This window comes from Citrobacter sp. RHB35-C21 (genome assembly GCF_013816515.1).
Taxonomy (GTDB): domain Bacteria; phylum Pseudomonadota; class Gammaproteobacteria; order Enterobacterales; family Enterobacteriaceae; genus Citrobacter; species Citrobacter braakii.
This window is the reverse complement of sequence record NZ_CP057147.1, coordinates 3101872-3159542: the sequence shown is the minus strand read 5'-3', so window position 1 is coordinate 3159542 and position 57671 is coordinate 3101872. Positions and strand designations below refer to the sequence as shown.

Genomic DNA, 57671 nt, shown 5'->3' with positions numbered 1-57671 from the left:
CCCTCGATGCGCTCGCAGGTGACGGTCTGGTTTTTAGCCAGTGCCGCGACTTCGACCTTATTTCCTAACGTGATGGTTTGCGCGCTGTTTATCCCCATTGCCGTCTCAATGCTTGCCGCATCTGGCTATAAGGATATTCCCTCCTGTAAACCCGCCGTACCCATTCTACTTGCTATCGGCTGGGGCGTCGGAATTGGCGGCATCGGCAGCCCGCTTGGCGGCGCGATGAATCTGGCGGCGATCTCGATTCTGGAGAGCAAAATTGGTCATGAGTTTATGTATGTTGATTGGCTTATTCGTCTGACGCCGTTCTTTGTGCTGATCTCGCTGGTAAGCCTGGGTTGTATGCTGCTGATGCCGATGAAGGTGACAAGGCTCGATGGGACGCGCGAATGGTTTGAACAGCAGTACTACGAGCTTGGGATGATGACGCGGGATGAAAAAATCTGTGTCGTCCTGTTTCTTGTTGGTTTGATTGGCGCTTTTACGCGCCCGTTTTATGCGGCGATGTTCCCGGCACTCTCTCCGGCATATCTCTATTTGATCCTTGGAGTTGTCTGTTTTCTGCTCACCCGCGCCAATAATGTGCCGCTGCTGACGTGGGAGCGAGCGGAAAAAGAGACCATGTGGGGGATGCTGATTCTTTTTGGCGGAGGTCTGGCGTTAGGCAAAATAGTCAATGACTCCGGCGCAAGCGCGGGGATCGCCAGCCTGATTACCGGAATGTCGCTGGACGGTGGTCTGCTGACCATTGTGGTATTCACCATTCTGGCCCGTCTGCTTTCTGAAACCACGAACTCCACGGCCTCGGCGGCGGTGGTGCTACCTATCGTGCTGGGCTTCACCAGCAAACTTGGGCTTAACCCGATTCCGTACTGGCTTGTCACCGTGATGGCGTTCAACGCCGAGTTTATGTTGCCCATTAGCGTGCGGGCGATCCCGGTGGCCTACGGCCTTGACGCCAGGAAAATGCTCAAGAGTGGCCTGGTGATGGCGATTGTGCATATCGTAATGGTGGTCATTGTGGGCTATGCCTGTATGACCTGGTGGCCAGCGTTCAACTCTCTCACAGATTTTATGAGATGACATGTTTAATGATGACTTGAGGCAAGGAGATGTGATGGAAAACTTTAACTTTAAAATTCCACAAAATATTGAATTTGGCATCGGCAGTTTAAAAAAACTGCCGATGATTTTGGCAGAGAACAATTCTGGTCACGTTTTTTTGATTTCTGACCGAGGACTGGAAAGTCTGGGAGTAGTGAAAAAAATTGAAGATATTATTGCTCAGGCAGGAATCCGCTATACCTCATGGCTGGATGTGTTGCCTAACCCTACCGTTGAAATAGTCAATAGTGCGACTGCCGCATATAAGCAGTGCGGAGCCAGCAGTATCGTGGCGCTGGGCGGCGGTAGCTCAATGGATGTCGCCAAAGCCGTTGGGGTGCTGGCGAATTATGGCGGCAGTATTACCAATTATGAAGGCAGCAATAATGTCCCCGGCTCTATTGTGCCGATTATTGCGATCCCGACGACGGCGGGCACGGGTAGCGAAGTGACCGCCTCATCGGTGATTACCGATGAATCACGCAATTACAAACTGTCGGTGATTAGCTACGAGATCCTGCCGAAGTATGCCCTGCTGGATCCCGAATTAATTATGACAGCGCCGGCATCGATTGCTGCCGCTTGTGGTATTGATGCCTTAATTCATGCAATAGAAGCCTATCTTTCTACTAAGGCGTCGCCATTTACCGATGCGATGGCGGAGAAGGCAATGCAGCTTATCGGTGGCAGCCTTCGCCGGTTTATTGCTAATCGTCAAGATGAATCTGCGGCCTGCGATATGCTGCTGGGCAGCACATTCGCCGGGATTGCTTTCGCCTGGGCGCGTTTGGGCAATGTTCACGCCATGAGCCATCCGGTTAGCGCCTTTTTCCATGTTCCTCATGGGGTCGCGAACGCTATTTTACTGCCGACAGTGCTGGAGTATAACGCGTTGGCCGATCGGGGGCGTTATCAGACTATCTATAATTATATTTGTCAGAGTAATGAAAACGGCTCTGGATTCAAACCGCAGATGTTGGTTGCCGAAGTGCGTAAATTAAATAAAGAGTGTGGTATTCCTGATTCATTATCTGCCGTCGGCGTAAAAGCGGAAAAGATTAATGAGATGGCAAAAGATGCGATGAAAAGTGGTAACGTACTTGTAAACCCAAGGCAGTCAACGTTAAATGATATTATTGAACTTTATCATAAGGCGTTGTAATTACCCTTATTCATTTAACATCTGTTCTGTTTGATTTGAAAATATACACTACAAAAAGCTGATTCATTGTGACTCCGGCATAATTTTCAGCTTTTGTTTCAAAAAACGGTTGTACAGAAACTTTGCTTTTGATTAATCTGGAATGAACGCCATATATTTAATAAGGGAATGGTCATGGGTTATCAGAGTACAGATCAGATGACTTTTTTTTCTGAAATGTCAGAGCGGCAAATTTCTGCGCGGGAGTTTTTTAGTAGCGTATTGATTGATTCGATAGAGCGGAATTTCGGCTTTAAAAAAATACTTATCTCTTACTTTGATACGCATGGGAAATTTCTTTCATGGGTAAACTGGAATGGCATTATGCCAGACAGCGCTGAGCACCCATATCGCAAGTTCGTGGCTAATGATGTTATCCGCCATGTCATTCACCAGGAGGCGGTTGTTGATCATCTGACTTATTTTAACGTGACGCCTCGGCTGTATAAGTCTACCTCGGTGATCGGGACTATCGACTACGAACATTCGGGTTATTTACGTTTTCTGGAAGAAAACTTCCAGAGTCACTATAGCGTGACTATGGCATTTGGTATTAATGCCTACATTCAGGTTGCTTTTTTTAAAAGTCAGGCACAAGGGGATTTCACTGACGACGAGATTGCGACCCTGAATAAAATATATGTGTATGTTGCCAATTCGTATAAAAACTTTAAGAAGCACGAGCAGATTCGTATTATCTCTAACATCCAGAATGAAATCATTATGTCAGGAGAAAAGGCCTATCTGGTCACCGATGACTTTATGCATATTATGAGTTCTAATGAACTGGCTCAGGAATATCTGAAAGATATTCTTGGGGCATCGATTACCGAACAGATTAGCAGTAGTAAACCTTGTAACTGGTTGCCTTTTTTGTTGGGCAACGAAGGTGAACGTTCGACGACCAGTCGAGTACAGACGCGTGTCATTAAAAATTATATATTTAAAATATATACATACGACCAGATTTATTCTAATGGCATCATTGATATCTATCACTGGATCACCATTTCGCAAAAAGATGATGGTAAACCTGATAACAATGCTGCGGCTAAGCTGCCGTTGACTCATGCCGAGCAAAAGGTAGCCGCGCTGATGTACAACGGCCTCACCTATCAGGCGATCGCTGATGAGTTGGTGATCAGCTATCACACGGTCAAAAAACATATTCAGAATATATACATTAAGTGCGGTGTCAATAGTCGGTTCCAACTTTATAAATGGTTTGATGATAAATAGAGAAAAATAGGGAGTTCTCCCTATTAAAATAGTAAGAGTAGCCGCTTTTTAGAAGCGTTCATTTTGCGATACCCTATATTTATAGGGGTATTAAAATCAATCGTCACCGCATGTGAATTATAAATCACAGGCATGGCATTATTTATATGAACGTTTCGGGAAAACCGGTATGAATCCGTTGCCACTCCAGGGTGTTATTTTTAATATCCAGCGTTTTACTATCCATGATGGACCTGGGTTGCGTACTGAGTTATTTTTAAAAGGCTGCCCATTGCGCTGTGAATGGTGTAGTAATCCTGAAAGTTTGCAGCCTTACGTACAGTTAGGGGTATATAAAACGAAATGCATTTCTGCGAAGAAATGCGCTGCCTGTATTGAAGTCTGCCCAGAAAATAACGTATTAAACTTCACCCGAGGCAAACTCACATCTTTTAATCGCAGTCAGTGTAGTAACTGTCTGGCCTGCCAGGATGTCTGCCCTGCAGACGCGATAAAATTATGGGGCAGGCCCATGTCTGTCGATGAGTGTATGGTCGAAATCTGTAAAGATAAAGGCTATTATGAGCGCTCTGGCGGCGGAGTCACGGTATCTGGAGGCGAACCGCTATTGCAGTCGGAATTTGTCGCCGCACTCTTTAAAGCGTGTAAGCAGGAAGGCATCCAAACCTGCCTGGAGTCCTCTTTATTTGTCGACTGGAAAAAAGTCAGTCCTGTTTTACCCTATACCGATATTATTATTTCCGATATTAAACATATGGATCCCGTTATCCATAAAAAGTATACCCGTGCGTCGAACGATAAAATTCTGAAAAATCTGAAAAAACTCGCCGCGCAGCAACGTGAAATTATTTTACGCATCCCGGTGATTCCTAATGTGAATGACGATATGGCGAATGTAGAGGCCAGCGCGGACTTTATCCTCAATGAAATGAATGGACAAATTCGCACCTTACAGTTGCTCAGCTTTATGCGTCTTGGGGAAGAAAAATACCAATCATTAGGCCTGCCTTACAAGATGCACGACGTAAAGATAAAACGTCGCGCCTTCCAGAAACAGGTCCAGAACTTAGCCGAATATTTTAACCAGCGCGGCATCCATTGCGTGGTTGGGACAAAAGAAAAATAACCAGTATTTAATTTAAATCTTATATGGGACAAATTTAATGAAAGTACATCATACTACCGCAAACGGGACGCAAGATTTCGATAAAACTTACAGCCTGGGTTATCAGGTGAATCACGAAGATTGGTCGCCGTTTCCGCGTGTCAACCGTCTACGCCAGACCTTTCTGGACCGGCCTTATGATATTGACGTTGAACGCCTGCGACTAGTTACCGAAGCGTATAAAAAGCATGAGAATGCACCGCGCAAGTTAAAATGCGCTTATGCTTTTGAAAATATTTTGCTCAATACCACGTTGTATATTTACGATGAAGACCTGATCCTCGGCGAAATTGCCGCACCGGCAAAAGCATCGCCTATCTATCCTGAGTTTTCAGTGAGCTGGATCATTGACGAAATTCTGCATTCACCGTTTGAAGAACGAGCGAACGACCAGTTCTATATTCGTAATGAAGAAGAACGGCAGGAAATCGTTGAGCTTTGCCGTTACTGGGAAGGTAAAACCGTCGATGATCTTATTAACAGTCGCCTCGAAAAAGATCAAACCAAAGGATCGGAAGTCGGGGAGAAAATCTTCCAGACCAACCTTTACCACTATGCTGGTGCCGGGCATCTGGCGATTGATTACGCCTGCCTGATGAAGCTGGGCTATAACGGCCTGATTGCCAACGCCCAGGCAGGGCTTAAGAAATTAAGCCTGCGTGATACAGAATATGGCGATAAGCGTGATTTCTATCAAGCAATGATTATTGAGCTGGAAGCCGCCAAAAAGTATATCTTGCGCTACGCCCATCTGGCGCATGAGTATGCGGAAAAAGAGTGCAATCCACAGCGCAAACAAGAACTGGAAACCATGGCGCTCAACTGTCAGCAAATTGCCGGCGGTGCGCCGCAGACTTTCTGGCAGGCACTACAGCTTTTTAACTTCGCAACCAGCATGATTCAAATTGAGAGCAACGGCCACTCTATCTCTTATGGCCGCATGGACCAATGGCTGTACCCTTGGTTCGATGCCGATATGAAAAACAACACCATTAGCAAAGAGTTTGCGCTTGAGCTGATTGAAGTTCAGTACGTCAAAATGAATAACCCGACCAAACTGAAAGATAAAGGCACCGTCGCGGTGCGTAATGGCCGTGGTTTTGGCGGGGAAAGTTTAACCCTGGGCGGCGTCGATCGTAATGGTAATGATGCGACCAACGATCTGACCATGCTGATGCTGGAAGGGTCAGCGCATACGCGCATGATGAACCCGTGGGTTTGCGTGCGTATGCATGAAAATACGCCTTATGAGTTAAAAATTAAGACCGTAGAGTGTATTCGTGCGGGGTACGGGCATCCGAAGATTTTCAACGATGCACCGTCGATCAAAGGCATGATGCGTAAAGGCATGACGCTGGAAGAGGCGCGTGATTACTGCGTTGTTGGCTGCGTGGAACTTGATCTGGCTGGTAAAGAGTATGGCTGGCATGACGCCGCGTATGTCAATACACCGAAAATGATGGAGATGGTGCTCAACGGCGGACGTAGCCTGAGCACCGGAGAGCAACTGGGGCCGGATACCGGTAGCCTCGACACCTATCAGAGTTTTGAGGAAGTGCTGGCAAGCGTTGATAAGCAGTTTGAATACTGGACAGATCAGATGTGCAGTAGCCTGAATATCATCGATAACGCCCATCGTGCGTTGAAGCCCGTGCCTTATGTTTCTGCGTTTTATGAAGATTGTATGGCCTCGGGCAAAGATCTCACCGAAGGTGGAGCGAAGTATAACGGTATTGCCCCGCAGGCAGCGGGGATGGCGACCTGTGCCGATAGCCTTGCCACCATTAAACAACTGGTGTTTGATGAGCAACGCTATAGCGGCGCGCAGTTGTTGCAGGCGGTAAAAGATAACTGGGTCGGCCATGAAAAGCTGTACGCACTGGTCAACAGTTCGAAAGTGCATCATTACGGCAATGACATCGACTACGCCGACGATCTGTTCAAATTCATGTTCGAATGCTATTGCCGACACATCAGCGGCAGAAAAACGCCACGCGGCGGTGAGTTTAGCCCTGGCGTGTATTCGGTTAACGCCAATGTCGGCATGGGGCTAAACACCAATGCCTCCGTTGATGGCCGCAAAAAATTCGAACCTATCTCCGACAATATGGGGCCGGTACACACCGACGGCGGCTCTCACGATATCTGCGGGCCGACGGCGCTGGTTAACTCGGTGACCAAAGTTGACCATAGCCTGGCGACCAACGGCACGCTGATGAACCTGCGCTTTCCACAGGAGGCCGTTGCTGGGGTTGAGGGGCGAGACAACCTGGTCAGCTTTATTGACGAGTACATCGCGAAACAGGCCATGCACGTCCAGTTCAATATCATGAGTTCGGCGACGATGCGCGCGGCGCAGAAAAAGCCGGAAGACTACAAGGACATGCTGGTGCGCGTGGCAGGGTACAGCGCCTATTTCGTTGAACTGGGCAAGCCGCTGCAAAAAGATTTGATTCAGCGTACCGAACTTCACTTTTAAGAACCCTTTTTGCTCACAAAGCGGGCGCGTTGCGTTCGCTTTCGTATGCCTGGGCTTGCGCCCGGGCTATGGCAACCAGGTTCATCCTAAATAGATATCCAGGGCGGATATAATGAATTTTAATCTTGATTTTGTTCTTGTCGGCTTGATGCAAATCGTCGGCTTTTTTGTGCAGGGATGTACGGGATTTGGCTGTACGGTGATTGCGGCATCGGTTACTAACGGTTTGCTGGGAACGTCGGTCGGAGTTCCATACGGCACAGTGATTACGCTGCCGTTTCTCTACTTCCTGGCGCTAAAAACCTGGCGTGATATCTCCTGGCGTGACCTGGGGAAAATCGTGGCGCTTTGCGTACCGGGGATCTTAGTCGGCAACTATTTGTTTTATACCATCAGCCCTAACGTGGCGAAAATCTGCATTGGCGCAATGGTGACAATTATTGCTGTCATGAATATTTACAAGCATATCGTCAACCCGCTGATTTTTAAAAAGGTGGAAGTAGCTAATGCACCGGACACGCTGGCGCGGAAAAGTTTCCGCTATGGCTGCCTGATTTTAGGCGGGATCGTTCATGGCGCATTCACCATCGGCGGGCCCCTGATTACGGTCTATACCATTGAGGCGGTGAAGGAAAAAGAGAAGTTCCGCAACACCATGAATATGGTCTGGGTCGTCTTTAACACCTGGAACGCGTTCAATCAGTATCGTAACGGTGCGTTTACCGCCCACTTGGGCAGCGCGTTAACCATCGGCTTCCCGATGGCGGCAATTGGCTTTTTTCTCGGCATGGCCTTCTTACAGCGCATCAAGAGAGAGACATTCCTGCGGCTGGTCTACCTGGTACTGCTGTTCGTCGGCGGTAATATGTTGATCACCAGTCTGATGGCGATAGCATGAGTTTATCCCCTCAGGCCTAATGGGCTGAGGGGGAAAGCCTAGTTTAACAGCGGGTTGACGTTCTCGCGTCGCAGCATTTGACACAGTGCGATTAGCGGCAAACCGATTAAGGTATTTGGGTCACGACCTTCCAGGCGCTCAAAAAGTGCAATGCCCAATCCTTCGCTTTTAAAACTACCGGCACAATGCAGCGGGCGCTCTTTGCGCACGTAATCTTCAATTTCCGTTTCGCTTAAGTGACGAAAATGGACGTCGAACGGTTCAACTTCAGTTTGTAAATGTCCGGTCGCAGAATTATACAGCGCCAGTCCGGTATAAAACGTCACAATATTGCCACGGGCTTTGAGTAACTGCTGGCGTGCATTTTCTTCTGTTAACGGTTTGCCGGTTATTTCACCATCGAGAACACAAATTTGATCGGAACCAATAATAAGGTGCGATGGATAACGGTGGGCGAGAGATTGCGCTTTTTTCTGCGCCAGTCGCAAGACTAAATGCCGGGGGGCTTCGCCCGGTAACGGCGTTTCATCAACCTCTGGTGCTGCGCATTCGAACGGGATTGCCAGTTTTTCTAGTAAAGCGCGACGCCAGGGAGAGGTAGAAGCAAGAATAAGTTGAGGCATATTTTTTCCCTCGCATATAGCGTATTGATGAGAGCCATTTTAAACTATGGACTTCGTCCTACAAGCTGGCTGTAATGGCTTGTGTTGAGCGATTTTAAGTCGATGACCCGCAATGTGTGCGAATTATTGGCAAAAGGCAACCACAGGCTGCCTTTTTCTTTGACTATATGACGTTACAAAGTTAATATGCGCGCCCTATGCAAAAGGTAAAATTACCCCTGACTCTTGATCCGGTTCGTACGGCTCAGAAACGCCTCGATTATGAAGGTATCTATACTTCTGATCTGGTTGAGCGTGTCGCCGATTCTGTAGTCAGTGTGGACAGTGATGTGGAATGCTCCATGTCGTTCGCTATCGATAACCAGCGCCTTGCCGTTATAACCGGTGATGCAAAGGTGTCGGTTACGCTCGAATGTCAGCGTTGCGGGAAACCGTTCCCACTTCATGTTCACACAACATATTGTTTTAGTCCTGTCCGTTCTGACGAGCAGGCTGAAGCACTCCCGGAAGCGTATGAGCCGATTGAGGTTAACGAATTCGGTGAAATCGATCTGCTGGCAATGGTTGAAGATGAGATTATCCTCTCCTTGCCGGTAGTTCCGGTGCATGATTCTGAACACTGTGAAGTGTCCGAGGCGGACATGGTCTTTGGCGAATTGCCTGATGAAGCGCAAAAACCAAACCCATTTGCCGTATTAGCCAGCTTAAAGCGTAAGTAATTGAGGAGTAAGGTCCATGGCCGTACAACAGAATAAACCAACCCGTTCCAAACGTGGCATGCGTCGTTCTCATGACGCTCTGACCGCAGTCACCAGCCTGTCTGTAGACAAAACTTCTGGTGAACAACACCTGCGTCACCACATCACTGCCGACGGTTTTTACCGTGGCCGTAAGGTAATCGCTAAGTAATCACGCATGACTCAATGGCTTTCCCGCTACGGTGAGAAAGACAAAGAGTACACGCGTGATGAAGCTTAGTGAGGCTTTCCCCGGGTAACTGGGGAAACACCTAACCGGGCAGCGACGATACCTTGACACGTCTAACCCTGGCGTTAGATGTCATGGGGGGTGATTTTGGCCCTACCGTGACAGTGCCTGCAGCATTGCAGGCACTGAATTCTAATTCGCAACTCACACTTCTTTTAGTCGGGGATCCCGATACAATCACGCCATTACTTGCCAAAGCTGACTTCGAACAACGTTCACGTCTGCAGATTATCCCTGCTCAGTCAGTTATTGCCAGTGATGCCCGGCCCTCGCAAGCTATTCGCGCCAGTCGTGGAAGCTCAATGCGTGTTGCCCTGGAGCTCGTGAAAGAAGGACGAGCGGAAGCCTGTGTGAGCGCCGGTAATACAGGTGCGCTAATGGGTCTTGCGAAGTTATTGCTCAAACCCCTTGAGGGGATTGAGCGTCCTGCGCTGGTGACGGTTTTACCCCATCAGCAAAAGGGCAAAACGGTGGTGCTGGATTTGGGTGCCAACGTGGATTGTGATAGCACGATGTTGGTGCAATTTGCCGTCATGGGTTCCGTGCTGGCAGAAGAGGTGGTTGGAATTGCCAATCCCCGTGTTGCGTTGCTCAATATCGGTGAAGAAGAAACCAAGGGTCTCGACAGTATTCGGGATGCTTCTGCAGTGCTAAAAACAATCCCTTCTATCAATTATATCGGCTATCTTGAAGCCAATGAGTTACTGACTGGCAAAACTGATGTGTTGGTCTGTGACGGCTTTACAGGTAATGTCACATTAAAGACGATGGAAGGTGTTGTCAGAATGTTCCTTTCACTGCTGAAGTCTCAGGGTGAGGGCAAAAAACGGTCGTGGTGGCTGCTGTTATTAAAACGTTGGTTACAAAAAAGCCTGACAAGGCGATTTAGTCACCTCAACCCCGACCAGTATAATGGCGCCTGTCTGTTAGGATTGCGCGGCACGGTGATTAAGAGTCATGGTGCGGCCAATCAGCGAGCATTTGAAGTCGCGATTGAACAGGCAGTGCAGGCGGTGCAGCGACAAGTTCCTCAGCGAATTGCCGCTCGCCTGGAATCTGTATACCCAGCTGGATTCGAACTGCTGGACGGTGGCGAAAACGCAAACTCGCGAGCACACAGATAACGGTGCGTTTGTGAATGCTGCCAACGTATCAGCGATTTGCTCGTGGCGGTATATAACCAAAAAGTGACTGAGCGTACATGTATACGAAGATTATTGGTACTGGCAGCTATCTGCCTGAACAAGTGCGTACTAACGCCGATTTGGAAAAAATGGTTGAGACATCTGATGAGTGGATCGTCACTCGCACAGGTATCCGTGAACGCCATATTGCAGCGCCAAATGAAACAGTTGCGACGATGGGCTTTGCCGCCGCAAACCGTGCAATTGAAATGGCGGGCATCGACAAAGAACAAATTGGTCTGATTGTGGTTGCCACCACATCATCCACACACGCATTTCCAAGTGCGGCATGCCAGATCCAAAGTATGCTGGGGATCAAAGGCTGTCCGGCGTTTGACGTTGCAGCCGCTTGTGCCGGTTTCACCTACGCCCTGAGCGTTGCTGACCAGTACGTTAAGTCTGGCGCAGTGAAGCATGCTCTGGTGGTTGGCTCAGATGTCCTCGCTCGTACCTGTGATCCAACCGATCGCGGGACGATCATTATTTTCGGTGATGGCGCAGGTGCCGTTGTACTGAGCGCATCAGAAGAGCCCGGCATTCTTTCTACGCATCTGCACGCTGATGGTCGCTATGGCGAACTGTTGACGCTGCCTAATGCCGATCGCGTGAACCCGGAAAACCCGATCCACCTGACGATGGCGGGTAACGAAGTATTTAAAGTCGCGGTGACCGAGCTTGCACACATCGTTGATGAAACGCTGGAAGCAAATAATCTCGATCGTTCTGCACTGGACTGGCTGGTACCGCATCAGGCAAACCTCCGCATTATTAGCGCAACCGCGAAAAAGCTGGGTATGTCGATGGATAATGTTGTCGTGACGCTCGACAGACATGGCAATACCTCCGCGGCCTCCGTACCGTGCGCGCTGGACGAAGCCGTCCGCGACGGGCGTATTAAAGCTGGGCAGTTGATATTGCTTGAAGCCTTTGGTGGTGGATTCACCTGGGGCTCTGCGCTGATTCGTTTCTAGTATAAGGATTTAAACATGACGCAATTTGCATTTGTGTTCCCGGGGCAGGGTTCCCAGACCGTTGGGATGTTGTCTGAAATGGCAGCAAACTACCCAATTGTTGAAGAAACTTTTGCTGAAGCATCAGCTGCGCTGGGCTATGATCTGTGGGCGTTGACTCAGCAGGGACCGGCCGAAGAGCTGAATAAAACCTGGCAGACGCAGCCAGCACTGTTGACTGCCTCTGTTGCGCTTTATCGCGTATGGCAGCAGCAGGGTGGTAAAACACCTGCGCTGATGGCTGGTCACAGCCTGGGCGAATACTCTGCGCTGGTGTGTGCGGGTGTTATCGGTTTTGCCGATGCCGTACGTCTGGTTGAACTGCGTGGCAAATTCATGCAGGAAGCGGTACCGGAAGGCACTGGCGGCATGTCTGCTATTATCGGTCTGGACGACGCTGCTATCGCTAAAGCGTGTGAAGAGTCTGCCGAAGGCCAGGTGGTTTCACCGGTAAACTTTAACTCACCGGGTCAGGTGGTTATTGCCGGGCATAAAGAAGCCGTAGAACGTGCCGGCGCAGCCTGTAAAGCGGCTGGCGCTAAGCGTGCTCTGCCACTGCCGGTCAGCGTTCCTTCTCACTGCGCGCTGATGAAGCCAGCTGCTGAGAAACTGGCCGTTGAACTGCAAAAAATTACTTTTAACGCGCCGACTGTTCCGGTTGTGAACAACGTCGACGTGAAGTGCGAAACAGACGCAGACGCTATTCGCGATGCGCTGGTTCGCCAGCTGTACAGCCCGGTTCAATGGACTAAAACCGTTGAATTCATGGCGTCCCAGGGCGTAGAGCACCTGTATGAAGTTGGTCCGGGCAAAGTTCTGACCGGTTTGACGAAACGTATTGTTGACACCCTGACTGCTTCGGCAATGAATGAGCCGGCGGCATTATCTGCGGCGCTAGAGCAATAAAAGAGGAAGACCATGAGTTTTGAAGGAAAAGTCGCGCTGGTTACCGGTGCAAGCCGTGGCATTGGCCGCGCAATTGCTGAAACACTCGTTGCCCGTGGCGCGAAAGTTATCGGTACTGCAACCAGCGAAAGCGGTGCGCAGGCCATTAGCGATTACTTAGGTGCAAATGGTAAAGGTCTGATGTTGAATGTGACCGATCCAGCATCTATCGAATCTGTTCTGGGAAATATTCGCGCAGAATTTGGTGAAGTCGATATCCTGGTCAATAATGCCGGGATTACTCGTGATAACCTGTTAATGCGCATGAAAGATGACGAGTGGAACGATATCATCGAAACCAACCTGTCATCTGTTTTCCGTCTGTCAAAAGCGGTAATGCGAGCTATGATGAAAAAGCGTCATGGGCGTATTATCACTATTGGTTCTGTGGTTGGTACCATGGGAAATGCGGGTCAGGCTAACTACGCTGCGGCGAAAGCGGGTCTGATCGGCTTCAGTAAATCACTGGCGCGCGAAGTTGCGTCTCGTGGCATTACTGTAAACGTTGTTGCTCCGGGCTTTATTGAAACGGACATGACGCGTGCGCTGTCTGATGATCAGCGTGCGGGTATTCTGGCGCAGGTTCCTGCGGGTCGCCTTGGCGGCGCTCAGGAAATCGCCAGTGCGGTTGCATTTTTAGCTTCTGACGAAGCAAGTTACATCACAGGTGAGACTTTGCACGTCAACGGCGGGATGTACATGGTTTAACCACGAGATAAAAAAATTTGCGTTATTAGGGTGAATGCCCTCAAAATAACGTAAAATCGTGGTAAGACCTGCCGGGATTTAGTTGCAAATTTTTCAACATTTTATACACTACGAAAACCATCGCGAAAGCGAGTTTTGATAGGAAATTTAAGAGTATGAGCACTATCGAAGAACGCGTTAAGAAAATTATCGGCGAACAGCTGGGCGTTAAGCAGGAAGAAGTAACCAACAATGCTTCCTTCGTTGAAGACCTGGGCGCAGATTCTCTTGACACCGTTGAGCTGGTAATGGCTCTGGAAGAAGAGTTTGATACTGAGATTCCGGACGAAGAAGCTGAGAAAATCACTACCGTTCAGGCTGCCATTGATTACATCAACGGTCACCAGGCGTAAGTGAACATCTCCAGGCGGTCATTCGACCGCCTGAGTTTTATCTTTTTATCCCACTTGAATTATTTTCCCTCCCTGGAGGACAACCGTGTCTAAGCGTCGTGTAGTTGTGACCGGACTGGGCATGTTGTCTCCTGTCGGCAATACCGTAGAGTCTACCTGGAAAGCTCTCCTTGCCGGTCAGAGTGGCATCAGCCTGATCGACCATTTCGATACTAGCGCCTATGCAACGAAATTTGCTGGCTTAGTAAAGGATTTTAACTGTGAAGACATTATCTCGCGCAAAGAACAGCGCAAGATGGATGCTTTCATTCAATATGGAATTGTCGCTGGCGTTCAGGCCATGCAGGATTCTGGTCTCGAAATTACGGAAGAGAACGCTCACCGTATTGGCGCCGCTATCGGCTCTGGTATTGGCGGTCTCGGATTGATCGAAGAAAACCACACCTCTTTGGTGAATGGCGGTCCACGTAAGATCAGCCCGTTCTTCGTTCCGTCAACGATTGTTAACATGGTGGCAGGTCACCTGACCATCATGTACGGCCTGCAAGGGCCAAGCATCTCCATTGCGACCGCCTGTACTTCAGGTGTGCATAACATTGGTCATGCAGCACGTATCATTGCATACGGCGATGCAGACGCGATGGTTGCGGGTGGTGCAGAAAAAGCCAGTACCCCGCTGGGCGTGGGTGGTTTTGGTGCGGCACGTGCGCTGTCTACACGTAATGATAACCCGCAAGCGGCAAGCCGTCCGTGGGATAAAGAACGTGATGGCTTTGTGCTGGGCGACGGCGCAGGCATGGTGGTACTGGAAGAGTACGAGCATGCGAAAGCGCGCGGTGCAAAAATCTATGCTGAAGTCGTTGGTTTTGGCATGAGCAGCGATGCTTACCACATGACGTCACCACCTGAAAACGGTGCGGGCGCTGCGCTGGCAATGGTCAACGCACTACGCGATGCGGCTATCGAAGCGGGTCAGATCGGCTATGTCAACGCGCATGGCACGTCTACTCCTGCTGGCGATAAAGCCGAAACCCAGGCAGTGAAATCTGTCTTTGGCGATGCGGCAAGCCGTGTAATGGTAAGCTCCACTAAATCCATGACCGGACACCTGTTGGGTGCGGCGGGCGCGGTAGAGTCTATTTTCTCTATCCTGGCGCTGCGCGATCAGGCTATTCCGCCAACCATCAACCTGGATAACCCGGATGAGGGTTGTGACCTGGATTTCGTACCTCACGAAGCGCGTCAGGTTAGTGGTCTGGAGTACGCACTGTGTAACTCCTTCGGCTTTGGCGGGACTAACGGTTCGTTGATCTTTAAAAAGATTTAAGTCTGCCAGGTGTTGCGTTAGCATCGATAGCAATTTAAAAAGGTCCGCTTGTCGGGCCTTTTTTTATTCGGTTTTCCACCCTTGTCCTGTGTTGTTCATCCTGCCAAACTAGCGGACCAGAAATAAGGAGCCACCATGTTCTTAATTAATGGCTGCGAGCAGAATATGCTGGCCGCAAGCGATCGAGCGACCCAATTCGGTGATGGCTGTTTTACCACTGCGCGTATTATTGACGGCGAAATTTGCCTCTTTGCAGCGCATCTTGCGCGTTTACAAGACGCCTGCCAAAAATTGCTGATCTCTTTCGAAGATTGGTCAGAGCTGCAAAGTGAAATGAAAATGCTGGCGCAAGGGCATGCGCGTGGCGTGTTAAAAGTGATTATCAGCCGTGGTAGCGGTGGCCGTGGTTACAGCGGCGCAAACTGTCGCAGTGCCACACGTATTCTCTCTGTTTCAGCCTGGCCCGATCATTACGATCGTTGGCGACTGGAGGGGATAACGCTGGCGTTAAGTCCAGTGCGTCTGGGGCGTAATCCGTTGCTTGCCGGACTTAAGCACCTGAATAGACTGGAACAGGTGTTGATTCGCTCTCATCTTGAGCAGACGGCAGCTGATGAAGCACTGGTTCTTGACAGTGAGGGATGGGTTACGGAATGCTGTGCGGCTAATTTGTTCTGGCGTAAGGGGGATGTGGTTTACACTCCCCGGCTGGATCAGGCCGGAGTGAACGGCATTATGCGACAATTCTGTATCCGGATGCTGGCACAATCGTCGTTCAGCATTGTCGAAGTGTATGCCGGGTTGGAAGAGGTTATGCAGGCCGATGAAATCGTCGTCTGTAATGCGTTAATGCCTGTTATTCCCGTACGCACCTGTGGCGACACGCTGCTGTCTGCACGTATGTTGTTCGATTTTTTAGCCCCACTTTGTGAGCACCCGAATTAGTCATGAAAAAACTGTTACTTGTTGTCCTGTTATTGCTGGTTGTGCTGGGCATAGCTGCGGGAGTGGGAATGTGGAAAGTCCGCCATCTGGCGGACAGTAAATTATTGATTAAAGAAGAGACGATTTTTACGCTGAAAGCGGGTACGGGCCGTCTGGCTCTCGGTGAACAGTTGTATGCGGACAACGTTATCAATCGTCCGCGTGTGTTCCAGTGGCTGCTGCGTGTGGAACCCGAACTGTCGCATTTTAAAGCCGGAACCTACCGTTTTACGCCCGACATGACGGTGCGGGATATGTTGCAACTGCTGGAAAGCGGTAAAGAGGCGCAGTTTCCGTTACGTCTGGTTGAAGGGATGCGTCTGAGCGACTACCTCAAGCAGCTGCGCGACGCCCCGTACATCAAACATACGCTGAGCGATGATAATTACGAGACCGTTGCTCAGGCGCTGAAGCTGGAGAACCCGCAATGGGTGGAAGGCTGGTTCTGGCCAGATACCTGGATGTATACCGCTAATACAACCGACGTGGCGTTGCTAAAACGCGCGCATCAGAAAATGGTTAAAGCGGTAGACTCCGTCTGGGAAGGGCGCGCTGAAGGCCTGCCTTATCAGGACAAAAATCAGCTGGTAACCATGGCCTCTATTATCGAAAAAGAGACTGCGGTTGCCTGCGAGCGTGACCAGGTGGCTTCCGTCTTTATTAACCGCTTACGGATTGGCATGCGTTTACAGACCGATCCGACGGTGATTTACGGGATGGGGTCACGGTATAATGGCAAGTTGTCGCGTGTGGATTTAGATACCCCGACCGCCTATAACACCTATACAATTACGGGGCTGCCGCCTGGCCCGATTGCCATGCCGGGAGAGGCCTCATTGCAGGCCGCGGCGCATCCGGCAAAAACGCCGTACCTCTATTTCGTGGCTGACGGTAAAGGCGGTCACACGTTTAACACCAATCTTGCCAGCCACAACCGGTCCGTGCAGGATTACCTGAAAGTGCTTAAGGAAAAAAATGGGCAGTAACTATATCGTCATCGAGGGCCTGGAAGGCGCCGGAAAAACCACTGTGCGTAACGTGGTGGTAGAGACACTTGAGCAACTCGGTATTCGTGACATGGTTTTTACCCGCGAACCGGGGGGAACGCAGCTCGCGGAGAAACTAAGAAGTCTGGTGCTGGACATTAAGTCGGTGGGTGACGAGGTCATCACTGACAAAGCTGAAGTTCTGATGTTTTACGCCGCGCGCGTACAGCTGGTCGAAACCGTTATTAAACCTGCGCTGGCAAAAGGCGCATGGGTAATTGGCGACCGTCACGATTTGTCGACCCAGGCGTATCAGGGGGGCGGACGCGGCATCGATCAAAACATGCTGGCAACCCTGCGCGATGCCGTGCTCGGTGATTTTCGCCCGGACCTGACGCTCTATCTGGACGTGACTCCAGAAGTCGGATTGAAGCGTGCCCGTGCGCGCGGCGAGCTGGATCGTATTGAGCAGGAATCTTTCGATTTCTTTAATCGCACCCGCGCGCGTTATCTTGAACTGGCTGCCAAAGATGCCAGCATTCGTACCATCGACGCTACGCAGCCGCTGGAAGCTGTGATGGCTGATATCCGCAATACCATCACCCAGTGGGTGCAGGAGCAGGGCGCATGAAATGGTACCCATGGTTACGACCAGATTTTGAAAAACTGGTAGCCAGCTACCAGGCCGGTCGTGGTCACCATGCGTTACTGATTCAGGCGTTACCCGGAATGGGTGACGACGCGCTGATTTACGCGCTCAGTCGCTATTTAATGTGTCAGCAACCGGAAGGGCATAAAAGCTGCGGACACTGCCGGGGCTGTCAGCTGATGCAGGCGGGGACGCATCCTGACTACTATTCGCTGCTGCCGGAAAAAGGCAAAAGCACGCTGGGGGTTGATGCGGTACGTGAAGTGAGTGAAAAACTGTACGAGCATTCACGCCTTGGCGGTGCGAAAGTGGTGTGGATCCCTGATGCCGCCCAGTTAACTGATGCTGCTGCCAATGCCCTGCTAAAAACGCTGGAAGAACCGCCGGCACAAACCTGGTTTTTCCTCGCCAGCACAGAGCCTGCGCGATTGCTGGCGACATTGCGCAGCCGCTGCCGGTTACACCATCTTGCGCCGCCGGCTGAGTCGTACGCTATCTCCTGGCTCGCCCGCGAAGTGACCGCATCTCCAGAAGCGCTGTTGAGCGCATTACGCCTGAGCGCGGGTTCGCCTGGTGCGGCACTCTCGTTGTTACAGGCTGAAAGCTGGGCGCATCGCACAGATTTTTGTGCGGCACTGGCAAACACATTAAGCGCAGGTGACTGGTATATCCTGCTCGCGGCGTTAAACCACGATCAGGCCGCCGCCCGTTTACACTGGCTGGCAACGTTGTTGACGGATGCCTTGAAGCGTCCGTATGGGGTTTCCCATTTAACCAATCCTGACGCGCTGGACCTGATATCTTCTATCGCAGAACGGTTATCCGTCGCCCGGATACAGGCGATACTCGGTGACGTTTGTCATTGCCGTCAGCAGTTGCTGAACGTAACAGGCGTAAACCGTGAACTGGTGTTAACCGATCTTATCCTGCGTATTGAGCATTACCTGCAACCAGGCACCGTATTGCCTGTTCCCCATCTTTGAGAGAGACATTATGTTTTTAGTCGACTCACACTGCCATCTTGATGGCCTAGATTATCAATCTCTGCATAAGGACGTGGATGACGTGCTGGCGAAAGCAGCCGCACGCGATGTGAAATTATGTCTTGCCGTCGCGACCACTCTGCCAGGATACCGCAGTATGCGCGAACTGGTCGGTGAACGTGACAATGTGGTGTTCTCCTGCGGCGTGCATCCGTTAAATCAGGATGAAGCCTATGATGTTGAAGACCTGCGCCGTTTTGCTGCCGAAGAGGGCGTTGTGGCGATGGGGGAAACCGGGCTGGACTATTTCTATACGCCGGAAACAAAGGTGCGCCAGCAGGAATCTTTTATCCATCATATTCAGATTGGCCGTGAGTTACAAAAGCCAGTTATCGTACATACCCGCGATGCGCGGGCCGATACGCTGTCTATTCTGCGCGAAGAAAAAGTGACGGATTGTGGTGGCGTACTACACTGTTTTACAGAAGACAGAGAAACGGCGGGCAAATTGCTGGACCTCGGATTTTATATCTCGTTTTCCGGCATCGTCACGTTCCGTAACGCAGATCAGCTCCGTGATGCCGCCCGCTATGTTCCTCTGGATCGGTTGCTGGTTGAGACGGATTCTCCCTACCTTGCGCCTGTACCGCATCGTGGAAAAGAGAACCAGCCCGCCATGACCCGTGACGTTGCGGAGTATATGGCTGTAGTGAAAGGTGTTGCCGTTGAAGAACTGGCGCAGGCAACCACTGATAACTTTGCCCGCCTGTTTCACATCGACGCTTCTCGCCTGCAATCCGTTCGTTAACTGACTTTTTTTAAAGCTCGTAATTAATAAGCAAAGCGAGTAAAGTTCACCGCCTCAAAATGGGCGGTGAATAGCCGGTTTGACACATTCAGAAACGCATTTTATCGGAATGTGCGGATTTTACGGCCATCCACGACTGAATTGTGATAGCCGTCAAACAAAAACAAACTGAATTATTTTACTCTGTGTAATAAATAAAGGGTACTTAGATGCCCTGTACACGGCGAGGTTCTCCCCCCTCGCTAATGCGTGAGAACGTAGAAAAGCACAAATACTCAGGAGCACTCTCAATTATGTTTAAGAATGCATTTGCTAACCTGCAAAAGGTCGGTAAATCGCTGATGCTGCCGGTATCCGTACTCCCGATTGCAGGTATCCTGCTGGGTGTCGGTTCCGCTAACTTCAGCTGGCTGCCAGCCGTTGTATCGCACGTAATGGCAGAAGCAGGCGGTTCTGTTTTTGCAAACATGCCGCTGATTTTTGCCATCGGTGTCGCGTTAGGCTTCACCAATAACGACGGCGTATCTGCACTGGCATCCGTTGTTGCCTACGGCATTATGGTTAAGACCATGGCTGTTGTTGCGCCGCTGGTTCTGCATTTACCTGCTGAAGAGATCGCAGCTAAACACCTTGCTGATACGGGTGTTCTCGGGGGGATTATCTCCGGTGCGATTGCAGCGTATATGTTCAACCGTTTCTACCGTATCAAATTGCCTGAGTATCTTGGCTTCTTTGCGGGTAAGCGCTTCGTTCCTATCATTTCTGGTCTGGCCGCTATCTTCACCGGTGTGGTTCTGTCCTTCATTTGGCCGCCGATCGGGACTGCTATTCAGACGTTTTCCCAGTGGGCTGCATACCAGAACCCGGTCGTAGCGTTCGGTATCTATGGCTTCATTGAACGCTGCCTGGTGCCGTTTGGTCTGCACCATATCTGGAACGTTCCATTCCAGATGCAGATCGGTGAATACACCAATGCTGCGGGCCAGGTATTCCACGGCGATATCCCTCGCTATATGGCGGGTGACCCGACTGCGGGCAAACTGTCTGGTGGCTTCCTGTTCAAAATGTACGGTCTGCCGGCTGCCGCTATCGCTATCTGGCACTCTGCTAAACCAGAAAACCGCGCGAAAGTGGGCGGTATCATGATCTCCGCGGCGCTGACCTCGTTCCTGACCGGTATTACCGAACCGATCGAGTTCTCGTTCATGTTCGTGGCGCCGATCCTGTACATCATCCACGCAATTCTGGCTGGTCTGGCATTCCCGATCTGTATCCTGCTGGGTATGCGTGACGGTACGTCGTTCTCCCACGGTCTGATCGACTTTATCGTTCTGTCCGGTAACAGCAGCAAACTGTGGCTGTTCCCGATTGTCGGTATCGGTTATGCGATTGTTTACTACACCATCTTCCGTGTGCTGATCAAAGCGCTGGACCTGAAAACTCCGGGTCGTGAAGATGCTACCGAAGACACCAAAGCGGGTGCGTCCGGCGAAATGGCTCCGGCCCTGGTTGCGGCATTCGGCGGTAAAGAAAACATCACTAACCTCGATGCGTGCATCACTCGTCTGCGTGTCAGCGTCGCTGACGTTGCCAAAGTGGATCAGGCTGGCCTGAAGAAACTGGGTGCAGCGGGCGTTGTAGTGGCGGGTTCCGGTGTTCAGGCTATCTTCGGTACTAAGTCCGATAACCTGAAAACTGAAATGGATGAGTACATCCGTCACAGCTAAGCAGTAAAAAGTTGGGGAGAATTAAGGCAGCCTGCGGGCTGCCTTTTTTAATGCATTAATTGGCCTGAACGCGAATCGGCGCAGTGGCGGCGAACAACCACGGACGAGCCTCTGCGTTCACGCGTGGGGATAACGTCTCTCTGACCTGCTGGTGGTAATCATCAATCCACTGTTTTTCTGCCTCACTTAGCAGATGCAGTTCAACCAGACTTAAATCAATCGGCACCAGCGTCAGCGTTGAGAAGCGACAGAAGCCAGGACGACTGTTGATAATCTCCACCTGATTCTCAATACGGATCCCATATTCTCCGGCCAGATAATAACCCGGCTCGATGGTAATGATATTGCCCGCAACCAGAGGCCAGGGGTTTACTTTTTTGGCAATGCGATGGGGCTGCTCATGGATCAGGAGCTGATGGCCTACGCCGTGTCCCGTACCGTGATCAAAATCCAGACCCAGATCCCACAGCGCCCGACGGCTAAAGGCATCCAGTTGATGACCCTGAGTGCCGCTGGGAAATTGCAGCGAGATAAGCGACAAAAAGCCTTTTAACACAGCGGTGTAATGCAGACGACGCTGCGGATCCTGTGGACCAAACGCGAAGGTGCGCGTTGTATCCGTCGTACCATTATGGTACTGGCCGCCGGAATCATTCAGATACATGGCCTGAGAGGTAATGGGCGTATTGGTTTTTTCGCTGGAATGGTAATGGCACATTGCGGCATTGCTGGCTGAGGCCGAAATCGTGTTGAAGCTTTGCTCGATAAATCCCGGCTGCTGCTGGCGAAATTCCAGTTGCCTGGCCTGCGCTTCCAGCTCAGTGACCGGATTGCCTGCCGCTTCGCGCAAGGGAACTTCATGCGTAAGCCATGCCAGAAAGTTAACCCAGGCCGCGCCATCTTGTTCATGGCATTCCCGATAGCCCGCCAGTTCAACGTCATTCTTGTGCGCTTTCATCAAGGTGATGGGATCGGGTGCCCATAAGACTTCGCCACCGTGTTCTACAATGGCAAAACGCAGCGCGACCGGGGCGTAGTCTTTATCGACCAAAAAGCGTTTCCCTTTGGCTAACTGCTGGCAGCGGGCAAGAAAACTCTCTTGTGGGGCCAGCGTGAGCGTATTCAGCAGTGCAGCAGGGAGCTGCTGGGTTTTGTTGCTATCCACAAACCATTCTAGCTCGCCGCTGCGATGGAGCAGGGCGAACGAAAACGGCACTGGCACCATTGGCAGATCGGAACCGCGCACATTCAGCAGCCAGGCAATGTTATCCGGCAGCGTGATCGCCAGAACGTCGGCCTGTTGTTGCGTGAGCAGATCCACGACGCGGGCACGTTTTTGTGTGCTGCTTTCCCCGCTGATTTCAATGGGCATTTCACGAATGATGCCGCAGGGTGCAGCCGGGCGGTCAAGCCATACCTGGTCGAAAGGATCTTGCTCAAGAGGCACCAGCTCGCAATGGGTCGCCGACAGTGCTTCAAACTGGCTGTTGACCATCAGCAACGGTTCAAAACCGATACGCGCGCCCGCAGCAACGTGAGACTGCAAATAGTCGGCCAGCGGTTCGTCATGTAAATGGTGAATTTCAAAATCATCCAGCGAGACTTCATTGCGCACCTGGACCTGATAGCGTCCATCGACAAACATTAATGCGCGGTCGCGCAGGACCAACGCGAGACCAGCGGAGCCGCTAAAACCGGTCAGCCAGGCCAGCTTATTGTCATGCGGTGTACAATCTTCGCTTTGGTGAGCGTCGGCGCGCGGAACAATCATGCCATCCAGCCCTTGCGCTAACAGCAGGTTGCGCAGAGCGGAAAGAGGAGTTGAGTTGTGCATAGTTACCTTCAGGCCTTAACGGAACGGCGGTTCGTTGAACGTACGTAATTTACGGGAGTGCAGTCGATCGCCTTCAGCACGCAGACGATCGATTGCCCGGATACCTATTTGCAGGTGCTCGGAAATGGCACCTTCATAAAAACGGTTGGCCTGACCAGGCAGTTTGATCTCGCCGTGTAGCGGTTTATCGGAAACGCACAGCAGCGTGCCGTAAGGGACGCGGAAGCGGTAGCCCTGGGCGGCAATGGTGGCGCTTTCCATATCAATGGCCACCGCGCGACTGAGGTTAAAACGTAGCGCAGAAGCGGAATAACGTAACTCCCAGTTGCGATCGTCGGTGGTGACGACGGTACCGGTACGCAGGCGCTGTTTCACCTCCTCGCCGGGCATGCCGCTGACTTCTTTGGTGGCGTCATACAGTGCGCGTTGTACTTCCGCAATGCTCGGAATCGGAATATCCGGCGGTAGTACGGCATCCAGCACATGGTCGTCACGCAGATAAGCGTGGGCCAGAACATAGTCGCCAATCGCCTGGCTTTCGCGCAGGCCGCCACAGTGTCCAATCATCAGCCAGACGTCAGGGCGTAGGACGGCCAAATGATCGCAAATGGTTTTGGCGTTAGACGGGCCAACGCCGATATTGACCAGCGTGATCCCCTGACCGTCGGCGGTGATTAAATGCCAGGCGGGCATCTGATGTTTCTTCCAGGCGAGATCGGAGATGGCCTCTTCCGGAGCTTCCGTTTCAGCGGTGATCCAGATCCCGCCCGCGCATGACAGCGCGATATAGGGGCTGTTCGGATCGAGGATCTGGCTGCAGCCCCAGCGCACGAACTCATCGACATAGCGGGTGTAGTTGGTGAACAGCACAAATGGCTGGAAATGTTCAACCGGCGTTCCCGTGTAGTGACGCAGTCGTGCGAGCGAAAAATCTACTCGTCGGGCGTCGAAGTGCGACAGCGGGGAGAATTCCGCCGGATGATAGGTACCATCGGCTGTTTCATCGCCAATTTGTGACAACTCGGTAGTGGGGAAATGGCGCGTTAATCCGGCGCTCATCGAGCGGTCGAGCGTCAGTTCAGAACCGTCGATCACATAGGGATAAGGGATTTCATGCTGCGACGGTTCGACGGAGATATGCGCATCATAATCCTGATACAGCAGCGTGAGTTGTTCTTCAAGATAGGGACGAAAAAGCGACGGACGGGTGATCGTAGTGGTATAGCTGCCCGCATGGGTAAAACGGCCATAAGCGCGGGTTTTCGGAGGATTGGTGGCGCTGCCATCCCAGGTGACACAAAGCGATGGGTAAACAAAAAGACCATTATGGCGGGCGATTATGTCAGGGAGCGTCCCTGTTTCAATGTACTTACCAATGGCGCTACGCAGTGCTTTAACCGACTGCTCGTACAGTGCGTCCAGTTTATCCAGAGCCTGAGTTGGGGTCAGGCTGGAGCCCTTATTGTTCATGTCTGTCTCCTTGTTCCACAGATGTACTGCTCTCCCGATAGTATGTCACAGGAATATGAAACAAAAGTCAGACGTTGAGGAAGATTGTGCGAAGGCCGAATGACCTTCGCATCAGGGCTTAACTGTGCTGCTTATCCCGCATCAGCAATGCAGTGGCGGCGGAAATAAGACACCCGGCCATCAGATAAATGGCCACGCTGTGCCAGTCTCCTCCAGAGAATGTCACCAGTGCCGCAGCAATGAAGGGGGTAAAACCACCGCCAACCACACTTGCCACCTGATAGCCAACGCCTGCGCCGCTGTAGCGATAACTTGCGCCAAACAAACCGGTAAACATAGGCTGCTGTACGCAGACCACCATATCGTGCGCAATATTGGCCAACATAATCGCGAAGAACACGATCCAGAAAATAGACTGTGCTTCCAGCGCCATAAAGAACGGGAAGGCGCTCAGCGTACCGACCAGTGCACCGGTAATGTACACGCGCCGTCGACCAAAGCGGTCGGCAAGCCAGGCAAAGCAGGGGATGGTCAGACAGCTCAGTCCTCCCACTAACAAACCGATATTCAGAAACAGCTCGCGGGGTAGGCCCAGGTTCTGCGTAGAGTAATTAAGGGCAAACGCGGTGACGATATACATCGTCAGCAGTTCACATAAGCGCAAGCCGATAATTTTTAAGAATGCGCCCGGATGACGGATTAACGCCTCGACCACCGGTAACCGCTTTTTCTCTGGTTGCGCTGCCTGTTGCTGCTGTTCGAATTCGGCTGATTCATCCATTCTGTTACGCATCCACAACGCGCCCAAAACCAGTACGATGCTGAACAGGAACGGAATACGCCAGCCCCAGCTCAGGAACTGCTCATCGGTAGTTTGCGAGCTAATCAGTGATACCAGACCGGTAGAAAGCAGCAGTCCGACGCCGTAACCGACCTGAACGCCACTGCTGTAGAAGGCTTTTTTATTTTTTGGCGCGCTTTCGACCGAGAGCAACGCCGCGCCGCCCCATTCACCACCAACGGCGAATCCCTGAATGGCGCGTAGCGTCACCAGCAGCACAGGGGCCCACCAGCCAATAGTGTCAAAAGAAGGAATAATCCCTATCAGCGCAGTGGCAATCCCCATCATCCAGACGGTGAGCATCAGCATGCGTTTACGGCCAAGGCGATCGCCAAAGTGGCCGAAGATAACCCCGCCTAACGGACGGAACAAAAATCCGACGCCAAAGGTGGCAAATGCGGCAAGTGTTCCCATTGCCGGGCTAACCTGCGGGAAGAACTCGCGATTAAAGACCAGTGCGGCGGTGATGCCATAAAGCAGAAAATCATACCAGTCGACCACGGCGCCAGCGAAGCTACCAAGCGCAGCGCGTCGGGCACGATGAAGCGAAGAGACGTCCTCTTGGGGACCCGCGGAGGTGAGAGTGGAATCCATAGTTATCCTGTCTGTACTGTCTTTTAGTTATTAGTATTTGAATTGGGCTACACACATTGCAGTCGATATATTAACGACCGTTATGAGATTACCGCGACAGATGGGAAGAGAAAACGATTATCTCCCTCACCAGAGGGCTACATGAAAAATAAGATGAATGAAAAACAGAAAAGCAAGAAGCCTGCTTAGTTTCCTAAGCAGGCTTCTTAAATTTGGCTCCTCTGACTGGACTCGAACCAGTGACATACGGATTAACAGTCCGCCGTTCTACCGACTGAACTACAGAGGAATCGTTTGAACGAGGCGCATATTAGCGAGGGCGATGAGGCTTGTCAAAGGGGGAAATACATTTGTGCGTTCGTTTGCTGACAAAATCAGCAAAGCGGCGATCTTTCCGTCTTTTTATGCTTTTGCCCCATTCTGGTGCGCGTCTACCTCTTCCAGGGCAGCCAGAATGAGAGATTCAGGTGTGCAAAAAGTCCATTCTTCACCTTTGAGCCTGACTTTACGCGGTTTTAACCGTAAAACACGGCTGCTGGCTAAACTGGCAAGCATCTTGCAATCCTGAATTTAATGACTGCCAGCACGGGTTCTGGTATTCCGACAGGAGGCAAAATGAACTTCAGACGACTGAAATATTTCGTGAAAATCGTCGATATTGGTAGCCTGACCCAGGCAGCGGAAGTGTTGCATATCGCGCAACCTGCGCTGAGCCAGCAGGTTGCTACGCTGGAAGGCGAACTGGATCAGCAACTGCTGATTCGCACCAAACGCGGCGTCACACCGACGGAAGCGGGGAAAGTGTTGTATGCCCATGCGCGGACGATTTTACGCCAGTGCGAGCAGGCGCAACTTGCGGTCAATAACGTAGGTCAGACCCTGGGGGGACAGGTCTCTATTGGCCTGGCGCCGGGGACGGCGGCGTCAGCCATCACTATGCCGTTATTACAGACAGTACGAGCAGAGCTGCCCGATGTGCTGGTCTATTTGCATGAAAACAGTGGGGCGGTGCTGAATGACAAGCTGCTCAGCGGGCATTTAGACATGGCGGTGCTCTACGAGCGCTCACCCGTGGCGGGTATCAGCAGTCAACCGTTGCTTAAAGAGGATTTGTACCTGGTCGGGACGCGTGATTGCCCGGGGCAAAGCGTCGATTTAGCCGCGGTGGCGCAGATGAATCTGTTTTTGCCACGGGATTACAGCGCAGTTCGCCTGCGTGTAGATGAAGCTTTTTCGCTTCGTCGCCTGACGGCCAAAGTGATTGGCGAAATTGAATCTATCGCCACCTTAACGGCTGCCATCGCCAGCGGGATGGGCGTCACAGTGTTGCCTGAGTCGGCGGCCCGTTCATTATGTAATGCCGCGAACGGCTGGATGGCGCGGATAACAACCCCGTCGATGAATCTGCCATTATCGCTGAACGTCTCAGCCAGAGGGAGCTTATCGCCGCAGGCACAGGCCGTGAAGGAGATCCTGTTGTCGCTGGTAAGCCGTCCGGCACTGGAAAACCGCGAGCTACAGCTGGTCAGCTAAACCTTATTCCCTCCAGGAATAAGATGCGGGTTTTTATTATTTGTTATGCCGGGCATCAGACTTTAACAATAGCGTAATGTCTGATGCGCCCGGAGCGAAAAGTGAATTTCCAGCAACTTAAAATAATCCGCGAGGCGGCCCGTCAGGATTACAACCTGACGGAAGTCGCGAATATACTGTACACCTCGCAGTCGGGAGTCAGCCGACATATTCGTGAACTTGAAGATGAACTTGGCATTGAGATTTTTATCCGTCGCGGTAAACGCCTGCTGGGCATGACCGAACCGGGCAAAGCCTTGCTGGTTATTGCCGAGCGTATTCTGAATGAGGCCAGCAACGTTCGCAGACTGGCGGATCTGTTTACCAATGACACGTCCGGTGTACTGACGATTGCCACCACGCATACACAGGCACGCTATAGCCTGCCCGCGGTGATTAAAGCCTTTCGTGAGCTCTTCCCTGAGGTGCGTCTGGAACTGATCCAGGGTACACCGCAGGAGATTGACGTACTGTTGCAAAACGGTGGGGCAGACATCGGGATTGCCAGCGAGCGACTGAGCAGCGATCCGCTGTTGGTAGCTTTTCCCTGGTTCCGTTGGCACCACAGCCTGCTTGTTCCTCACGACCATCCCTTGGTGAAAACGTCTCCTCTCACACTGGAATCTATCGCCCACTGGCCATTAATTACGTATCGTCAGGGGATTACGGGGCGTTCCCGTATCGATGAGGCATTTGCCCGTAAAGGGTTAGTGCCGGATATTATCCTCAGCGCCCAGGACTCGGATGTGATTAAAACCTATGTGTCGCTGGGGCTGGGAATCGGGCTGGTGGCAGAACAATCCAGTGGAGAGCAGGAGGAGGGGAGCTTAACCCGTCTGGATACCCGGCACTTATTTGATGCAAATACCGTCTGGTTGGGCCTGAAACGCGGGCAACTGCAGCGCAACTATGTCTGGCGATTTATTGAGCTATGCAACGCAGGGTTATCCGTCGATGAAATCAAGCGCCAGGCGATGGAGCCAGATGAAGCCGTGATTGATTATCAGATATAATGCAAAAATCCTGCTTAGTTTCCTAAGCAGGCTTCTTAAATATGGCTCCTCTGACTGGACTCGAACCAGTGACATACGGATTAACAGTCCGCCGTTCTACCGACTGAACTACAGAGGAATCGTGTGAACGAGGCGAATATTAGCGATGCCACTCAGCGTTGTCAAAGCCTGAATAGATAAATGCGATCGTTTGCTGAAATATTCCCCATTTCGCCGCTTATTCAGACGCAACCGGTTGTTTTATGCACTTTTCACGCTCGGGGCGAGGGTATTTCCATAACCAGCGGCCTGTAACCATACGCCAGTAAAATAACGCGGCGCGCACGGCCCAGTCGAAGAACATCCCTAACCAAACGCCGACTACGCCCCATCCTAATACAATTCCCAAGGTGTAACCCGCCACAACGCGACAGCCCCACATGCCCAACATCGATACCCACATCGCAAAACGCACATCACGTGCGCCCTTAAACCCTGATGGTAGCACCCAGGATGCCGCCCATATCGGCATAAACGCTGCGTTGAGCCAAATTAGGATGACTATGACCTCTTTTACATCCTGATCGTGGGTATAAAATGAGGCCATAACGCCGGCAAAAGGGGCGGTTAGCCAGGCGATGGCGGTTAAGCCGATTGTTGAGAGCCAGAATATATGGCGTAACTGGATTTCCGCTTGGGCAATCTGACCATTTCCCAGACGCCTGCCGGTAATGATTGTCGACGCGGAGCCTAAAGCATTCCCCGGCAGGTTGATGAGCGCGGCGATAGAAAAGGCAATGAAGTTTCCGGCAATTACGCTGGTTCCCATGCCGGAGACAAACATCTGCGTTAACAGTTTACCGCCATTAAATAGCACTGACTCAATACTTGCCGGAATACCGATCCCCATAACTTCCCAGATAATGGCGAGATTGAGCGGCTTAAAATAGCTTTTGAAGGGAATACGCAGTGCCGGATTAAAACCAATCATCAGCACCCAGATAATGGCGAACGCACCGATGTAGCGTGAAATGGTCAGCCCGAGTCCTGCCCCCACAAATCCCAGCCCTTGCCAGGAAAAGACCCCGTAGATCAGGATGCTACTGATGATGATATTTAGGATATTCATACCGCCATTAATCAACAGCGGAATTTTGGTATTTCCGGCTCCGCGAAGTGCGCCGCTACCGATCAAAGCAATGGCTGCCGCCGGGTAGCTGAGCACCGTTAGTTCCAGATAGGTGAGAGCCAAAGCCTTAACGTCGGGGGTTGCTTCACCGGCGACAACGTCAATAATCTGTTCACCAAAATAGTGAATGACCGCTGCCAGCACGGTAGCAAAAATCGTCATGATCACCAGCGATTGTCTGGCTGCTGCCCTTGCCCGTCGACGATCTCGTTTTCCCAGGCTAAATGCTACCACCACCGTGGTTCCCAGATCGATGGCGGCAAAAAACGCCATGATGACCATATTGAAACTGTCGGCGAGACCAACGCCAGCCATTGCTTCTTTTCCCAACCAGCTAACAAGGAAGGTACTCAGTACGCCCATCAACAGCACACAGGTGTTTTCCAGAAAAATGGGGACAGCAAGCGGAGTGATTTCGCGCCAAAAGAGAACCTTATAACTCTTGCGTTTGGCATACCAGGGCGTGCGGGAAGCGACCTGGCGTAAGGCAGCGGAGACGTTCAAAGTGGACCTTAAAGAAGAAAGTTGAAACCTCATTTCAAATGATGAGGGAGAAACCAAAAAGCTGCAAAGTTTTTTCCATTTAAAATGTCTGGAAATGCATCAAACTGTCGAGAGAAGCATCAATTGAAACTTATTCGGGGAAATGGGGTTTGACAAAATTTTTTTCGCCGCTAAGATAAGCCTCCACAACGATTCCTCTGTAGTTCAGTCGGTAGAACGGCGGACTGTTAATCCGTATGTCACTGGTTCGAGTCCAGTCAGAGGAGCCATATTTAAGAAGCCCGCTTAAGGAAACTTAAGCGGGCTTTTTTTTTTCTCAGTCCAGTGCATCCACCTGACGAGCAGGTGGAGCGTGATGTGTTTCGAATCAGAACTGATAGCTGGCGGTGACGCTGACGTTGCGCGGCTCGCCATAGACGATAGATCCGTCGACATTGGTGTCGTAGGTTTTATCGAACAGGTTATTGAGGTTACCCTGCACAGAGACGTTTTTCGTCACCTGATAGCGAGTGAATAAATCGACCAGGGCGTAGCTTCCCTGTTCCGCGCGGAATGTGCCATACGGCGTGACCGTATCGCTATAAACACGATTCTGCCAGTTAACCCCACCGCCCACGGTCAGTTCCGGCATGGCTGGCAGGCGATAACGGGTAAACAGTTTTACTGTGGTACGCGGTAGGTTCGGGTTTACCGCATTGCCTTCGTTGTCTTCAGCAACATAGCGTGTCGCGCCGAACGTCATCTGCCAGTTATCGGTGATCGCACCGTTAACTTCGAATTCGACCCCTTTGCTGACCGTTCCATCCATCGCTCTATAGGCCGTGTCGCCATTGCTACCGGCAATTGGTACGCCGGTTGATTGGCCCACGTTATCCTGTTCAATGCGGAACACCGCGAGGATGGTGGTTAAACGGCTGTTCATCCAGTCGGACTTCAGGCCAAGTTCATAGTTATTGCCGGTAATTGGGGAAAGATATTTACCGGAACTGTCGCGCTTGTTCTGCGGCTGAAAGATTGAGGTATAGCTGGCGTACGTAGACCAGTTATCGTCAATGTCATACACCAGGCCCGCATACGGCGTGGTGTGGTTTTGTTCCATGCTGTAGGCGAGGGTGTCGATACGCCAGTTGGTATAACGCGCGCCGACAATCAAATGAAGTGGGTCGGCTAGCGAAATACGTGTTGCGGCGTAGAGCGATTTCATGTGCGTGGTATCGTCCTGAGCCAATGACTGCGGGTTCCAGTTGGTTTCCGGGAAGTTACCATCGAAGGTATAGAAGCTGCCGATTTCGTTGGGGAATACGTTCGCCCACGCGCTTTCGTAACGGTTATTCTGTTTACTGTAGCTGCCGCCCAGCATCAGATTATGCTGACGACCAAACAGGTCGTAACCACCGTCGGCGAACAGATCGACGGCATCTACCTTACGCTTGCCGCTGTTCCAGCCGGTACCTCCGACGTAGTCATAGCCCGGACCATAGCTGCCATACGGGCCAATCAGCGTGCCATCGGCTTTATTGACATAGGCATCGACGTACATCATTTTACTGTCGAACTTGACCTCGGAGTGGGTGGCATTCATTGTCGCCTGCCAGGTATCGGCAAAACGTTGCTTGATGGTGACAAACACTTTGTTGAAGTCTTTATCGTTGTACGCCCAGTCCGGCGCAGTGCTGCGCGAGCGGTCATAGCTGTTTTTACTGCCGTCGGTATTCCAGCGCGGCAATCCACCCCAGGTAGGGCTGTTGATATCAATGCGCTGGTATTCATAACCCGCAGACAGGCTGGTGGTGTCGCCCAGATCGGCATCGACAATCCCGGAGAAGAACATTTTTTCGCTATTGTAGCGATCAAGCCAGGCGTCGTTATTCTGGTAGCCCGCCACGATGCGCCCGCGCACGTTGCCGTCTGCCGTGAGCGGGCTTTGAAGATCGGTCACATATCGTTGTTTATTCCAACTGCCATATTCCGCAGAAACATTACCGGTGAACTCGCGGCTGGTGGCATGCTTACGGATCATATTAATCGAGGCTGAGGGGTTACCCGTCCCGGTCATTAGCCCGTTTGCGCCACGGACCACTTCGACACGCTCAAAAAGGGCCGTGTCGGAAAGGGCATCACCGAGATTCCAGCGGGATTCAAAATAGGTCGGAATCCCATCGACCATATAGTTATCAATCTGAAATCCGCGAGAGTAATAGCTACTGCGATCTGAATCCGCCTGACTTCTGCTTATCCCCAACGTGTTGTCCATCACATCGCCCAGCGTTTGCAGTTGCTGATCTTCCATGCGCTGCTGACTGATAATGCTGACCGATTGCGGAATATCGCGCTGCGTCATCTGCATTTTGGTGCCAGCAGTCGTTGATTTAACGCTGTAATCCTGCTCCTCGCTGGATGTAGCTGGAGCAGAGCCCTCAACGATAACCGTCTCTTCAGCAGGGGCTGCGAGGCTGGTGGAAGGCAATAGTGCTAACGTGATGCAGGCTGCCAGTACAGAAGGGGCAAGCCCCGATTGGCGCTGGTCATCCCCGTTGAGTGTTGTGAAAGACATCGAAAAGTCCTTGATAATTATTAATATTAAGTTCGAATCACTGAGGTTGCGATGAACTTTTTGGTTGTAAATTATTAAGTTTGCATTGAATGCAAATGCGAAATATACGCATTCACATTCAATGTGTAAACAGATGCTACGGCATAAATGAAATGTTGTTTCAGTACTATGCTTAAGCAATAGCGACGGGAAATGGTTATAAGAACAGCAGTGGCAGGGCTTTTTGCTTAAAAAATCGAGGGTTAAAGTTGAAAGAGCGTGAGTAACTCGCTCATACTCTATACTCGCAGAGTGACCCGGCGTAGCATGGCATAACGCTTGGGCTGTTAATGAAAAAGGAAAACGTCGTGGCAGAAGAAACTATATTCAGCAAAATTATCCGTCGTGAAATTCCGTCAGATATCGTGTACCAGGATGAACTGGTCACTGCGTTTCGTGATATTTCCCCTCAGGCACCTACGCACATTCTGATCATTCCTAACGTCCTGATCCCGACCGTCAACGATGTGACGGCGGAACACGAGCAGGCGTTGGGTCGCATGATCACCGTAGCGGCGAAAATCGCCGAGCAGGAAGGCATTGCTGCGGATGGGTATCGTTTAATTATGAATACCAATCGTCACGGCGGTCAGGAGGTGTATCACATTCATATGCACCTGCTGGGTGGGCGTGCGCTTGGTCCAATGCTTGCGCATAAAGGTCTGTAAGCATGACCAGAGGATGCATTGCACTTTCACTGAGCTTGCTGCTACTGGCTGGCTGTCGGGCACATCCTGAAATTCCGGTAAGTGATGAACAGTCGCTGGTGATGGAATCAACGATTCTGGCGTCGGGCATTACAGCAGAACAACCGACGTTAACCACGTCTGATATTCAGGCCTCAGCATCCTCGCGACTTTATAACGAAAGACAAGAACCCGTTACTGTTCATTATCGGTTTTACTGGTATGACGCCAGAGGACTGGAAATGCATCCTCTGGAAGCGCCACGCAGTGTGACTATCCCGGCTCATTCGTCGGTGACGCTGTATGGCAGCGCCAATTTTTTGGGGGCGCACAAGGTTAGACTTTATCTTTATTTGTAAGGGGTGAATCTTGATGATCAAAATGAATCGCTACGCACTGATTGCCGCGCTGGCGATGTTTCTCTCTGGCTGTGTGGCGCAACGTGAGCCCGCCCCCGTAGAGGAAGTGAAGCCGGTGCCGGAACAGCCCGCGCAGCCGCAACAGCCGGTGCCGGTTGTACCAACGGTGCCAAGCATACCGCAGCAGCCGGGTCCGATTGAGCACGAGGACCAAACGGCGCAGCCGACGCCACGTCAACGTCACTATGACTGGAACGGGGCTATGCAGCCGATGGTCGGTAAAATGCTGCAGGCTGACGGCGTCAAAGCGGGAGGCGTTCTGCTGGTTGATAGCGTGAATAACCGGACCAACGGCTCGTTGAATGCCGGTGAAGCTACCGAGACCTTGAGGAACGCGCTGGCGAATAACGGCAAGTTTACCCTGGTTTCCGCCCAGCAGTTGGCTGTCGCCAAACAGCAGTTAGGTCTGTCGCCGAACGACAGTCTGGGAACGCGCAGCAAAGCGATTGGTATCGCCCGTAACGTTGGCGCACAGTATGTGCTCTATTCCAGCGCCTCCGGCAACGTCAATTCGCCGGCCCTGCAAATGCAATTAATGCTGGTACAAACTGGCGAGATAATCTGGTCAGGTAAAGGTGCCGTACAGCAACAATAACCGGCTAAGGCGCGACGAGGTGTTGTCGCGCTATTTCCCGCAGTATTGTCCCGTCGTAGCCAACCAGAGCGGCCTGAGCGGCGGGAGCTGCATCATCGAACACGATACCCACCGCTTAGTGTTGCGCTGTCATCACGACCCTGACGCGCCGGAATCGCATTTCTTACGCCACTATCACGCGTTAAAGCACCTGCCTGAAAGCCTTGCGCCGCGCCCCCGCTTTTATATACGTGGGTGGATGGCGGTCGACTTTTTTCACGGTAAGGTAGAATCCAGATTGCCGGACGCCGACGAACTCGCTGGCTTATTGTATCATCTGCACCAACAACCCCAATTGGGCTGGCGAATCAGTCTGCTGCCGCTACTCGAACAGTACTGGCAGTGTGGCGATCCGGCGCGTCGGACGCCATGCTGGTTGCGAGCGTTGAAGCGACTCAGGAAAAGCGGTGAGCCTCGACCTTTGCGTCTGGGGCCTCTGCATATGGATGTCCACGGTGACAACATCGTACGTACAGCATCAGGGCTGCGGCTGATTGACTGGGAATATGCCGGAGACGGTGATATCGCTCTGGAGCTGGCGGCGGTTTGGGTCAACGACGAATCTCAGCACCAACGGCTGGTTAGCGCCTACGCCCAACGAGTGCACATTGAACAAAACGCGCTGTGGCGGCAGGTCAGACGATGGCGGCCCTGGGTCATAATGCTGAAAGCGGGGTGGTTTGAGTATCGCTGGCGACAAACCGGCGATCGACAATTTATCAGGCTGGCCGATGAAACCTGGCGGCAGCTAATAATGAAAGGATAAGGAGAGCAGTGTGGGCCCAGTAATGTTGGATGTCGAAGGGTATGAGCTGGACGCTGAAGAGCGTGAGATTCTGGCGCATCCGCTGGTAGGTGGGTTGATCCTCTTTACCCGAAATTATCATGACCCGGAACAGTTGCGTGAATTAGTGCGCCAGATTCGCGCGGCATCACGCAATCATCTGGTGGTGGCGGTAGATCAGGAAGGCGGCAGGGTACAGCGTTTTCGCGAAGGATTTACGCGTCTGCCCGCGGCCCAATCCTTTGCTGCGCTGCACGGTCTGGAAGACGGCGGCAATCTGGCTCAGGACGCCGGATGGCTAATGGCCAGCGAAATGATCGCAATGGATATAGATATCAGTTTTGCGCCGGTGCTGGATGTGGGGCATATCAGCGCGGCGATTGGCGAACGCTCTTACCATGCCGATCCGCGGAAAGCGCTGGCTATGGCGACTCGCTTCATTGACGGTATGCATGCCGCTGGCATGAAAACTACCGGTAAACATTTCCCCGGTCATGGGGCAGTGACGGCGGATTCGCATAAAGAAACCCCAACCGATCCACGTTCAGAAGCCGAAATTCGTGCAAAAGATATGTCCGTGTTCCAGACGTTGATTACGGAAAACAAACTCGATGCCATTATGCCTGCGCATGTCATCTACAGTGACGTGGACCCGCGTCCGGCGAGCGGTTCGCCACACTGGCTGAAAACGGTGCTGCGTCAGGAGCTTGGTTTCGATGGCGTCATTTTCTCCGATGATTTGTCGATGGAAGGGGCGGCGATTATGGGAAGCTATGCGGAGCGTGGTCAGGCATCGCTGGATGCGGGTTGCGATATGATCCTGGTCTGCAATAATCGTAAGGGAGCGGTCAGTGTGTTAGATAATCTGTCGCCGATCAATGCAGAACGTGTTACACGTTTGTATCATAAAGGTTCATTTTCACGTCAGGAACTGATGGACTCGGCACGCTGGAAGACGGTAAGCGCCCAGCTCAACCAGCTTCATGAGCGCTGGCAGGAAGAGAAAGCAGGTCATTAACGCAAGTTTGGCGAGGATGCGATGATTATCTATTTACACGGTTTTGACTCTAACAGCCCGGGCAACCACGAAAAGGTGTTGCAGCTGCAGTTCATCGACCCGGATGTCAGACTGATTAGCTACAGTACGCGGCATCCTAAACATGACATGCAGCATCTACTGAAAGAAGTGGACAAAATGCTGCAGCTTAATGTGGACGACCGTCCGCTGATTTGTGGCGTGGGGCTCGGGGGATATTGGGCTGAACGGATTGGTTTTCTGTGTGATATTCGTCAGGTAGTGTTTAATCCCAACCTGTTCCCGTATGAGAACATGGAAGGAAAAATCGACAGGCCTGAAGAGTATGCCGATATCGCGACAAAATGCGTGACCAATTTCCGCGAAAAGAATCGCGATCGCTGCCTGGTGATCCTGTCACGTCATGATGAAGCGCTCAATAGTCAGCGTTCGTCAGAAGAGCTGCATCACTTTTACGAGATAGTCTGGGACGAAGAGCAGACGCACAAGTTTAAGAATATCTCCCCGCATTTGCAGCGCATCAAAGCGTTCAAGACGTTAGGTTAATCCTCAATGAACGTGTAAAAAACCAGCCTTCGGGCTGGTTTTTTTGTTCTTAAAGTTCGTGTTGTCTATCTTTTCAGCATCAAAACTTGATACACATCAATTTTGGTATGACCAATGCACCGTTCGTGTTATTCTCACTCTCGAAGAACATTTTCATTATCGTAACTTGTTGTTAATTAAAGGCTATGCCTATAACTTTTAATTAACAATTGGTTAATAAATTTAAGGGGGTCACGTTGACTACACCATTAAAAAGAATCGTGATTGTCGGCGGCGGTGCTGGCGGACTGGAAATGGCGACGCAGCTGGGTAAAAAGCTGGGGCGCAAGAAAAAGGCCAAAATCACGCTGGTGGACAGAAACCACAGCCATTTATGGAAACCGTTACTGCATGAAGTCGCGACGGGTTCCCTGGACGAAGGCGTGGATGCGCTGAGCTATCTGGCGCATGCCCGTAACCACGGTTTCCAGTTTCAGTTGGGTTCGGTGGTGGATATCGATCGCGAAGCGAAAACCATTACTCTTGCCGAGTTGCGCGATGAGAAGGGTGAGCTGCTGGTTCCTGAGCGAAAAGTCCCGTATGACACGCTGGTGATGGCGTTGGGCAGTACCTCCAACGATTTCAATACGCCGGGCGTCAAAGAAAACTGCATTTTCCTGGATAACCCGCATCAGGCGCGTCGTTTCCACCAGGAGATGCTGAATCTGTTCCTGAAGTATTCCGCGAATCTGGGCGCTAACGGCAAAGTAAATATCGCCATTGTCGGCGGCGGTGCGACGGGGGTTGAACTCTCAGCCGAGCTGCACAATGCGGTAAAACAGCTGCACAGCTATGGTTACAAAGGGCTGACCAACGAAGCGCTGAACGTTACGCTGGTAGAAGCCGGGGAGCGTATTCTGCCTGCGTTGCCGCCGCGTATTTCCAGTGCTGCGCATAATGAGTTAACCAAACTGGGTGTACGCGTACTGACCCAGACGATGGTAACCAGCGCTGATGAAGGCGGACTGCATACCAAGGATGGCGAGTACATTGAAGCCGATCTGATGGTGTGGGCTGCGGGGATCAAGGCGCCAGACTTTATGAAAGACATTGGCGGTCTGGAAACCAATCGTATTAACCAACTGGTGGTTGAGCCGACTCTGCAGACCACGCGCGATCCCGACGTGTACGCGATTGGCGACTGCACTTCCTGCGCTCGCCCGGAAGGTGGTTTTGTGCCGCCGCGCGCTCAGGCTGCGCACCAGATGGCAAGCTGCGCAATGAACAACATTTTGGCGCAGATGAACGGCAAGCCGCTGAAAGCGTATCAGTACAAAGACCACGGCTCTCTGGTTTCACTTTCTAACTTCTCTACCGTGGGTAGCCTGATGGGTAACTTGACCCGTGGTTCGATGATGGTAGAAGGGCGTATTGCGCGCTTTGTGTACATCTCACTGTACCGCATGCACCAGATTGCTCTGCACGGTTACTTTAAAACCGGTCTGATGATGCTGGTTGGCAGCATTAACCGGGTGATCCGCCCGCGTCTGAAACTGCATTAATACGGCTTATGGCGTCGGATGTTTGTACTTATCCGACGCCTTCCTTCAGAGTTCTCCGAATCATCCTGCCTTCGCTCCTCCTCGTGCTATTTTCATCCGTAATCTGATTGGCATTCCTTACCTTCTGTTGCAAAGTTGTTGCTAATAGCAAAAAAGGAGGAAGTCCCGTGAATAAATCTATGTTGGCGGGTATAGGGATTGGCGTAGCTGCTGCGCTGGGTGTTGCAGCGGTGGCCAGTCTTAACGTTTTCGAGCGTGGCCCACAGTATGCACAAGTTGTCTCTGCAACACCGATTAAAGAGTCGGTAAAAACACCGCGCCAGGAGTGTCGGAACGTGACGGTCACGCACCGTAAGCCGGTACAAGATGAAAACCGTATCGCGGGTTCCGTGCTGGGTGCGGTTGCTGGTGGCGTTATCGGCCATCAGTTTGGCGGCGGACGCGGTAAAGATATTGCTACCGTGGCCGGTGCTTTAGGCGGCGGTTATGCAGGTAACCAGATCCAGGGTTCGATGCAAGAAAATGATACGTACACTACTACGCAGCAGCGTTGTAAAACGGTGTATGACAAATCTGAAAAAATGCTGGGCTACGACGTGACGTACAAAATTGGCGATCAGCAGGGGAAAATCCGTATGGATAAGGACCCCGGCGCGCAAATTCCGTTGGATAACAACGGACAGTTGGTACTAAATAACAAAGCGTAAAATAGCATTATCCTGAACATTAGCCCCCCATTCGCTCAGGCTGGGGGGCTTTTTTTATCAGAAGGTTAAGGCGTAGTTCAGACCAAACGTGCGGCCCCGGCCCTTGTATTCATACAGTGACGGGCTACCGTAGGTGGGGCTGTACAGCAGTGGCGCACGTTGTCCCCACAGCGTGGTGTACTCTTCATTCAGCAGGTTTTCCACGCTAAAGGTCAGTTTACCCAACGGGAGCTGATAGCTGCCGATAAAGTCCATCGTGTTATAGCCGTCCAGCTTATTGCCGCTGGCGTCCGTCAGATCAAATGTTTGCTGGCTCTGTACACGCAATGTCCACGGTTCAGGTGCCCAGCCGACCCACGCGGTGGCTTTGGACGGGGAAGCCAGGGTGACATCCCATTTCTGCCACTTACCGTTTTGCTTCACTTCCGATTTAATGACGTTGAAGTTGCCGCCCAGACTCCAGTCCGTATCCGCAATGAAATAATCCACCGCACCTTCAAGGCCATAAATACGGCGATCATCAGGCTGGACGTTAATGGTCATATCGCTACGGTTGATAACGATCGATTTATCCGACGTAGAGTAGTAAGCGGCCAGCTGCGTGCGCAGACTGTCGCCAGTGTAGCGCCATCCCAGTTCGTAGGAGTTAACTTTAATCCCCTCCAGGCGTGAGTCCGCCACGTTGACGCTGCGCTGGAGCTGGTAATGATCGCCAACCAGGGAATAGGTGCCGTTACCGTAATATTTCCCCGGGTCCGGAAGCTCCACGCCCTGAGAGAAGTTAAACCATGTCTGCTGACGGTCGGTCAGGTGGGCGAGAATACCGGCGTTAAACAGGAAATTATCGTAATCGGTTTTACCGCCAGGAATGGTATCGGCGGAGTTTGCCAGACCGGTGGCAATTCCCTGTTGTTGGGCATAGCCCACGAAATCATCCACCCTGTTTTCGGTCCATTGATAGCGCACACCGCCGCTGAGGGTAAAGATGTCGTTAATGTCATAGCTGTTCTGCAGGAAAGGCGCGAAGTTGGTGATGCTGTAACCGGGGTAACGCCCGGTGGTATAAGCGGTTCGGTTGTCCATACCGCCGGAGGGCAGGGACCAGGCCAGATCGAAGAATTTCTGATTGGAATCGAAGGTTTCGTGATCGGCATCGACACCCCACGTCAGCTCCCAGTTGTCCATCAGCTGGCTGTTGAGGGTGATTTTGGCACCAAACTGGTCTGTGTCCTGCTGCGATGCGGAGAAACTGGTGACCTTGCCTTTGCTCAGCGTAGGGAAGGGGTAGAATTTCAGCGATTCGTCACGGTAATAGATTTGGCTGACCAGGTTCTGGCCGAAGAAATCCGCGTCTGAATACTGCAGGCTGATCAGATGACGCTCGGTGCCGGGAATACGATCGGAATTCAGTCCGCTGCTGGTATAAGCCTTACCGTTTCCCGTCACGGCGGACATGTTCTCGCCAAGATCCAGTCCGTAATCGTCATCCCCCTGGCTCTTATAATACTGCGTAACCAGTTGTAACTGACGGTTGTCGTCAAGCTCAATCGTCCCGGTGCCCATCACGTCCAGACGATCGGAGTGTTGCAGGCCAGTTTGGGTGTTATCCAGCAGCAGGGCATCGTGATTGCCGTCATACCAGCCGCCAAACCGTTGATACGCGACGGACATACGCCCGGAAGCGCGATCGGTTCCTCCGCTCACCGCCGCGGCAACGCGTTCATCATGATCGTTACTGTTATTGAAGCCGCTTTTACTCCCCAGTTCGAGTTCTACTTCACGCTCCGGCTGGCCTTTTTTGGTGACAATGTTGATTAACCCACCGGTACTGCCGCCGCCATACAGTGAGGTTGCACCTGAGATGACTTCAATGTGTGCGATGTTAAACGGATCAATAGAATCAAGTTGACGGCTGTCAGTACGCGAGGAGTTCAGACGGACACCGTCTATCAGTACTACGATGGCACGACCGCGCATATTCATGCCGTAGTTTGTGCGCCCCTGGCTGCTGACATCGATTCCTGGGATTAACTGAGCAAGAACATCTTTGAACTCTTTCCCCCCCTGAACCTGCTGTTCAATCTCGCTTCCTTCAATAACCCAGGTCGTTTGCGCCATTTCTGCCACGGTGCGTTGGCTACGGTTGGCACTGACGATGAGGTTATCTTCCTCAGCCGCGATGGCTGGGAGAGTTAAAGACAACAAGAGAGGATTGAGCACCCAGAGACGCTTATGCATTTGTATTCCTTTTAAAAAAGAGTCGATCTGTTTTTGTTATGGCGGTAGAGAAACCGATAGTTACATTGTGAAACGGGCGTTAAAACAAATGCGAATATTGCTGATAATAATTGTTGTTATCAATACATTTTACAAAAATGATCGGATAAGATGATGAAAACACTGAATAATGTAGGGGTAATCCGCGGAAATCTAACCGGGGGCTTAATCAGCTCCCGGTGGTGTCAGTACTGCGGGGAAATAGCGGGAAAGGGTTAAACTTTGATAAGTTCAGGCCACAGTCGCAGAGTCGTGTGTGCGATCTGCATCAGTTTTTCAAACGTTGCGCCTTCACGGGCGCTGATCGACATACCCTGTAAAATACAGTTCAGGTATTCGGCCAGTTTTTGCACGTCGCAATGGGCCGGAATTTCGCCTCGTTGCTGACGCTGGTGAAGGAACTGGGTAAGCGTCTGTTCCTGCATGGCATGGCGGGATTTCACCGTGTGCGCAATATCCCGGGAAGAGGCCGCCAGTGTCGCAGATGTGTTAATCATGAAACATCCCGCCGGGGTGTCTTTACTGGTAAAGCAGGTCGCTATTGCGGTGAAATAGTCTTCCAGCGCGCACTCAAGACTTTTTTCTTCACAAAATAACTGGGCTTCATGTTTCGCCGCGAAGCGAGTGATGTAGCGGTCCAGTACGGCACGAAACAACCCCTCTTTATTGGTGAACTCCGCATACAGCGTGGGCGCTTTTGCGCCAGTTGCTTCTACGAGATCGGCGAGCGATGTCGCTTCATACCCGTGCTGCCAGAAGAGTGTCATGGCCTTATCAAGCGCGGCTTCCCTGTCGAACACTTTTGGTCGGCCACGGCTTTTTTTAGCACAACCTGTCATTTCAGTTGTCATGGCGCCGATGTACCTTTGTTGGGTTTATTGAATAACCATTATAAAAATATTCGACTGCACACTCCAGCGGATTAGCGATAAAAATAATTTAACGCTATTGATATGAAAAATAAGGTCTTTGTATTTTATATAACGATCATTACAAAAAAATGTTGACGTGTGACCTGGATCACATCTATGATTTACCTATCGATCGTTAAGTTAATCTTTGCGACACACATTCATCTGCTAAAGGTCACTATCATGAAAAACGTAAAAACTCTGTTTGTTGCTGCTGTTCTTAGCTCACTCTCATTTGCAAGCTTTGCTGCCGTTGAAGTTCAGGCCACACCTGCGGGCCAACAGAAAGTCGGTACTATTTCTGCGAATGCGGGGACTAACTTAGGTTCTCTGGAAGATCAACTGGCGCAGAAAGCGGATGAGATGGGGGCGAAGTCTTTCCGTATTACTTCCGTTACCGGTCCTAACACCCTCCACGGGACTGCAGTTATCTACAAATAAGATTTAACCCATCGCAATGCCACTGCGAGTTAAATAAAAAACCCCCGCGGAATAAAATCCAGCGGGGGTTTTTTATGCGCTGAGTTTACAGCGGTTGTTGAGCAACGTCGTGATGACGGGTGACATCGACCGGCATGCCTGAGCGAATCTCCATCGCATGTTCCATGACGGCAGAGTCCGTTTGCGCCGCATTCTTAAACGTCTGCATGGATGCGTTCAGCACGATCGGCAGCAATTGCGGGTCGTCATTGATTTTTTCGGACAACGGCTGGTGTACTTCAACCAGGCGCACGCCGTTAGGTTCAACAGATGCTTTGATTGGCGTATTGATAATATTGACCTTGGTTCCTGGCTTCACCTGACGGAACAGGGTTTCGATATCACCGTCGCGTAGACGAATACAGCCGGAACTGACGCGCATTCCAATGCCAAAATCAGCATTAGTTCCGTGCAGCAGATACACGCCGCCGTATGCCGCTAAGCGAATGGCATGATGGCCCATCGGGTTATCCGGCCCGGCAGGCACTACGGCAGGAAGGTCGATCCCGTTCGCTTTGTATCGCGCGCGGATATTTGCCGTAGGCGTCCAGGTTGGGTTGGCACGTTTATCAGAGATGGTGGTTACCATTGTGGGCGTCAGCGTGTCACCGCCTAACTGGCCAATACCAATAGGATACACGGTCACCGAATTTGTCCCCGGCTGGTAATAATAAAGACGCAGTTCGGCGAGGTTGATAACAATGCCTTCGCGTGGCGCATCCGGCAGCAGGGTTTGTAACGGAATAGTCAGCACGCTGCCCGGACGTGGTACGTAAGGGTCAACGCCGGGGTTGGCCTGTAGCAGCGCCAGAAAGCCGACATTGTATTTTTTCGCAATCGCTTCCAGAGAACCGCCATTGTCTTCGACAACATGAACGGCATTCTGACCCACCACGCGGCTTCCCGGTGGCGGCAGCGGCCAGGTATTTGCCTGGACCGGAAGTGCTAACGCGAAGGTCGCGGCAAGCGTAAAAAATGCTAACCAACGAGAGAGTCGTTTATTGTTTAACATCACCATAAATCCATTGTTTTTACGTGGTTTTTATTATGTAAAAGTAAACAAGAATTATGGCGGTTTGCAGTGTCGGGAAGTGCAGGGAAGTGCAAAGAGTTTGTAAATTCATCAGGCCGGGTGAGCGGAGGGCTCACCCGGCTTGAATCTAGGCTACGGCGTTCTCTTCAAGCTGACGCATAAACTGGCGAACCCAGTCGATCCGTGCTTTACGCTCGCCCAACTCCTGCATGAATTTCAGGCGTGTTGGACCATCCAGACGGAAGTGCTGCGGTTGTTTTTGCAGTAAACCAATTAGCCAGACCGGGTTAACGTGGTTTTTCTCGGCAAACTCAATAGTACCGCCTTTTTCATTGCCTTCGAGCTTTCTGATCCCCAGTTTCTGCGCCTGCTGGCGTAAACGGGCAATATCCAGCAACGTCCGGGCCGGGTCGGGCAGCAGGCCAAAACGGTCTATCAGCTCGACCTTAATTTCTTCCAGCTCGGTTTCGCCTTTCGCACTGGCAATGCGCTTGTAGAACGACAGTCGCGTGTTGACATCCGGGATATAGTTATCCGGCAGAAGCGATGGCATGCGCAGTTCGACTTCGGTTTGCTGGCTGGTGAGATCTTCCAGCGACGGTTCACGCCCTTCTTTGAGCGCATCGACAGCGTTTTCCAGCAGCTCCATATACAGTGAGAAGCCGATGCTTTCCATGGAGCCACTTTGATCTTCGCCCAGCAGTTCCCCTGCGCCACGAATTTCGAGGTCGTGGGTCGCCAGCGCAAAACCTGCACCTAAATCTTCCAGCGAGGCGATGGCTTCCAGGCGTTTTTGTGCGTCGGTGGTCATCGCTTTTGGATGCGGCGTTAGCAGCCAGGCGTATGCCTGATGGTGTGAGCGTCCCACACGACCCCGTAGCTGATGCAATTGCGCTAAACCGAAGTGGTCAGCTCGTTCAATGATGATGGTGTTGGCAGTGGGAATGTCGATCCCGGTTTCGATAATGGTGGTACACACCAGCACGTTAAAACGCTGATGGTGGAAATCGTTCATCACGCGTTCCAGTTCGCGCTCGCGCATTTGCCCGTGGCCGATACCAATGCGCGCTTCCGGCACCAGTTCCGCTAATCGGTCAGCGGTTTTCTGGATATTTTCGACGTCGTTAAAGAGATAATAAACTTGTCCCCCGCGCATAACTTCACGCAGGATAGCCTCGCGTACCACCAGGTTGTCATATTCGCGCACGAAGGTTTTGACCGCCAGACGACGAGCGGGCGGTGTGGCGATGATCGACAGATCGCGCATGCCGCTCATCGCCATGTTGAGCGTGCGTGGAATTGGCGTTGCCGTCAGAGTCAGAATATCTACATCCGCGCGCATTGCCTTGATACGTTCTTTGTGGCGAACGCCGAAACGGTGCTCTTCATCGACAATCAGCAGCCCCAGATCTTTTAGCTTCACATCCGCTTGCAGCAGTTTGTGAGTGCCGATGAGAATATCGATTTTACCTTCGGCAACCTGCTCCAGAATCTGCGCTTGCTCTTTGGCGCTACGGAAACGGGACAGCATCTCAATGCGTACCGGCCAGTTGGCAAAGCGGTCGCGGAAGTTGTCGAAGTGCTGCTGAGCGAGCAGGGTGGTCGGTACCAACACGGCAACCTGCTTGTGATTCTCTACGGCGAGAAAGGCGGCACGCATCGCGACTTCGGTTTTACCAAAGCCGACATCGCCACACACCAGGCGGTCCATGGCCAGCGGTTGACACATATCGCTGAGTACCGCGTTGATCGCCTGCGCCTGGTCGGGCGTAGTTTCAAACGGGAAGCTGTCGCAAAACAGCTGGTACTGTTCACGGTCATGTTTAAAGGCAAAGCCTTCTTTCGCTGCGCGCTGGGCATAAATATCCAGCAGCTCTGCCGCGACATCGCGGACTTTCTCAGCGGCTTTCTGTCGGGCGCGTGACCAGGCATCGCCGCCCAGTTTATGCAGCGGCGCATTCTCTTCCGCGCCGCCAGCGTAGCGGCTTATCAGATGCAGCGACGACACCGGCACGTACAGTTTGGCGTCGTTGGCATAGGTGAGCATCAGGTATTCACCGGTAATGCCGCCTGCTTCCAGCGTGGTCATACCGGCATAGCGACCCACGCCGTGCTCCAGATGCACCACTGGCTGACCGGGATGCAGCTCCGCGAGGTTACGAATTAACGTATCCGGGTTGATGGTGCGACGAGAATCCTGGCGGCGGCGCGCCACGCGTTCACCGAGCAGATCGCTTTCACAAATCAGCGCCAGATTGCGTTTGCTATCGATGAAGCCGTGCTCGGCTGAGCCAATCATCAGATAACGACCGTTGTCTACGGCTTCGTCGAGTCGCAATATCCGCTTCGGCGCGACTTTGATGCGGGCGAGCAGTTCGCCTAGCGCTTCCCGGCGTCCTTCACTTTCCACCGAGAAAATTACCGGACCGGTAAAGCCTTCAAGGAATTTACGTAATGCATCTAACGGTGCTTTTTGCTGTGCCTGAACGGCGATATCCGGCAGTTTCTGGAACCCGAGGTTGGTATTCGCCGCTTTCTTCGGCAGACTCTCGGTTTTCAACTGAACACGCGGCCAGCGTTTAAGTTCAGAAAACAGCTCATCAACCCGCAGCCACAGCGATTCCGGTGGCAGAAGCGGGCGCATCGGATCAACACCGCGATTCTCAAAGCGTGACAGGGTATCGGCCTGGAAGCGTGCTGCGCTGGTCTCGATATCGCCGGTATTTACTAATAACGTATTGGCGGGGAAGTAGCTGAACAGCGGCGGCAGCGGCTCGCTGAAAAACAGCGGTTGCCAGTATTCAATCCCCGTAGGTAACGTGCCTTTGCTGACCTGTTGATAAATATGCTCGGCGTCGCGTTTTACCTCAAACGTATCACGCCACTGACTACGGAACAGCTCAATGGCCGTTTTGTCAGTCGGGAATTCGTGTGCGGGCAGCAAATTAATGGCATCGACTTCTTCCAGCGTGCGCTGAGTGTCAGTATCAAACAGACGCAGGCTGTCGATTTCGTCATCAAAGAAATCCAGACGATAAGGTAATTCGCTGCCCATCGGGAACAGATCTAACAACGCGCCACGCGTGGCGTATTCGCCGTGTTCCATGACCTGATCAACATGGCGGTAGCCAGCACTGTCCAGTTGTTCGCGCAGGGCGTCGCGCGAAAGCCGCTGGCCTTTTTTCATGACCAGCGCATGACCGTGCAGATAGCTGTGCGGACAGACACGCTGCATCAGCGTATTTACCGGAACGATCAGCACACCGCGCTGCATGGCGGGCAGTTGATACAGCGTGGAGAGCCGTGAGGAGATAATCTCCTGATGGGGAGAAAAGCTGTCATAGGGAAGCGTTTCCCAGTCGGGCAGGTTCATCACCATCTGGTCAGTAAACTGACGAATTTCATCATGCAGACGCAAAGCATTTTGCATGTCCGGCGCGATCAGCACCACTGGACCCGCGTGACGTTCGGCGATTTCGGCGACCAGCGTTGCGCAGGCGGCACCCGTAAGCTCACCCAACTGGCGCTGATCGGAAGCGCCCGTTGGGAGCGTGTAACGATGTTGTTCAGGCATTCGGTTGTCAGGATCTCATTTAGATATACATCTGATAAGCAATGTTCTTTATTATCCGTGATCGTTTCTCATAAGCAAATTGATTCGCCCCCGAATGGGGGCAAAAAGCGCGAAGGGGTTAGCGCGAGGCGAGCGATAAAGAGGGCGGGGAAAAGAGCAGATCGGCCACGGTTTTTTGTGAAATCTTACGCACCAGCAGGCCAAACAGGGTGCACAGCAGCAGACAGGCGAACGGATACACCAGTAGCAGGGCCAGCTCCGCGTATGCAGGCCAGGCGGCATGATTGATTTTGGGGATAAGCGTTAAGCTGAACAGCTCAACCAGAATACGGTGTGTGGTGTAGATGGCGATGGTATTGGCGCCAATCACGCTTAACGGACTGGACGCGCGCATGCCAAAGTGGAGCTCGAACTGATAAAACAGCTTCATGATCAACACAATGGAAAGGAGAGAAAGCAATAGCGAGACATTTGCCAGCCACGCGACGACGGCGACGATTGTGCAACCCAGAACAATGACCGCATGACGGCGCAGGGGCACCTCCTTGATCCACGCCATCAGCGTTGCGCCAAACCATGCGCCGAGGCTATACCAGGGCAAATTGCGAATCACGCTGTTCATTCCCCACCACGGGGTCGGGAAAAAATTGATCGCCACGCTCAGCGCCACAAATAATGCTAACAACGGTATCGCCCAACGGCTGAAAATTTTACACAGAACAAAATAGACAATCAGCGCGTACAGATACCACAGGCTGGTGCTGGCGGTCAGCATCCCGTGGGTAAAATCCGCAATCGAATCCGCATAAGCGGCGTTGGCGGCATGGGTCAGATCGCGCTGCGGGGCAAGCCAGTTATTGAGCGCCACCAACGCCAGCCATTGCACCACACCCCAAAGCACCAGCACCCAGGCGATACTCCAGATCCGTTTATCCACGCAGGTTGTCCACGGGACGTTATCGATGTAGCGACGGATCAGATACCCCGAAATAAAGAAAAACACCGGCATGCGAAACGGTGCCAGGTACAAATTGAGGTAAATCCAGCATTTGCTCAGCACCTCTGACAGTGGATGCTGAAAAGTGGTGAGGTGCGGGTAAAATGTGATCACCGAGTGGTAAATCACCACCAGGCAAATGCATAACCCCTTGATTTGATTAATCCATAGTTCTTTTTTATTCATTGAGACGGCGCATCCATATTGATTGCAATAGCCTGCCATCCTGCGCAACCCGCTGTGCGCTGTAATGCGTAACTGTCTGCATTTTGTTTTTTTAGGATAAAGGTCAGGGATCGGGGTTGTAGGGAAGAGGGACAACTTTAGCGGTTTGATTTATTTATACTTTTAAGAATAGTGCTGACGAACACTTACGGTTCAGTCATTTACCCATTCCGCTTTCGCTTATATACTCGTGACTTTGCTAACAGCAACCAGACGGATTTCATGTACCAACCTGTCGCTCTATTCATCGGCCTGCGTTATATGCGTGGGCGTGCAGCAGATCGCTTCGGTCGCTTCGTTTCCTGGCTCTCCACCATTGGCATTACTCTCGGGGTAATGGCGCTGGTTACGGTGTTGTCGGTGATGAACGGTTTCGAGCGCGAGCTGCAAAACAATATTCTTGGCCTGATGCCTCAGGCCGTCCTCTCGTCTGAACAGGGTTCCCTAAACCCGCAACAGCTACCGGAAAAAGCGGTGGTGTTGAACGGCGTCAACCGCGTTGCACCGATAACCACGGGGGATGTGGTACTGCAAAGTGCGCGTAGCGTGGCAGTCGGCGTGATGCTGGGTATTGACCCGGCGCAAAAAGATCCATTAACGCCATATCTGGTCAATGTGAAGCAAACAGATCTGCAGCCGGGTAAGTATAATGTCATCCTCGGAGAGCAGCTTGCCGGGCAACTGGGTGTTAATCGTGGCGATCAAATTCGCGTGATGGTGCCCTCAGCCAGCCAGTTTACCCCGATGGGGCGTCTGCCGAGTCAGCGTCTGTTTACGGTAATTGGCACCTTTGCCGCCAACAGCGAAGTCGACGGCTACCAGATGCTGACCAACATCCAGGATGCGTCACGTTTGATGCGTTACCCGGTGGGCAATATTACCGGCTGGCGTCTGTGGCTCAACGAACCGTTAAAGGTTGATACGCTGAGCCAGCAAACGCTGCCGCAAGGTACCAAATGGCAGGACTGGCGCGAGCGCAAAGGGGAATTGTTCCAGGCCGTGCGTATGGAGAAAAACATGATGGGGCTGCTGCTTAGCCTGATCGTGGCGGTGGCGGCATTTAATATTATTACCTCGCTGGGTCTGATGGTAATGGAGAAGCAAGGGGAAGTGGCGATTCTACAAACGCAGGGGCTGACGCCGCGGCAGATAATGATGGTGTTTATGGTTCAGGGGGCCAGTGCCGGGATTATCGGCGCGCTGCTGGGCGCGGTGCTGGGCGCATTACTCGCCAGTCAACTGAACAACCTGATGCCAATTATCGGTGTGCTTCTGGATGGGGCTGCGCTGCCGGTCGCCATTGAGCCGCTGCAGGTTATCGTCATTGCGCTGGTGGCGATGGCCATCGCGCTGCTGTCTACGCTTTATCCTTCCTGGCGCGCTGCCGCCACTCAACCCGCTGAGGCTTTACGTTATGAATAAGATCCTGTTGCAATGCGACAACCTGTGCAAACGCTATCAGGAAGGCACAGTGCAGACCGATGTACTGCACGATGTCAGTTTTTGCGTCGGTGAAGGTGAGATGATGGCGATTGTCGGCAGCTCCGGTTCCGGTAAGAGTACGTTGCTGCATCTGTTAGGCGGTCTGGATACGCCAACTTCCGGCGATGTCATTTTTAGCGGTCAGCCGATGAGCAAACTCTCGTCGGCGGCGAAAGCGGAACTGCGTAATCAGAAGCTGGGCTTCATTTATCAGTTCCACCATCTGCTGCCGGACTTTACCGCGCTGGAAAACGTGGCGATGCCGTTGCTGATCGGCAAGAAAAAACCGGCTGAAATCACCGAGCGCGCACGGGATATGCTGAAAGCAGTAGGGCTGGACCATCGTGCCAGCCATCGTCCGTCTGAACTGTCGGGCGGTGAACGCCAGCGCGTGGCCATCGCTCGTGCGCTGGTGAATAACCCGCGCCTGGTACTGGCGGATGAGCCAACGGGTAACCTTGATGCGCGTAACGCGGACAGCATTTTCGAGCTTCTGGGTGAGCTGAACCGCTCTCAGGGCACGGCATTTTTGGTGGTGACACACGATCTGCAACTGGCGAAGCGCATGAGCCGCCAGCTTGAAATGCGCGATGGTCGCCTGACGGCTGAACTGAGCCTGATGGGAGCTGAGTAATGGCTTCGCCTTTATCGTTATTGATTGGTCTGCGTTTTAGCCGTGGTCGGCGGCGCGGCGGCATGGTCTCGCTGATTTCCGTGATTTCCACCGTTGGCATTGCGTTGGGCGTCGCGGTGTTGATCGTCGGCTTAAGCGCCATGAACGGATTTGAGCGTGAGCTTAACCACCGTATTCTGGCCGTGGTGCCGCACGGTGAGATTGAAGCCGTGAATCAGCCGTGGAACAACTGGCAGGAAGCGCTCGACAAGGTACAGAAGGTACCAGGCATTGCTGCTGCGGCGCCTTATATTAACTTTACCGGGTTGGTGGAGAGTGGGGCGAACCTACGCGCAGTGCAGGTGAAGGGCGTTGATCCGCAGCAGGAGCAGCGTTTAAGCGCGCTACCCTCGTTTGTGCAAAACCACGCATGGGATAATTTCAAAGCTGGTGAGCAACAAATCATTATTGGTAAGGGAATTGCCGATGCGCTGAAGGTGAAGCAGGGCGACTGGGTATCGATTATGATCCCTAACGCCAGTGCGGATCATAAGTTACAGCAGCCTAAACGCGTGCGTTTGCACGTCACGGGGATCCTGCAACTGAGCGGTCAGCTCGATCACAGCTTTGCCATGATCCCAATGGAAGATGCGCAGCAATACCTGGATATGGGATCCAGCGTTTCCGGGATCGCGCTGAAAGTGAACGACGTGTTTAACGCTAATAAGCTGGTGCGAGACGCGGGTGAAGTCACCAATAACTATGTGTACATTAAGAGCTGGATCGGTACTTACGGTTATATGTATCGCGATATCCAGATGATCCGCGCCATTATGTATCTGGCGATGGTGCTGGTGATTGGCGTGGCCTGTTTTAATATCGTTTCCACGTTAGTGATGGCGGTAAAAGACAAGAGCGGCGATATTGCGGTATTAAGAACCCTGGGGGCTAAAGATGGCCTTATCCGTGCCATTTTTGTCTGGTACGGCCTGCTGGCGGGGCTGTTCGGTAGCCTGATAGGCGTCGTCATTGGGGTGGTTGTCTCGCTGCAACTGACGCCGATCATTAACGGGATTGAAGCTCTTATCGGCCATCAGTTCCTGTCCGGCGATATCTATTTCATTGACTTCCTGCCATCGGAATTACACTGGCTGGATGTGATTTACGTGCTGGTGACAGCACTCGTGCTGAGTCTTTTGGCAAGTTGGTATCCGGCGCGTCGCGCCAGCAATATTGATCCTGCGAGAGTACTTAGCGGCCAATAACAATATATACACGAAAGCATTCATGCGGCGGTAAGGCGGCAAACCGAAATCTCCACGAGCATAGATAACGATGTGACTGGAGGGTGAGGGCGCAGCCAACCCCAAGGCATCTTGAAGGATGACGTGTATCAAGGAGCGGTGATGTATTACGGATTTGACATCGGCGGAACCAAAATTGCGCTGGGCGTGTTTGATAAGCAACGTCGTTTGCAATGGGAAACACGCGTCCCTACGCCTCGCGACAGCTATGACGCTTTCCTTGATGCGGTCTGCAATCTGGTGGCGGAAGCGGACCAGCGGTTCGGCGTTAAAGGTTCGGTCGGCATCGGCATTCCTGGCATGCCGGAGACGGAAGACGGCACGCTGTATGCGGCCAACGTTCCTGCTGCCAGTGGTAAGCCACTCCGCGCCGATCTCAGCGCTCGCCTTGACCGCGATGTGCGTCTGGATAACGATGCTAACTGTTTTGCCCTCTCCGAAGCCTGGGATGACGAGTTCACCCAATATCCGCTCGTGATGGGGTTGATCCTCGGCACCGGTGTTGGCGGCGGTCTGGTGCTTAACGGGAAATCCATCACCGGACGCAGCTATATCACCGGCGAGTTTGGTCATATCCGTTTGCCAGTCGATGCGCTGACGTTGATGGGCTTTGATTTCCCATTGCGCCGCTGCGGGTGCGGTCAACTGGGATGCATCGAAAGCTATCTTTCCGGCGGTGGATTTGCATGGTTGTATCAGCATTACTACCATCAATCGCTGGATGCCCGGGAAATTATCGCGCTGTGGGAGCAGGGTGATGAACAAGCACGTGCCCATGTTGAACGCTATCTGGATTTGCTGGCGGTGTGCCTTGGGAATATCCTGACTATCGTCGATCCTGATTTGGTGGTGATTGGCGGAGGCTTGTCGAATTTTACCGCTATTACGACGCAACTGGCGGACCGACTGCCACGTCATCTGCTGCCGGTTGCCCGGGTGCCGCGTATTGAGCAGGCGCGACACGGTGATGCGGGCGGGATGCGCGGAGCCGCTTTCCTACATCTTACCGATTAATACAAAGAGGTTGTTATGCTGTCGCGCCGGGGTCATCGGTTAAGCCGCTTTCGTAAAAATAAACGCCATATGCGCGATCGCCTGCGTCAACGAATCTTTTTCAGAGACAGAGTGGTGCCTGAATTGATGGAAAAACCAAGAGTGTTGGTACTGACGGGAGCGGGAATCTCCGCTGAGTCAGGAATTCGAACCTTTCGCGCGGCGGATGGTCTCTGGGAAGAACATCGGGTAGAGGACGTTGCGACTCCGGAAGGATTTAGTCGTAATCCGCAGCTGGTCCAGTCGTTTTATAACGCCCGTCGTCATCAGTTGCAACAATCAGAAATCCAGCCTAACGCGGCGCATATCGCGCTGGCAAAACTCGAAGCCGAGCTGGGTGACCGTTTTTTACTGGTGACGCAGAACATTGATAACCTGCATGAACGTGCGGGCAGCCAGAACGTAATCCATATGCACGGCGAACTGCTCAAGGTTCGCTGTTCGCAAAGCGGGCAGATTCTGGAGTGGACTGGCGATGTGACTGCGGAAGATAAATGCCATTGTTGCCAGTTTCCGGCGCCGCTGCGCCCGCACGTGGTGTGGTTTGGTGAAATGCCACTGGGCATGGATGAAATTTATATGGCACTGGCAATGGGCGATGTGTTCATTGCGATTGGTACATCGGGCCATGTATACCCGGCAGCGGGGTTTGTGCATGAAGCTCGACTACATGGGGCGCATACGGTAGAGCTAAATCTCGAACCGAGCCAGGTAGGAAGCGAGTTTGAAGAGAAGTATTACGGTCCGGCAAGCCAGGTGGTGCCTGAGTTTGTTGAGAAATTATTGAAAGGACTGTGATTTTTTTGCCCGATACGCGCAGCGCTATCGGGCATTCCTTACAACGCTGAATTAGCGTCCTGCTTTCAGCTTCTGATAATACTCTTCATAGATAGCGCTGGCGGAACCGACATCATTCTGCCATTCCCCTTTGTTGATGGTTTCTGCATCAGGGTAGAGGGTTTTATCGTTCGCGACTTCAGGGCTTAACAGCTTACGTGCTGCCAGGTTTGGCGTCGGATAACCGATGGTTTCCGCGACTTCTTTCGCCACGTCCGGGCGTAGCAGGAAGTTAATCAGCTTCAGCGCACCTTCTTTATTTTTTGCGTTCGCTGGAATAGACAGGCTGTCCATCCAGAAAATCCCACCTTCTTTCGGCCATACCACTTCCAGCGGAGTACCTGCCTGACGCGCAACATACGCGGAGCCGTTCCACACCATCCCCAGATTGACTTCGCCTTCCATATACGGGTTGGCCGGGTTGTCAGAGTTAAATGCCGCGACGTTAGGCATCAGCATCTTCAACTCGTTATAGGCGGCTTCAATCTCTTTAGGATCGGTGGTATTGCCGGAGTATCCCAGCTTGCGCAGCGCCATCTGGAACACTTCACGCGCATCATCCGTTAACAGCAGGCTACCTTTGTACTCTGGTTTCCACAGATCGGCCCAGCTGGTTACTGTTTTCGGGTCGATGGCATCGCTATTGATGCCAATGGCCGTCGCACCCCAGATATACGGGATAGAGTAGTCATTGTTGGGGTCGAATGGCTTGTTGAGCATTTCCGGATCGAGGTTGTGGAAGTTGGTCAACGTCGACTTGTCGATCTTCTGGATCATGCCTTCTTTGCGCATTTTATCGACGTAATAGGTGGACGGAACCACCAGATCGTATGCGCCGTCTTTATAGGTTTTGAGCTTGGCGTACATGGTTTCGTTCGACTCGTAGGTCGAATAGATAACCTTAATGCCGGTCTCTTTGGTGAACTGCTCCAGCAGTCCAGGCGGGACATACTCGGTCCAGTTATAGAAATAGAGCGTGTTGTTGTCATTAGCGTGAGCGGCGCTCATGCCCAGTGCCAGAGCACCCGCCGCGAGCAGGTGGCGTGACCATTTTTTCATCATTTAACGTCCCCTGAATTAAGGGCCTTAGCGGCCCTTGGTTTTATCACGTGCAATAAGCTGGCTGGCAATCACCATAACCAGCGACAGAACCAACAAAATGGTCGCCAGCGCGTTCACCTCTGGTGATACGCCGACTTTTACCATTGAGTAGATTTTTAACGGCAAAATTTCATAACCAGGCCCGGTAACGAAGGACGACACGACGACATCATCCATCGACAACGTAAAGCTCAGCAACCAGCCGGCAGCCACTGCAGGCATTGCCAGAGGCAGTATAATCTTGCGCAGAATAGTCACTTCACTGGCGCCGAGATCTTTGGCGGCTTCAAGCATTCGTACATCAAAACCTTTCAGACGTGAGTAAACCGTCACCACCACAAAAGGTAGACAAAAAGTGATATGCGAGAACAGCAGTGACCAGAAACCCAGTTGAGTGCCGATCAGCATAAACAGCACCAGCAAAGAAATCGCCATTACGATATCCGGCGACATCATCACCACGAACAGCATGCCGCTGACAAACGGTTTACCGCGAAAACGGTAGCGGTACAGTGCAACCGCTGTGAGTGAGCCGATCAGCGTGGCAAACGTGGCGGATAGCACCGCCATCGTCAGCGAGTGTTGCGCTGCCTGTAGCAGGCTGTCGTTGTTCATCAGCAGGCCGTACCATTTAGTGGTAAAACCCTGCCAGTTGATGCCAAAGCGCGAGCTGTTAAAGGAGTTCACAATCAAAATAATGATTGGAATATACAGATACGCGTAGATGGCGGTCATAAAACCGCCTCTGAGCAGCCGACCGATCATTCGCGTTTCACCTTCTTGTTCAGAAGGCGCGATGTTTTCAGAGTATTGAAAATAATCAACTTTTTCTCTTCTCCAAAATCTCTCCAAAACTTCCCGCCAAAACAGATAGCCAAAAAGAAGCAGCTATCACTAAGGCCGCGAATTTTACAACAATTTTTAGGATGATCGGGAAAAAAAGGCCATTTAAATGACCCGCTTTACCCATTCCTGACTGCGAGTGTCGGTATAGCAATCGGTTCAGGGAACAATTAGCGCACGCTGCCGCTGTGGTGGAAAAGGGGAGGTACTTGACTGCAAAGCCACGAAAGAGCATGGCGTCCCAGTGTTTGAAACCTGTGAACGCTGCAGGGAGCATGCTTAACGAAGGGTAACGAAATTGACGGGAATAGTGGTTTTTGGGATATCAATTTCCTGGCCCGGTGGTAACAAAAAACAGAAAACACCAGAACGGCGTTTTACGCTATCTACAGCGTAAATTTCTTGAATCACCCTGTTTTACGACACAAGAATTTACCTTTAATGACACCGTCAAAGAAACGGCCTTTAGATTGCACTGTGAGAAAAGAGTTATAGATGCTTTCTGGAACGCCCACATACTGGAAAGTTGAAGAATTTACGAACCCAATCTCCAGTATCTTTTCTAATGGGTAGTAACCAATAAATTTTATTTTTGATGAAATCATTGCCTGTCGTTGCATTTTTTCTCCTTCAATTTTTTTAATTTTCCTTCTCTGATAATACACTGATATGAAACAAAAGGAGCATAGTTTTGTAAATGTTATGGTTGTTTCAGAGTTTACTGGTTGGATGAAATGATTTTCTTTGTTGCTTTAATTTCCTGAACTGCGAAAAATAGCACGAAAATTCGTTGCTGGATTTTTACGGATTGAAACGGGGTTTCCTTTAAGTGGCTGATAAATATATTCTATTTTATTTTTCGTTATCCAGGGGACGACCGGCAGTATGTTATTGCTAGTGAACAGAACTCATTGATTATGCTGTCTCAGTTTCCATTTCTAAGATTTTGCGAAAAATTAAATGAAAAAATTACTTGCTATTGTTTGTGGGGTGTGTGATTAATGAGGGGTTGGTTAGGTACACAGACCCATTAAAGCGGTTTAGTAAAGCAGTTCTCATCTCAAGCGTTATCCACAGATAATCCTTTCTTTTGAGCCTTCTTATCGTTACTAATTAGATTGTGTTCGAAGCCCTTTTCGCCGTAAGGCTACATAGAATTTAAGGAATTACCTGTGTCTAATAAAATGACTGGTTTAGTAAAATGGTTTAACGAGTCTAAAGGTTTTGGTTTTATTACCCCTGACAATGGTAGTAAAGATGTGTTTGTACACTTCTCTGCTATTCAGAGTGGTGGCTTTAAAACGCTGAATGAAGGCCAAAAAGTTGAGTTCAGCATTACTGCTGGTGCAAAAGGGCCGTCAGCTGAAAACGTTGTAGCTGCCTGATATTTTTCCTGATGTAAACTAATATACGATAGCGAAGACGGTGAATGCCTGAGTAGATATATTAGTTTTTCAGAAACTCAACATCTGTCAACATAAAGCTGAACAGATGTCTGAGTCTAATCATTGGGTAGAACAGTTGAAATGATTATTTTATAAATGTCATTTGTTGTTTTACCTCTGTAGTTTTTCTTGCACGCTTAAGTGCATTCGTA

52 protein-coding genes, 3 tRNA genes and 1 pseudogene (1 of these 56 running past the window's edge) are annotated in these 57671 nt (G+C 51.7%); 39 read left to right on the top strand and 17 right to left on the bottom strand.

The annotated features are described in order from the left end of the window. From HVZ39_RS15395 to HVZ39_RS15370, 6 genes are all read left to right on the top strand, one after another. On the top strand, positions 1 to 1086 hold the 3' portion of the coding sequence (locus HVZ39_RS15395) for an SLC13 family permease (RefSeq protein ID WP_181632644.1). Its footprint begins 345 nt before the window's first position; 1086 of the gene's 1431 nt are visible here — the last part of the coding sequence; the start codon falls outside the window, past its left edge; its stop codon occupies positions 1084 to 1086. 34 nt (positions 1087 to 1120) lie between these two features. Then, a complete protein-coding gene (locus tag HVZ39_RS15390; RefSeq protein WP_181632643.1) occupies positions 1121 to 2269 on the top strand; it encodes an iron-containing alcohol dehydrogenase in 1149 nt (382 codons plus the stop codon). A 174-nt stretch (positions 2270 to 2443) separates the two neighbouring features. Further along, a complete protein-coding gene (locus tag HVZ39_RS15385) occupies positions 2444 to 3547 on the top strand; it encodes a helix-turn-helix transcriptional regulator (protein WP_019076472.1) in 1104 nt (367 codons plus the stop codon). 169 nt (positions 3548 to 3716) lie between these two features. Beyond that, positions 3717 to 4673 (top strand): glycyl-radical enzyme activating protein, encoded by a 957-nt coding sequence (locus HVZ39_RS15380; RefSeq protein WP_029139485.1) that lies wholly within the window; start codon positions 3717 to 3719, stop codon positions 4671 to 4673. Between the two features lie 37 nt (positions 4674 to 4710). After that, positions 4711 to 7191: a formate C-acetyltransferase/glycerol dehydratase family glycyl radical enzyme gene (locus HVZ39_RS15375; RefSeq protein WP_019076474.1), complete on the top strand. Its 2481-nt coding sequence runs from the start codon at positions 4711 to 4713 to the stop codon at positions 7189 to 7191. A 112-nt stretch (positions 7192 to 7303) separates the two neighbouring features. Continuing rightward, positions 7304 to 8089 (top strand): sulfite exporter TauE/SafE family protein, encoded by a 786-nt coding sequence (locus HVZ39_RS15370; RefSeq protein WP_019076475.1) that lies wholly within the window; start codon positions 7304 to 7306, stop codon positions 8087 to 8089. A 38-nt stretch (positions 8090 to 8127) separates the two neighbouring features. On the opposite strand, the gene HVZ39_RS15365 is transcribed toward HVZ39_RS15370, so the two are convergent. Then, positions 8128 to 8712 carry a nucleoside triphosphate pyrophosphatase gene (locus HVZ39_RS15365; RefSeq protein ID WP_019076476.1) on the bottom strand — a complete coding sequence of 195 codons (585 nt, stop codon included), beginning with the start codon at positions 8710 to 8712 and terminating at the stop codon, positions 8128 to 8130. A gap of 197 nt (positions 8713 to 8909) precedes the next feature. On the opposite strand from HVZ39_RS15365, the gene yceD reads away from it, so the two are divergent. The 14 genes from yceD to ptsG all read left to right on the top strand — a co-directional run bounded on the left by yceD (position 8910) and on the right by ptsG (position 21402). Beyond that, positions 8910 to 9431, top strand: a complete 522-nt coding sequence (gene yceD / locus HVZ39_RS15360; RefSeq protein ID WP_003036239.1) for a 23S rRNA accumulation protein YceD — start codon at positions 8910 to 8912, stop codon at positions 9429 to 9431. 16 nt (positions 9432 to 9447) lie between these two features. Further along, positions 9448 to 9621 (top strand): 50S ribosomal protein L32, encoded by a 174-nt coding sequence (gene rpmF / locus HVZ39_RS15355; RefSeq protein ID WP_003036242.1) that lies wholly within the window; start codon positions 9448 to 9450, stop codon positions 9619 to 9621. Positions 9622 to 9743: 122 nt separating this feature from the next. Beyond that, positions 9744 to 10823 carry a phosphate acyltransferase PlsX gene (gene plsX, locus HVZ39_RS15350; RefSeq protein WP_071601761.1) on the top strand — a complete coding sequence of 360 codons (1080 nt, stop codon included), beginning with the start codon at positions 9744 to 9746 and terminating at the stop codon, positions 10821 to 10823. Positions 10824 to 10900: 77 nt separating this feature from the next. Continuing rightward, positions 10901 to 11854 carry a beta-ketoacyl-ACP synthase III gene (gene fabH, locus HVZ39_RS15345; protein ID WP_016152639.1) on the top strand — a complete coding sequence of 318 codons (954 nt, stop codon included), beginning with the start codon at positions 10901 to 10903 and terminating at the stop codon, positions 11852 to 11854. 15 nt (positions 11855 to 11869) lie between these two features. Then, a complete protein-coding gene (fabD, locus tag HVZ39_RS15340) occupies positions 11870 to 12799 on the top strand; it encodes an ACP S-malonyltransferase (RefSeq protein ID WP_046274754.1) in 930 nt (309 codons plus the stop codon). 12 nt (positions 12800 to 12811) lie between these two features. Next, positions 12812 to 13546, top strand: a complete 735-nt coding sequence (gene fabG, locus HVZ39_RS15335) for a 3-oxoacyl-ACP reductase FabG (protein WP_016152641.1) — start codon at positions 12812 to 12814, stop codon at positions 13544 to 13546. 155 nt (positions 13547 to 13701) lie between these two features. Further along, positions 13702 to 13938: an acyl carrier protein gene (acpP, locus tag HVZ39_RS15330; protein ID WP_000103754.1), complete on the top strand. Its 237-nt coding sequence runs from the start codon at positions 13702 to 13704 to the stop codon at positions 13936 to 13938. An 85-nt stretch (positions 13939 to 14023) separates the two neighbouring features. After that, a complete protein-coding gene (gene fabF, locus HVZ39_RS15325) occupies positions 14024 to 15265 on the top strand; it encodes a beta-ketoacyl-ACP synthase II (RefSeq protein WP_003036260.1) in 1242 nt (413 codons plus the stop codon). 135 nt (positions 15266 to 15400) lie between these two features. After that, positions 15401 to 16210: an aminodeoxychorismate lyase gene (pabC, locus tag HVZ39_RS15320; protein ID WP_016156193.1), complete on the top strand. Its 810-nt coding sequence runs from the start codon at positions 15401 to 15403 to the stop codon at positions 16208 to 16210. A 2-nt stretch (positions 16211 to 16212) separates the two neighbouring features. After that, complete coding sequence (gene yceG / locus HVZ39_RS15315; RefSeq protein ID WP_181632642.1) at positions 16213 to 17235, top strand: cell division protein YceG; 1023 nt, start codon at positions 16213 to 16215, stop codon at positions 17233 to 17235. Continuing rightward, on the top strand, positions 17225 to 17866 hold the full coding sequence (gene tmk, locus HVZ39_RS15310) for a dTMP kinase (RefSeq protein WP_181632641.1): 642 nt from the start codon (positions 17225 to 17227) through the stop codon (positions 17864 to 17866). The genes yceG and tmk overlap by 11 nt, the downstream gene beginning before the upstream one ends. Continuing rightward, positions 17863 to 18867: a DNA polymerase III subunit delta' gene (gene holB / locus HVZ39_RS15305; protein WP_181632640.1), complete on the top strand. Its 1005-nt coding sequence runs from the start codon at positions 17863 to 17865 to the stop codon at positions 18865 to 18867. Before tmk ends, holB begins: the two co-directional genes overlap by 4 nt. 10 nt (positions 18868 to 18877) lie before the next feature. Next, complete coding sequence (locus tag HVZ39_RS15300; protein ID WP_181632639.1) at positions 18878 to 19675, top strand: metal-dependent hydrolase; 798 nt, start codon at positions 18878 to 18880, stop codon at positions 19673 to 19675. A gap of 293 nt (positions 19676 to 19968) precedes the next feature. Continuing rightward, the gene (gene ptsG / locus HVZ39_RS15295; protein WP_016152655.1) at positions 19969 to 21402 is read left to right on the top strand and encodes a PTS glucose transporter subunit IIBC; all 1434 of its coding nucleotides are present in this window, start codon (positions 19969 to 19971) and stop codon (positions 21400 to 21402) included. 55 nt (positions 21403 to 21457) lie between these two features. Here ptsG and HVZ39_RS15290 read toward each other — a convergent pair whose 3' ends face one another. The 5 genes from HVZ39_RS15290 to HVZ39_RS15270 all read right to left on the bottom strand — a co-directional run bounded on the left by HVZ39_RS15290 (position 21458) and on the right by HVZ39_RS15270 (position 26696). Next, on the bottom strand, positions 21458 to 23236 hold the full coding sequence (locus tag HVZ39_RS15290) for an aminopeptidase P family protein (RefSeq protein ID WP_181632638.1): 1779 nt from the start codon (positions 23234 to 23236) through the stop codon (positions 21458 to 21460). A 15-nt stretch (positions 23237 to 23251) separates the two neighbouring features. Beyond that, positions 23252 to 24706, bottom strand: a complete 1455-nt coding sequence (locus tag HVZ39_RS15285; RefSeq protein ID WP_016152657.1) for an AMP nucleosidase — start codon at positions 24704 to 24706, stop codon at positions 23252 to 23254. A gap of 118 nt (positions 24707 to 24824) precedes the next feature. Next, positions 24825 to 26141, bottom strand: a complete 1317-nt coding sequence (gene shiA, locus HVZ39_RS15280) for a shikimate transporter (RefSeq protein ID WP_016156198.1) — start codon at positions 26139 to 26141, stop codon at positions 24825 to 24827. A gap of 213 nt (positions 26142 to 26354) precedes the next feature. Continuing rightward, a tRNA-Asn gene (locus HVZ39_RS15275) sits at positions 26355 to 26430 on the bottom strand. 113 nt (positions 26431 to 26543) lie between these two features. Continuing rightward, positions 26544 to 26696, bottom strand: a complete 153-nt coding sequence (locus HVZ39_RS15270; protein WP_162835199.1) for a hypothetical protein — start codon at positions 26694 to 26696, stop codon at positions 26544 to 26546. A 60-nt stretch (positions 26697 to 26756) separates the two neighbouring features. Here HVZ39_RS15270 and nac point away from each other — a divergent pair, with 60 nt between their 5' ends. Both nac and cbl read left to right on the top strand, forming a co-directional pair. Further along, the gene (gene nac / locus HVZ39_RS15265) at positions 26757 to 27674 is read left to right on the top strand and encodes a nitrogen assimilation transcriptional regulator NAC (RefSeq protein WP_016156200.1); all 918 of its coding nucleotides are present in this window, start codon (positions 26757 to 26759) and stop codon (positions 27672 to 27674) included. A 101-nt stretch (positions 27675 to 27775) separates the two neighbouring features. Then, positions 27776 to 28726: an HTH-type transcriptional regulator Cbl gene (cbl, locus tag HVZ39_RS15260; protein WP_016152661.1), complete on the top strand. Its 951-nt coding sequence runs from the start codon at positions 27776 to 27778 to the stop codon at positions 28724 to 28726. A gap of 42 nt (positions 28727 to 28768) precedes the next feature. On the opposite strand, the gene HVZ39_RS15255 is transcribed toward cbl, so the two are convergent. Then, positions 28769 to 28844, bottom strand: a tRNA-Asn gene (locus tag HVZ39_RS15255). 99 nt (positions 28845 to 28943) lie between these two features. Next, positions 28944 to 30431, bottom strand: a complete 1488-nt coding sequence (locus HVZ39_RS15250) for an EmmdR/YeeO family multidrug/toxin efflux MATE transporter (protein ID WP_049040618.1) — start codon at positions 30429 to 30431, stop codon at positions 28944 to 28946. A gap of 160 nt (positions 30432 to 30591) precedes the next feature. On the opposite strand from HVZ39_RS15250, the gene HVZ39_RS15245 reads away from it, so the two are divergent. Beyond that, positions 30592 to 30667: transfer RNA gene (locus tag HVZ39_RS15245), tRNA-Asn, on the top strand. Positions 30668 to 30765: 98 nt separating this feature from the next. Here HVZ39_RS15245 and fhuE read toward each other — a convergent pair. Then, on the bottom strand, positions 30766 to 32952 hold the full coding sequence (gene fhuE, locus HVZ39_RS15240; RefSeq protein ID WP_181632637.1) for a ferric-rhodotorulic acid/ferric-coprogen receptor FhuE: 2187 nt from the start codon (positions 32950 to 32952) through the stop codon (positions 30766 to 30768). Positions 32953 to 33299: 347 nt separating this feature from the next. On the opposite strand from fhuE, the gene hinT reads away from it, so the two are divergent. The 8 genes from hinT to HVZ39_RS15200 all read left to right on the top strand — a co-directional run bounded on the left by hinT (position 33300) and on the right by HVZ39_RS15200 (position 39344). Beyond that, positions 33300 to 33659: a purine nucleoside phosphoramidase gene (gene hinT, locus HVZ39_RS15235; RefSeq protein WP_016156204.1), complete on the top strand. Its 360-nt coding sequence runs from the start codon at positions 33300 to 33302 to the stop codon at positions 33657 to 33659. Between the two features lie 2 nt (positions 33660 to 33661). Beyond that, on the top strand, positions 33662 to 34036 hold the full coding sequence (locus HVZ39_RS15230; protein ID WP_019076489.1) for a YcfL family protein: 375 nt from the start codon (positions 33662 to 33664) through the stop codon (positions 34034 to 34036). Between the two features lie 13 nt (positions 34037 to 34049). Further along, positions 34050 to 34691 carry a penicillin-binding protein activator LpoB gene (lpoB, locus tag HVZ39_RS15225; RefSeq protein ID WP_016152673.1) on the top strand — a complete coding sequence of 214 codons (642 nt, stop codon included), beginning with the start codon at positions 34050 to 34052 and terminating at the stop codon, positions 34689 to 34691. Beyond that, positions 34672 to 35496, top strand: coding sequence for a thiamine kinase (gene thiK, locus HVZ39_RS15220; protein WP_181632636.1), 825 nt, complete (start codon positions 34672 to 34674; stop codon positions 35494 to 35496). Before lpoB ends, thiK begins: the two co-directional genes overlap by 20 nt. 10 nt (positions 35497 to 35506) lie before the next feature. Further along, positions 35507 to 36532: a beta-N-acetylhexosaminidase gene (gene nagZ, locus HVZ39_RS15215; RefSeq protein ID WP_016152675.1), complete on the top strand. Its 1026-nt coding sequence runs from the start codon at positions 35507 to 35509 to the stop codon at positions 36530 to 36532. A gap of 21 nt (positions 36533 to 36553) precedes the next feature. Next, positions 36554 to 37096, top strand: a complete 543-nt coding sequence (ycfP, locus tag HVZ39_RS15210; RefSeq protein ID WP_003030817.1) for an alpha/beta hydrolase YcfP — start codon at positions 36554 to 36556, stop codon at positions 37094 to 37096. A gap of 236 nt (positions 37097 to 37332) precedes the next feature. Then, positions 37333 to 38637, top strand: a complete 1305-nt coding sequence (ndh, locus tag HVZ39_RS15205) for an NADH-quinone dehydrogenase (protein WP_181626219.1) — start codon at positions 37333 to 37335, stop codon at positions 38635 to 38637. Between the two features lie 167 nt (positions 38638 to 38804). Continuing rightward, positions 38805 to 39344, top strand: coding sequence for a glycine zipper 2TM domain-containing protein (locus tag HVZ39_RS15200; protein WP_003030814.1), 540 nt, complete (start codon positions 38805 to 38807; stop codon positions 39342 to 39344). 57 nt (positions 39345 to 39401) lie between these two features. On the opposite strand, the gene HVZ39_RS15195 is transcribed toward HVZ39_RS15200, so the two are convergent. Both HVZ39_RS15195 and comR read right to left on the bottom strand, forming a co-directional pair. Next, complete coding sequence (locus tag HVZ39_RS15195; RefSeq protein ID WP_019076496.1) at positions 39402 to 41582, bottom strand: TonB-dependent siderophore receptor; 2181 nt, start codon at positions 41580 to 41582, stop codon at positions 39402 to 39404. 254 nt (positions 41583 to 41836) lie between these two features. Further along, positions 41837 to 42472, bottom strand: a complete 636-nt coding sequence (comR, locus tag HVZ39_RS15190) for a TetR family copper-responsive transcriptional repressor ComR (protein WP_016156207.1) — start codon at positions 42470 to 42472, stop codon at positions 41837 to 41839. A 243-nt stretch (positions 42473 to 42715) separates the two neighbouring features. Here comR and bhsA point away from each other — a divergent pair, with 243 nt between their 5' ends. Next, positions 42716 to 42973, top strand: coding sequence for a multiple stress resistance protein BhsA (bhsA, locus tag HVZ39_RS15185; protein ID WP_029139491.1), 258 nt, complete (start codon positions 42716 to 42718; stop codon positions 42971 to 42973). 85 nt (positions 42974 to 43058) lie between these two features. Here bhsA and HVZ39_RS15180 read toward each other — a convergent pair whose 3' ends face one another. The 3 genes from HVZ39_RS15180 to HVZ39_RS15170 form a co-directional block, all read right to left on the bottom strand. Next, positions 43059 to 44024, bottom strand: coding sequence for a L,D-transpeptidase family protein (locus HVZ39_RS15180; RefSeq protein WP_094761493.1), 966 nt, complete (start codon positions 44022 to 44024; stop codon positions 43059 to 43061). 148 nt (positions 44025 to 44172) lie between these two features. After that, entirely contained in the window at positions 44173 to 47619 is a 3447-nt protein-coding gene (gene mfd, locus HVZ39_RS15175) for a transcription-repair coupling factor (protein ID WP_016152681.1), read from the bottom strand. A gap of 118 nt (positions 47620 to 47737) precedes the next feature. Continuing rightward, positions 47738 to 48802: an acyltransferase family protein gene (locus HVZ39_RS15170; protein WP_181632635.1), complete on the bottom strand. Its 1065-nt coding sequence runs from the start codon at positions 48800 to 48802 to the stop codon at positions 47738 to 47740. 261 nt (positions 48803 to 49063) lie between these two features. Between HVZ39_RS15170 and lolC the strand changes: the two genes are divergently transcribed. The 5 genes from lolC to cobB all read left to right on the top strand — a co-directional run bounded on the left by lolC (position 49064) and on the right by cobB (position 54091). Then, the gene (gene lolC / locus HVZ39_RS15165; protein ID WP_003030806.1) at positions 49064 to 50263 is read left to right on the top strand and encodes a lipoprotein-releasing ABC transporter permease subunit LolC; all 1200 of its coding nucleotides are present in this window, start codon (positions 49064 to 49066) and stop codon (positions 50261 to 50263) included. Next, the gene (lolD, locus tag HVZ39_RS15160; RefSeq protein WP_003832278.1) at positions 50256 to 50957 is read left to right on the top strand and encodes a lipoprotein-releasing ABC transporter ATP-binding protein LolD; all 702 of its coding nucleotides are present in this window, start codon (positions 50256 to 50258) and stop codon (positions 50955 to 50957) included. Before lolC ends, lolD begins: the two co-directional genes overlap by 8 nt. Then, complete coding sequence (lolE, locus tag HVZ39_RS15155; protein ID WP_181632634.1) at positions 50957 to 52201, top strand: lipoprotein-releasing ABC transporter permease subunit LolE; 1245 nt, start codon at positions 50957 to 50959, stop codon at positions 52199 to 52201. The genes lolD and lolE overlap by 1 nt, the downstream gene beginning before the upstream one ends. A gap of 141 nt (positions 52202 to 52342) precedes the next feature. Then, entirely contained in the window at positions 52343 to 53254 is a 912-nt protein-coding gene (nagK, locus tag HVZ39_RS15150) for an N-acetylglucosamine kinase (protein ID WP_181632633.1), read from the top strand. A 15-nt stretch (positions 53255 to 53269) separates the two neighbouring features. Next, positions 53270 to 54091: a Sir2 family NAD+-dependent deacetylase gene (gene cobB, locus HVZ39_RS15145; RefSeq protein ID WP_181632632.1), complete on the top strand. Its 822-nt coding sequence runs from the start codon at positions 53270 to 53272 to the stop codon at positions 54089 to 54091. A 51-nt stretch (positions 54092 to 54142) separates the two neighbouring features. On the opposite strand, the gene potD is transcribed toward cobB, so the two are convergent. Together potD and potC are read right to left on the bottom strand one after the other, a co-directional pair. Continuing rightward, positions 54143 to 55189: a spermidine/putrescine ABC transporter substrate-binding protein PotD gene (gene potD, locus HVZ39_RS15140; RefSeq protein WP_181633702.1), complete on the bottom strand. Its 1047-nt coding sequence runs from the start codon at positions 55187 to 55189 to the stop codon at positions 54143 to 54145. 27 nt (positions 55190 to 55216) lie between these two features. Continuing rightward, complete coding sequence (gene potC, locus HVZ39_RS15135; RefSeq protein ID WP_181632631.1) at positions 55217 to 55996, bottom strand: spermidine/putrescine ABC transporter permease PotC; 780 nt, start codon at positions 55994 to 55996, stop codon at positions 55217 to 55219. A 238-nt stretch (positions 55997 to 56234) separates the two neighbouring features. On the opposite strand from potC, the pseudogene HVZ39_RS15130 reads away from it, so the two are divergent. After that, positions 56235 to 56342 (top strand): annotated as a pseudogene (locus HVZ39_RS15130) (antitermination protein); the annotation flags it as partial. 139 nt (positions 56343 to 56481) lie between these two features. Here the strand turns inward: HVZ39_RS15130 and HVZ39_RS15125 are convergent. Further along, entirely contained in the window at positions 56482 to 56694 is a 213-nt protein-coding gene (locus HVZ39_RS15125) for a KTSC domain-containing protein (RefSeq protein ID WP_016152687.1), read from the bottom strand. 552 nt (positions 56695 to 57246) lie between these two features. On the opposite strand from HVZ39_RS15125, the gene HVZ39_RS15120 reads away from it, so the two are divergent. Then, positions 57247 to 57459 (top strand): cold-shock protein, encoded by a 213-nt coding sequence (locus tag HVZ39_RS15120; RefSeq protein WP_005127641.1) that lies wholly within the window; start codon positions 57247 to 57249, stop codon positions 57457 to 57459. Positions 57460 to 57671: the final 212 nt, after the last annotated feature.

What these genes read in the sequence shown, in the direction of transcription:
- fabG (WP_016152641.1), top strand. Translation starts at nt 12,812, where the DNA reads ATGAGTTTTGAAGGAAAAGTCGCGCTGGTTACCGGTGCAAGCCGTGGC.
- fabH (WP_016152639.1), top strand. Translation starts at nt 10,901, where the DNA reads ATGTATACGAAGATTATTGGTACTGGCAGCTATCTGCCTGAACAAGTG.
- HVZ39_RS15270 (WP_162835199.1), bottom strand. Translation starts at nt 26,696, where the DNA reads ATGCTTGCCAGTTTAGCCAGCAGCCGTGTTTTACGGTTAAAACCGCGT.
- HVZ39_RS15380 (WP_029139485.1), top strand. Translation starts at nt 3,717, where the DNA reads ATGAATCCGTTGCCACTCCAGGGTGTTATTTTTAATATCCAGCGTTTT.
- HVZ39_RS15300 (WP_181632639.1), top strand. Translation starts at nt 18,878, where the DNA reads ATGTTTTTAGTCGACTCACACTGCCATCTTGATGGCCTAGATTATCAA.
- ycfP (WP_003030817.1), top strand. Translation starts at nt 36,554, where the DNA reads ATGATTATCTATTTACACGGTTTTGACTCTAACAGCCCGGGCAACCAC.
- pabC (WP_016156193.1), top strand. Translation starts at nt 15,401, where the DNA reads ATGTTCTTAATTAATGGCTGCGAGCAGAATATGCTGGCCGCAAGCGAT.
- lolE (WP_181632634.1), top strand. Translation starts at nt 50,957, where the DNA reads ATGGCTTCGCCTTTATCGTTATTGATTGGTCTGCGTTTTAGCCGTGGT.
- nac (WP_016156200.1), top strand. Translation starts at nt 26,757, where the DNA reads ATGAACTTCAGACGACTGAAATATTTCGTGAAAATCGTCGATATTGGT.
- holB (WP_181632640.1), top strand. Translation starts at nt 17,863, where the DNA reads ATGAAATGGTACCCATGGTTACGACCAGATTTTGAAAAACTGGTAGCC.
- HVZ39_RS15370 (WP_019076475.1), top strand. Translation starts at nt 7,304, where the DNA reads ATGAATTTTAATCTTGATTTTGTTCTTGTCGGCTTGATGCAAATCGTC.
- cobB (WP_181632632.1), top strand. Translation starts at nt 53,270, where the DNA reads ATGCTGTCGCGCCGGGGTCATCGGTTAAGCCGCTTTCGTAAAAATAAA.
- HVZ39_RS15180 (WP_094761493.1), bottom strand. Translation starts at nt 44,024, where the DNA reads ATGTTAAACAATAAACGACTCTCTCGTTGGTTAGCATTTTTTACGCTT.
- fhuE (WP_181632637.1), bottom strand. Translation starts at nt 32,952, where the DNA reads ATGTCTTTCACAACACTCAACGGGGATGACCAGCGCCAATCGGGGCTT.
- HVZ39_RS15230 (WP_019076489.1), top strand. Translation starts at nt 33,662, where the DNA reads ATGACCAGAGGATGCATTGCACTTTCACTGAGCTTGCTGCTACTGGCT.
- HVZ39_RS15250 (WP_049040618.1), bottom strand. Translation starts at nt 30,431, where the DNA reads ATGAGGTTTCAACTTTCTTCTTTAAGGTCCACTTTGAACGTCTCCGCT.
- mfd (WP_016152681.1), bottom strand. Translation starts at nt 47,619, where the DNA reads ATGCCTGAACAACATCGTTACACGCTCCCAACGGGCGCTTCCGATCAG.
- HVZ39_RS15375 (WP_019076474.1), top strand. Translation starts at nt 4,711, where the DNA reads ATGAAAGTACATCATACTACCGCAAACGGGACGCAAGATTTCGATAAA.
- fabD (WP_046274754.1), top strand. Translation starts at nt 11,870, where the DNA reads ATGACGCAATTTGCATTTGTGTTCCCGGGGCAGGGTTCCCAGACCGTT.
- yceG (WP_181632642.1), top strand. Translation starts at nt 16,213, where the DNA reads ATGAAAAAACTGTTACTTGTTGTCCTGTTATTGCTGGTTGTGCTGGGC.
- tmk (WP_181632641.1), top strand. Translation starts at nt 17,225, where the DNA reads ATGGGCAGTAACTATATCGTCATCGAGGGCCTGGAAGGCGCCGGAAAA.
- lpoB (WP_016152673.1), top strand. Translation starts at nt 34,050, where the DNA reads ATGATCAAAATGAATCGCTACGCACTGATTGCCGCGCTGGCGATGTTT.
- HVZ39_RS15365 (WP_019076476.1), bottom strand. Translation starts at nt 8,712, where the DNA reads ATGCCTCAACTTATTCTTGCTTCTACCTCTCCCTGGCGTCGCGCTTTA.
- HVZ39_RS15285 (WP_016152657.1), bottom strand. Translation starts at nt 24,706, where the DNA reads ATGAACAATAAGGGCTCCAGCCTGACCCCAACTCAGGCTCTGGATAAA.
- HVZ39_RS15385 (WP_019076472.1), top strand. Translation starts at nt 2,444, where the DNA reads ATGGGTTATCAGAGTACAGATCAGATGACTTTTTTTTCTGAAATGTCA.
- HVZ39_RS15170 (WP_181632635.1), bottom strand. Translation starts at nt 48,802, where the DNA reads ATGAATAAAAAAGAACTATGGATTAATCAAATCAAGGGGTTATGCATT.
- yceD (WP_003036239.1), top strand. Translation starts at nt 8,910, where the DNA reads ATGCAAAAGGTAAAATTACCCCTGACTCTTGATCCGGTTCGTACGGCT.
- nagK (WP_181632633.1), top strand. Translation starts at nt 52,343, where the DNA reads ATGTATTACGGATTTGACATCGGCGGAACCAAAATTGCGCTGGGCGTG.
- HVZ39_RS15195 (WP_019076496.1), bottom strand. Translation starts at nt 41,582, where the DNA reads ATGCATAAGCGTCTCTGGGTGCTCAATCCTCTCTTGTTGTCTTTAACT.
- comR (WP_016156207.1), bottom strand. Translation starts at nt 42,472, where the DNA reads ATGACAACTGAAATGACAGGTTGTGCTAAAAAAAGCCGTGGCCGACCA.
- HVZ39_RS15290 (WP_181632638.1), bottom strand. Translation starts at nt 23,236, where the DNA reads ATGCACAACTCAACTCCTCTTTCCGCTCTGCGCAACCTGCTGTTAGCG.
- rpmF (WP_003036242.1), top strand. Translation starts at nt 9,448, where the DNA reads ATGGCCGTACAACAGAATAAACCAACCCGTTCCAAACGTGGCATGCGT.
- HVZ39_RS15125 (WP_016152687.1), bottom strand. Translation starts at nt 56,694, where the DNA reads ATGCAACGACAGGCAATGATTTCATCAAAAATAAAATTTATTGGTTAC.
- bhsA (WP_029139491.1), top strand. Translation starts at nt 42,716, where the DNA reads ATGAAAAACGTAAAAACTCTGTTTGTTGCTGCTGTTCTTAGCTCACTC.
- lolC (WP_003030806.1), top strand. Translation starts at nt 49,064, where the DNA reads ATGTACCAACCTGTCGCTCTATTCATCGGCCTGCGTTATATGCGTGGG.
- potC (WP_181632631.1), bottom strand. Translation starts at nt 55,996, where the DNA reads ATGATCGGTCGGCTGCTCAGAGGCGGTTTTATGACCGCCATCTACGCG.
- shiA (WP_016156198.1), bottom strand. Translation starts at nt 26,141, where the DNA reads ATGGATTCCACTCTCACCTCCGCGGGTCCCCAAGAGGACGTCTCTTCG.
- HVZ39_RS15390 (WP_181632643.1), top strand. Translation starts at nt 1,121, where the DNA reads ATGGAAAACTTTAACTTTAAAATTCCACAAAATATTGAATTTGGCATC.
- acpP (WP_000103754.1), top strand. Translation starts at nt 13,702, where the DNA reads ATGAGCACTATCGAAGAACGCGTTAAGAAAATTATCGGCGAACAGCTG.
- potD (WP_181633702.1), bottom strand. Translation starts at nt 55,189, where the DNA reads ATGAAAAAATGGTCACGCCACCTGCTCGCGGCGGGTGCTCTGGCACTG.
- lolD (WP_003832278.1), top strand. Translation starts at nt 50,256, where the DNA reads ATGAATAAGATCCTGTTGCAATGCGACAACCTGTGCAAACGCTATCAG.
- ptsG (WP_016152655.1), top strand. Translation starts at nt 19,969, where the DNA reads ATGTTTAAGAATGCATTTGCTAACCTGCAAAAGGTCGGTAAATCGCTG.